56 protein-coding genes and 1 tRNA gene (1 of these 57 only partly in view) are annotated in these 56364 nt (G+C 69.6%); 28 read left to right on the top strand and 29 right to left on the bottom strand.

The window, feature by feature from the left end:
- Positions 1-261: 261 nt before the first annotated feature.
- Entirely contained in the window at positions 262-462 is a 201-nt protein-coding gene (locus CSR00_RS13570; protein ID WP_245906000.1) for a hypothetical protein, read from the top strand.
- Positions 463-484: 22 nt separating this feature from the next.
- Here the strand turns inward: CSR00_RS13570 and CSR00_RS13575 are convergent, their stop codons facing one another.
- Genes CSR00_RS13575 through CSR00_RS13585 form a run of 3 tightly spaced genes read right to left on the bottom strand, consistent with a single transcriptional unit; the run spans position 485 to position 3817 of the window.
- Entirely contained in the window at positions 485-1219 is a 735-nt protein-coding gene (locus CSR00_RS13575; protein WP_099022936.1) for an SDR family NAD(P)-dependent oxidoreductase, read from the bottom strand.
- The gene (locus tag CSR00_RS13580) at positions 1212-2153 is read right to left on the bottom strand and encodes a GlcG/HbpS family heme-binding protein (protein WP_099022937.1); all 942 of its coding nucleotides are present in this window, start codon (positions 2151-2153) and stop codon (positions 1212-1214) included. Before CSR00_RS13580 ends, CSR00_RS13575 begins: the two co-directional genes overlap by 8 nt.
- The gene (locus CSR00_RS13585; RefSeq protein ID WP_099022938.1) at positions 2150-3817 is read right to left on the bottom strand and encodes a GMC family oxidoreductase; all 1668 of its coding nucleotides are present in this window, start codon (positions 3815-3817) and stop codon (positions 2150-2152) included. The genes CSR00_RS13580 and CSR00_RS13585 overlap by 4 nt, the downstream gene beginning before the upstream one ends.
- 222 nt (positions 3818-4039) lie before the next feature.
- Between CSR00_RS13585 and CSR00_RS13590 the strand changes: the two genes are divergently transcribed.
- Positions 4040-4516 (top strand): MarR family transcriptional regulator, encoded by a 477-nt coding sequence (locus tag CSR00_RS13590; protein ID WP_176562050.1) that lies wholly within the window; start codon positions 4040-4042, stop codon positions 4514-4516.
- 23 nt (positions 4517-4539) lie between these two features.
- On the opposite strand, the gene CSR00_RS13595 is transcribed toward CSR00_RS13590, so the two are convergent.
- On the bottom strand, positions 4540-6186 hold the full coding sequence (locus CSR00_RS13595) for an FAD-dependent oxidoreductase (protein WP_176562051.1): 1647 nt from the start codon (positions 6184-6186) through the stop codon (positions 4540-4542).
- A gap of 111 nt (positions 6187-6297) precedes the next feature.
- On the opposite strand from CSR00_RS13595, the gene CSR00_RS13600 reads away from it, so the two are divergent.
- The 6 genes from CSR00_RS13600 to CSR00_RS13625 all read left to right on the top strand — a co-directional run bounded on the left by CSR00_RS13600 (position 6298) and on the right by CSR00_RS13625 (position 13410).
- Positions 6298-6987: a maleate cis-trans isomerase family protein gene (locus CSR00_RS13600; RefSeq protein WP_141564354.1), complete on the top strand. Its 690-nt coding sequence runs from the start codon at positions 6298-6300 to the stop codon at positions 6985-6987.
- 204 nt (positions 6988-7191) lie between these two features.
- Complete coding sequence (locus tag CSR00_RS13605; protein ID WP_099022942.1) at positions 7192-8121, top strand: alpha/beta hydrolase; 930 nt, start codon at positions 7192-7194, stop codon at positions 8119-8121.
- 145 nt (positions 8122-8266) lie between these two features.
- The gene (gene gabT / locus CSR00_RS13610; RefSeq protein WP_099022943.1) at positions 8267-9631 is read left to right on the top strand and encodes a 4-aminobutyrate--2-oxoglutarate transaminase; all 1365 of its coding nucleotides are present in this window, start codon (positions 8267-8269) and stop codon (positions 9629-9631) included.
- A gap of 16 nt (positions 9632-9647) precedes the next feature.
- Positions 9648-10847 carry an acyl-CoA dehydrogenase family protein gene (locus CSR00_RS13615; protein WP_099022944.1) on the top strand — a complete coding sequence of 400 codons (1200 nt, stop codon included), beginning with the start codon at positions 9648-9650 and terminating at the stop codon, positions 10845-10847.
- Positions 10844-12304 carry an aldehyde dehydrogenase family protein gene (locus tag CSR00_RS13620; protein WP_099022945.1) on the top strand — a complete coding sequence of 487 codons (1461 nt, stop codon included), beginning with the start codon at positions 10844-10846 and terminating at the stop codon, positions 12302-12304. Before CSR00_RS13615 ends, CSR00_RS13620 begins: the two co-directional genes overlap by 4 nt.
- Entirely contained in the window at positions 12301-13410 is a 1110-nt protein-coding gene (locus CSR00_RS13625; protein WP_099022946.1) for a CaiB/BaiF CoA transferase family protein, read from the top strand. Before CSR00_RS13620 ends, CSR00_RS13625 begins: the two co-directional genes overlap by 4 nt.
- Here CSR00_RS13625 and CSR00_RS13630 read toward each other — a convergent pair.
- The 9 genes from CSR00_RS13630 to CSR00_RS13670 form a co-directional block, all read right to left on the bottom strand.
- Entirely contained in the window at positions 13377-14915 is a 1539-nt protein-coding gene (locus tag CSR00_RS13630) for a PucR family transcriptional regulator (protein WP_099022947.1), read from the bottom strand. The genes CSR00_RS13625 and CSR00_RS13630 overlap by 34 nt on opposite strands.
- A 16-nt stretch (positions 14916-14931) precedes the next feature.
- Positions 14932-15741 (bottom strand): gamma-glutamyl-gamma-aminobutyrate hydrolase family protein, encoded by an 810-nt coding sequence (locus CSR00_RS13635; protein WP_099022948.1) that lies wholly within the window; start codon positions 15739-15741, stop codon positions 14932-14934.
- Entirely contained in the window at positions 15738-16451 is a 714-nt protein-coding gene (locus CSR00_RS13640; protein WP_099022949.1) for a gamma-glutamyl-gamma-aminobutyrate hydrolase family protein, read from the bottom strand. Before CSR00_RS13640 ends, CSR00_RS13635 begins: the two co-directional genes overlap by 4 nt.
- The gene (locus CSR00_RS13645; protein ID WP_099022950.1) at positions 16448-17170 is read right to left on the bottom strand and encodes a substrate-binding periplasmic protein; all 723 of its coding nucleotides are present in this window, start codon (positions 17168-17170) and stop codon (positions 16448-16450) included. The genes CSR00_RS13640 and CSR00_RS13645 overlap by 4 nt, the downstream gene beginning before the upstream one ends.
- Positions 17167-18552, bottom strand: coding sequence for a glutamine synthetase family protein (locus tag CSR00_RS13650; protein WP_099022951.1), 1386 nt, complete (start codon positions 18550-18552; stop codon positions 17167-17169). The genes CSR00_RS13645 and CSR00_RS13650 overlap by 4 nt, the downstream gene beginning before the upstream one ends.
- Positions 18549-18743 carry a ferredoxin gene (locus CSR00_RS13655; RefSeq protein WP_099022952.1) on the bottom strand — a complete coding sequence of 65 codons (195 nt, stop codon included), beginning with the start codon at positions 18741-18743 and terminating at the stop codon, positions 18549-18551. Before CSR00_RS13655 ends, CSR00_RS13650 begins: the two co-directional genes overlap by 4 nt.
- 31 nt (positions 18744-18774) lie before the next feature.
- A complete protein-coding gene (locus CSR00_RS13660; protein ID WP_099022953.1) occupies positions 18775-20001 on the bottom strand; it encodes a cytochrome P450 in 1227 nt (408 codons plus the stop codon).
- Between the two features lie 178 nt (positions 20002-20179).
- The gene (locus tag CSR00_RS13665) at positions 20180-20962 is read right to left on the bottom strand and encodes a PDC sensor domain-containing protein (protein WP_099022954.1); all 783 of its coding nucleotides are present in this window, start codon (positions 20960-20962) and stop codon (positions 20180-20182) included.
- Positions 20959-21702: a FadR/GntR family transcriptional regulator gene (locus tag CSR00_RS13670; RefSeq protein ID WP_099022955.1), complete on the bottom strand. Its 744-nt coding sequence runs from the start codon at positions 21700-21702 to the stop codon at positions 20959-20961. The genes CSR00_RS13665 and CSR00_RS13670 overlap by 4 nt, the downstream gene beginning before the upstream one ends.
- A 187-nt stretch (positions 21703-21889) precedes the next feature.
- Between CSR00_RS13670 and CSR00_RS13675 the strand changes: the two genes are divergently transcribed.
- The gene (locus CSR00_RS13675; protein WP_099022956.1) at positions 21890-23422 is read left to right on the top strand and encodes an APC family permease; all 1533 of its coding nucleotides are present in this window, start codon (positions 21890-21892) and stop codon (positions 23420-23422) included.
- Positions 23419-24777 (top strand): NAD-dependent succinate-semialdehyde dehydrogenase, encoded by a 1359-nt coding sequence (locus CSR00_RS13680; RefSeq protein ID WP_099022957.1) that lies wholly within the window; start codon positions 23419-23421, stop codon positions 24775-24777. Before CSR00_RS13675 ends, CSR00_RS13680 begins: the two co-directional genes overlap by 4 nt.
- A gap of 171 nt (positions 24778-24948) precedes the next feature.
- On the opposite strand, the gene CSR00_RS13685 is transcribed toward CSR00_RS13680, so the two are convergent.
- The 4 genes from CSR00_RS13685 to CSR00_RS13700 are packed head-to-tail and all read right to left on the bottom strand — an operon-like array spanning position 24949 to position 27242.
- Positions 24949-25977 carry a TIGR03617 family F420-dependent LLM class oxidoreductase gene (locus CSR00_RS13685; protein WP_099022958.1) on the bottom strand — a complete coding sequence of 343 codons (1029 nt, stop codon included), beginning with the start codon at positions 25975-25977 and terminating at the stop codon, positions 24949-24951.
- A gap of 39 nt (positions 25978-26016) precedes the next feature.
- On the bottom strand, positions 26017-26397 hold the full coding sequence (locus CSR00_RS13690) for a DUF4267 domain-containing protein (RefSeq protein ID WP_099022959.1): 381 nt from the start codon (positions 26395-26397) through the stop codon (positions 26017-26019).
- A 17-nt stretch (positions 26398-26414) separates the two neighbouring features.
- Positions 26415-26732: an NIPSNAP family protein gene (locus CSR00_RS13695; protein WP_099022960.1), complete on the bottom strand. Its 318-nt coding sequence runs from the start codon at positions 26730-26732 to the stop codon at positions 26415-26417.
- Positions 26733-26765: 33 nt separating this feature from the next.
- Positions 26766-27242 carry a DUF1772 domain-containing protein gene (locus CSR00_RS13700; protein ID WP_099022961.1) on the bottom strand — a complete coding sequence of 159 codons (477 nt, stop codon included), beginning with the start codon at positions 27240-27242 and terminating at the stop codon, positions 26766-26768.
- A 98-nt stretch (positions 27243-27340) separates the two neighbouring features.
- On the opposite strand from CSR00_RS13700, the gene CSR00_RS13705 reads away from it, so the two are divergent.
- A complete protein-coding gene (locus tag CSR00_RS13705; protein WP_099022962.1) occupies positions 27341-27928 on the top strand; it encodes a TetR/AcrR family transcriptional regulator in 588 nt (195 codons plus the stop codon).
- Between the two features lie 77 nt (positions 27929-28005).
- On the opposite strand, the gene CSR00_RS13710 is transcribed toward CSR00_RS13705, so the two are convergent.
- Both CSR00_RS13710 and CSR00_RS30140 read right to left on the bottom strand, forming a co-directional pair.
- On the bottom strand, positions 28006-29490 hold the full coding sequence (locus tag CSR00_RS13710; RefSeq protein ID WP_245906001.1) for a phenylacetate--CoA ligase family protein: 1485 nt from the start codon (positions 29488-29490) through the stop codon (positions 28006-28008).
- A 268-nt stretch (positions 29491-29758) separates the two neighbouring features.
- A complete protein-coding gene (locus CSR00_RS30140; RefSeq protein ID WP_141564355.1) occupies positions 29759-30298 on the bottom strand; it encodes a hypothetical protein in 540 nt (179 codons plus the stop codon).
- A gap of 491 nt (positions 30299-30789) precedes the next feature.
- Here CSR00_RS30140 and CSR00_RS30145 point away from each other — a divergent pair, with 491 nt between their 5' ends.
- From CSR00_RS30145 to CSR00_RS13720, 3 genes are all read left to right on the top strand, one after another.
- Entirely contained in the window at positions 30790-32400 is a 1611-nt protein-coding gene (locus CSR00_RS30145) for a hypothetical protein (protein ID WP_141564356.1), read from the top strand.
- Between the two features lie 68 nt (positions 32401-32468).
- The gene (locus tag CSR00_RS13715) at positions 32469-34067 is read left to right on the top strand and encodes an ATP-dependent nuclease (RefSeq protein ID WP_099022963.1); all 1599 of its coding nucleotides are present in this window, start codon (positions 32469-32471) and stop codon (positions 34065-34067) included.
- Positions 34054-35088: a UvrD-helicase domain-containing protein gene (locus CSR00_RS13720; protein ID WP_099022964.1), complete on the top strand. Its 1035-nt coding sequence runs from the start codon at positions 34054-34056 to the stop codon at positions 35086-35088. The genes CSR00_RS13715 and CSR00_RS13720 overlap by 14 nt, the downstream gene beginning before the upstream one ends.
- Here CSR00_RS13720 and CSR00_RS13725 read toward each other — a convergent pair.
- Both CSR00_RS13725 and CSR00_RS13730 read right to left on the bottom strand, forming a co-directional pair.
- Positions 35085-35297 (bottom strand): DUF8548 family protein, encoded by a 213-nt coding sequence (locus CSR00_RS13725; protein WP_141564357.1) that lies wholly within the window; start codon positions 35295-35297, stop codon positions 35085-35087. The genes CSR00_RS13720 and CSR00_RS13725 overlap by 4 nt on opposite strands.
- Before the next feature lie 348 nt (positions 35298-35645).
- Positions 35646-35719, bottom strand: a tRNA-Ile gene (locus tag CSR00_RS13730).
- Positions 35720-35886: 167 nt separating this feature from the next.
- Between CSR00_RS13730 and CSR00_RS13735 the strand changes: the two genes are divergently transcribed.
- Together CSR00_RS13735 and CSR00_RS13740 are read left to right on the top strand one after the other, a co-directional pair.
- Positions 35887-36921, top strand: coding sequence for a threonine aldolase family protein (locus tag CSR00_RS13735; protein WP_099022966.1), 1035 nt, complete (start codon positions 35887-35889; stop codon positions 36919-36921).
- Between the two features lie 102 nt (positions 36922-37023).
- The gene (locus CSR00_RS13740; protein WP_099022967.1) at positions 37024-37848 is read left to right on the top strand and encodes an LLM class flavin-dependent oxidoreductase; all 825 of its coding nucleotides are present in this window, start codon (positions 37024-37026) and stop codon (positions 37846-37848) included.
- A 78-nt stretch (positions 37849-37926) separates the two neighbouring features.
- Here the strand turns inward: CSR00_RS13740 and CSR00_RS13745 are convergent, their stop codons facing one another.
- From CSR00_RS13745 to CSR00_RS13755, 3 genes are read right to left on the bottom strand one after another with little or no spacing between them, the layout of a single operon-like run.
- On the bottom strand, positions 37927-38775 hold the full coding sequence (locus CSR00_RS13745; RefSeq protein WP_099022968.1) for an alpha/beta fold hydrolase: 849 nt from the start codon (positions 38773-38775) through the stop codon (positions 37927-37929).
- A complete protein-coding gene (locus CSR00_RS13750) occupies positions 38772-39605 on the bottom strand; it encodes an SDR family NAD(P)-dependent oxidoreductase (protein ID WP_099022969.1) in 834 nt (277 codons plus the stop codon). The genes CSR00_RS13745 and CSR00_RS13750 overlap by 4 nt, the downstream gene beginning before the upstream one ends.
- Positions 39602-40117, bottom strand: a complete 516-nt coding sequence (locus tag CSR00_RS13755; RefSeq protein ID WP_099022970.1) for an SRPBCC family protein — start codon at positions 40115-40117, stop codon at positions 39602-39604. The genes CSR00_RS13750 and CSR00_RS13755 overlap by 4 nt, the downstream gene beginning before the upstream one ends.
- A 174-nt stretch (positions 40118-40291) precedes the next feature.
- Here CSR00_RS13755 and CSR00_RS13760 point away from each other — a divergent pair, with 174 nt between their 5' ends.
- The 9 genes from CSR00_RS13760 to CSR00_RS13800 all read left to right on the top strand — a co-directional run bounded on the left by CSR00_RS13760 (position 40292) and on the right by CSR00_RS13800 (position 49185).
- A complete protein-coding gene (locus tag CSR00_RS13760; RefSeq protein WP_099022971.1) occupies positions 40292-40570 on the top strand; it encodes a hypothetical protein in 279 nt (92 codons plus the stop codon).
- Positions 40571-40650: 80 nt separating this feature from the next.
- Entirely contained in the window at positions 40651-41019 is a 369-nt protein-coding gene (locus tag CSR00_RS13765) for a heme-binding protein (protein ID WP_099022972.1), read from the top strand.
- 121 nt (positions 41020-41140) lie between these two features.
- Entirely contained in the window at positions 41141-42994 is a 1854-nt protein-coding gene (gene acsA / locus CSR00_RS13770) for an acetate--CoA ligase (RefSeq protein WP_099022990.1), read from the top strand.
- A gap of 62 nt (positions 42995-43056) precedes the next feature.
- Entirely contained in the window at positions 43057-43995 is a 939-nt protein-coding gene (gene pdhA / locus CSR00_RS13775; RefSeq protein ID WP_099022991.1) for a pyruvate dehydrogenase (acetyl-transferring) E1 component subunit alpha, read from the top strand.
- On the top strand, positions 43992-44969 hold the full coding sequence (locus CSR00_RS13780) for an alpha-ketoacid dehydrogenase subunit beta (protein ID WP_099022973.1): 978 nt from the start codon (positions 43992-43994) through the stop codon (positions 44967-44969). The genes pdhA and CSR00_RS13780 overlap by 4 nt, the downstream gene beginning before the upstream one ends.
- A complete protein-coding gene (locus CSR00_RS13785; RefSeq protein WP_099022974.1) occupies positions 44966-46273 on the top strand; it encodes a dihydrolipoamide acetyltransferase family protein in 1308 nt (435 codons plus the stop codon). The genes CSR00_RS13780 and CSR00_RS13785 overlap by 4 nt, the downstream gene beginning before the upstream one ends.
- A 7-nt stretch (positions 46274-46280) precedes the next feature.
- Positions 46281-46526: an acyl carrier protein gene (locus CSR00_RS13790; RefSeq protein WP_099022975.1), complete on the top strand. Its 246-nt coding sequence runs from the start codon at positions 46281-46283 to the stop codon at positions 46524-46526.
- A 183-nt stretch (positions 46527-46709) separates the two neighbouring features.
- Entirely contained in the window at positions 46710-48344 is a 1635-nt protein-coding gene (locus CSR00_RS13795) for a fatty acyl-AMP ligase (RefSeq protein ID WP_099022976.1), read from the top strand.
- A gap of 34 nt (positions 48345-48378) precedes the next feature.
- Positions 48379-49185 carry a GAF and ANTAR domain-containing protein gene (locus tag CSR00_RS13800; protein WP_099022977.1) on the top strand — a complete coding sequence of 269 codons (807 nt, stop codon included), beginning with the start codon at positions 48379-48381 and terminating at the stop codon, positions 49183-49185.
- A gap of 18 nt (positions 49186-49203) precedes the next feature.
- On the opposite strand, the gene CSR00_RS13805 is transcribed toward CSR00_RS13800, so the two are convergent.
- Together CSR00_RS13805 and CSR00_RS13810 are read right to left on the bottom strand one after the other, a co-directional pair.
- Entirely contained in the window at positions 49204-50070 is an 867-nt protein-coding gene (locus CSR00_RS13805; RefSeq protein WP_245906002.1) for a carboxymuconolactone decarboxylase family protein, read from the bottom strand.
- Between the two features lie 137 nt (positions 50071-50207).
- Positions 50208-50888 (bottom strand): FadR/GntR family transcriptional regulator, encoded by a 681-nt coding sequence (locus tag CSR00_RS13810; RefSeq protein WP_099022978.1) that lies wholly within the window; start codon positions 50886-50888, stop codon positions 50208-50210.
- A gap of 84 nt (positions 50889-50972) precedes the next feature.
- On the opposite strand from CSR00_RS13810, the gene CSR00_RS13815 reads away from it, so the two are divergent.
- From CSR00_RS13815 to CSR00_RS13825, 3 genes are read left to right on the top strand one after another with little or no spacing between them, the layout of a single operon-like run.
- Positions 50973-51716, top strand: a complete 744-nt coding sequence (locus tag CSR00_RS13815; protein ID WP_099022979.1) for a (Fe-S)-binding protein — start codon at positions 50973-50975, stop codon at positions 51714-51716.
- A complete protein-coding gene (locus CSR00_RS13820; RefSeq protein ID WP_099022980.1) occupies positions 51713-53200 on the top strand; it encodes a LutB/LldF family L-lactate oxidation iron-sulfur protein in 1488 nt (495 codons plus the stop codon). Before CSR00_RS13815 ends, CSR00_RS13820 begins: the two co-directional genes overlap by 4 nt.
- Positions 53197-53847: a LutC/YkgG family protein gene (locus CSR00_RS13825; protein WP_218014484.1), complete on the top strand. Its 651-nt coding sequence runs from the start codon at positions 53197-53199 to the stop codon at positions 53845-53847. The genes CSR00_RS13820 and CSR00_RS13825 overlap by 4 nt, the downstream gene beginning before the upstream one ends.
- Here CSR00_RS13825 and CSR00_RS13830 read toward each other — a convergent pair.
- The 3 genes in view from CSR00_RS13830 to CSR00_RS13840 are tightly spaced (at most 44 nt apart) and all read right to left on the bottom strand, a layout consistent with a single transcriptional unit that may run on beyond the window.
- Positions 53844-54845, bottom strand: coding sequence for a LacI family DNA-binding transcriptional regulator (locus CSR00_RS13830; RefSeq protein WP_176562052.1), 1002 nt, complete (start codon positions 54843-54845; stop codon positions 53844-53846). The genes CSR00_RS13825 and CSR00_RS13830 overlap by 4 nt on opposite strands.
- Before the next feature lie 44 nt (positions 54846-54889).
- A complete protein-coding gene (locus CSR00_RS13835; RefSeq protein WP_099022983.1) occupies positions 54890-56356 on the bottom strand; it encodes a rhamnulokinase in 1467 nt (488 codons plus the stop codon).
- Positions 56353-56364: the 3' portion of a bifunctional aldolase/short-chain dehydrogenase gene (locus tag CSR00_RS13840; protein ID WP_099022984.1), read on the bottom strand. 2046 nt of this gene lie beyond the right edge of the window; only the last 12 of its 2058 coding nucleotides appear in the window; the start codon falls outside the window, past its right edge; it ends in the stop codon at positions 56353-56355. Before CSR00_RS13840 ends, CSR00_RS13835 begins: the two co-directional genes overlap by 4 nt.

The following is a 56364-nucleotide window of genomic DNA, read 5'->3' on the forward strand; positions in this document are numbered from 1 at the left end:
CCTTCCCAACCAGCGCGCCAACGCCGGTCTTGATCAGAGAACCTTGGACTTCAGATCATCCTCGGGAAGGTGCGCCCACTTTCACGCCCCCACACCGAGGGTCATCCACAAGTTCTGATCATTGCTCGGGAGTCATCGCCGTCATGGCGTCGTTGGTAGAGCGGTGCGCCGTGAACGGCGAGCAGGTCGTGCCCCAGCCCGGCGCCTTCTCGGCGGCCGGATCGCTGGACCTTTCAAGGGTCGGCCGGGCTCGACGGGCTGGTGACCGCGCGCCCATTCCGGCGGCGCCGGACTCGTCGTGCGACCCCAAACTACGCGGGGGCCTGTGTTCCGATCGCCAGTGACGTCGACTGCGCCGGCGGCAGCGGCAACGGTCCGGCGTACGTCGCCGGCCCCGTGCAGGTGATCGGCACCGACATCTACGGCCTGGACCGCGACGGCGACGGCGTGGGCTGCCAGTAGAGCACCCCGGGACGGCGCCGGGTCAGCTGGACAGGCCGCCGTCGACGACGAGGTTCTGCCCGGTGATGTAGGAGGCTCCCGGCCCGGCCAGGAACAACGCGGCCGAGGCGATCTCCTCGGGGCGCCCCTGGCGGCCCATCGGCACGCTGGTACGCACCAGCTCGTCGAGCTGCGCCTGCCCGCCCAGCTCCCCGATCACCGGCGCGTTGAACGCGGTGTCGGTCCACCCCGGTGACAGGGCGTTGACCCGCACACCGCGCGGGGCGAACTCGTGGGCGAGGCTGCGGGTGAAGGCGATGACGCCCCCCTTCGAGGCCGAGTAGCCGGTCACGCCGGCCGTGCCGGACACACCGGCCACCGAGGCCACGTTGACGATGGCCGCACCGTCGGAGGCCTCCAGCAGCCCGATCCCGAACTTCGCCAACAGGAAGCAGGACCGGACGTTCACCGCGAGCTGACGATCCCAGTCGGCCACCGTGGCCTGCTCCACGGCCGCGGCGCGTTGGACACCGGCGACGTTGACGATCGCGTCGAGGCGCCCGTGTTCGCGGGCCACGGTGTCGAACAGTGTGGCCACCGACGACTCCTCGGAGACGTCGCAGACCTGGGAGTGCAGTTTGTGTCCCGGCTCGATCTCGGCGATGTCGACGCCGACGACGGTGGCGCCCTCCCCGACGAACGCCGTGGCACAGGCACGGCCGATCCCCGAGGCGGCGCCGGTGACGACGACGACCCGGCCCGCCAACCGGTCAGGCATCCGTGGCCCCGACGGCCTCGACCGCGGCGGTGGCCACCTGGAGATCCTGTTCGTAGTGCCCGCCGCTGACGCCGATCGCGCCGACCACCTCCCCGGAGACCACGACGGGCAGCCCGCCCGGGAACGTCACGACACGGTCCATCCCGGCCATCCCCGAGGCCATCTTCGGGTCCGCCGAGGAGTACTCGAACCACTGCGCGGGCGTGAAACCCGTTGCCACCACGGTGTAGGCCTTGTCGGCGGCAACCTGCAGGCTGCTCAGCGCGGCACCGTCCATGCAGGCCGAGGCCTTCACGTTGCCCGACTCGTCGACGACCACCACCGAGAACGCGCCGCCGACGCGCCCCGCTTCCGCGATGGCGGCGTCCACCAGGCTGCGCGCGAGAGACAGCGAGATCGTTCTCTTGGTGATGACGGTTAGGTCCGGGCTCGGCATGGACTCTCCTTCGTTGTGGTGGCGGGTTTTGGCCGGATCGGATTCGACCGTGGGCTGGTAGATCTCGCCCCGCTCGACGACGCGTTCCAGCATGTTCAGGTAGGGCAGGTCGGTGCCCACGCTGTAGGTGCGCGACTCCTGGCCCGGGTAGCCGATGAGCTCCCGGATGGCGGGGTTCAGGAAGTACGCGCCGGCGGTGAGGGTTCCGACGGCGCCGACCAGCGCGGGGTCGAGGTCCTGCAGCCGGGCGAACACCGTGGACGCCGGCGTCGAGGGTGTGACGTCGGCGCAGGCGGCCAGCACCTCCCGCAGCGGCGCCAGCAGGTCGGGCCGTGCCGCCAGCGCGGCATCGATCCACCGGGTCGGGACCTGCGCCCCCGACGCCGAGGGCCGCGTTCCGTAGTCCGGGATGAGCGCGTCGGCCACGACCGCGAACAGCTCGCGCTCGCGCGCCGAGAGCTCCGTGGCCTGGGCGGCGGTGTTGACGTCGATGCTCATGCGGGCACCGCCTGAAGCTTGCGGGAGGCGATGAGGTGCTCGACGTTGCGCAGCGCCAGCGCCGCGATGGTCGCGGTCGGATTCGACGACGACGACGTCACGAAGATGCTGCTGTCGTAGACGAACAGGTTGGCCACGTCGTGGCTGCGCCCCCAGCGGTCGACCACCGAAGAGCCCGGATCGTCGCCCATCCGCGCGGTGCCGAGGATATGCCAGCCCGCGTCACGCATGAGGATGGGCTCGGAGTGCTCCAGCGCTCCCGAGGCGACCATCGCCTCCTTGAGCCGCTCGGCGTTGAAATCCAGGTTGCGCATCGAGTTCTCGTCGAGGCGGTAGTGGATCTCCGGGGCCGGCAGACCGTCGTCGTCGAACAGCGTCGAGGACAGCTCGACGCGGTTGGACTCCATCGGCAGGTCCTCGACCTCGGCCGACCACTCCACGGTGTGCCCGAACGTGCGGTCCAGGGACCGGTGGAAGTTGTCGCCCCAGGCGGATTCCACCGTCGAGTTGGCGTAGCCGGCACGCAGTCCCAACGGTCCGCCGCTGGGCATGATCTGCCATTTCGCGCCGCGCTTGAATCCCCGGGCCGGGTCGGTCTCGAAGAACTGCATCGACACCACCGACTGTCCCGCCGGGCCCAGCCAGCTCTCCAGGGGATCCTCGTAGATCGCGGTTGCGATCACCAGCGGGTGCATCATGAGGCGCCGGCCGACCAGGCCCGAGGAGTTGGCCAGGCCGTTGCCGAAGCGCTTCGAGGTCGACATCTTGAGCAGTCGCGGGGTGCCGATGCCGTTGGCGCAGACGATCACGATGTCGGCCGAGGTCGAACGCTCGACGCCGTCACGGCCGATCCACACCGCGCCGGTGGCCAATCCACGCTCGTTGACGGTGATCTCGCGGACCCGTGCTCCGGTCACGAGTTCGGCGCCGGCCTGGATCGCGTCGGGCCAGTGGGTCAGATCGAACGAGCCCTTCGCCCCCTCGGGGCACCCGGTCAGGCACGTCCCGCGGCGTACGCAGGCGTTCTGGCGGCGCCAGGGCTTGGAGGCGATGGCGTTGGCCGCCGGCCACCAGTGCCACCCCATCCTGTCGAGGCCTTCGGCGGCTTTCATGCCGATCCGCCCGATCGGCAGCGGCGGAAGGGGATACGTGAGCGAGGAGGGGTAGGCCGGGTCTCCGTCGAGGCCGGAGACCCCGAGCTCTTCGGAGATCCGGTTGTAGAACGGAAGCAGATCCTCCCAGGCCAGCGGCCAGTCGTCGCCGACCCCGTCGAGGGTGCGGGTGCGGAAGTCCGACGGGACGAACGGTGCCCAGTGTCCGGCGTAGATGACGGTCCCGCCACCGACGCCGTTGTACATCAGCGGGTTCATGTCGGAGTCGGTCGCGTCGATCGGATAGTCACCGGCGCGCTTGCGTACGTTGGGATTCGGGTGCCAGTCCCGCTGCGCGGTCAGTTCCCATTCCGGGGTCGCGCCCTTGAACTCCGAACGCTGGGCCCAGTTGCCCTGCTCCAGACAGACGACCGAGAAGCCGGCCTCGGCGAGCTCCTTGGTCGCCACGGCACCGGATGGTCCGGCGCCGACGACCAGGGCGTCGTAGTGGGTGCGTTGCGGGGGCGCCGACCAGGGGGGACCCTGGTCGGGAAAGGGGCTGGAGTCGGGCATCGCTGATCGTCCTTCCATGGGGCTGGGTGGTGGTCGGGGGTCGGTACGACCGCCAGTGCTGTCGCCGCGACCCGCCGATGTGGTCTGTGCGATCCCATACATAAGATGTGACGTGGTGCATAATCTGTCACAGATAATACTCTTCCGTCAAGCAGAGGATCGCAGATGTCATTTTCTGGGGGTGCGGGCCGACGCCGTGCGGCAGAAACTACAGTCACCGGGGTGGACACGGAACTAGCGCAACGCATTTCGCAGGCACTGATGCCGATGTCGCGACTGATTCGCACCGCGGTACGCGCCGCGCCGCCACTGCCCCTCGTTCCCTACGCGCAGGTCGAGGTGCTGCAGGTGGTGCAGGACCGGCCCGGCATCTCGGTCGGTGGCGTCGCCGACGCACTGCAGTTGGCGCCGAACACGGTCTCGACCCTGGTGCGCGCCCTGGTGGGCGCGAACCTGATCGATCAGCAGTCGGTCGCCGGCCAGGGCCGAACGACCACGCTGACACTGACCCGCGAAGCCGAGGAGATGCTCTCGGTCTGGGATCGCCGTCGCGCCGAGATCCTCGGCGAGGTCCTCGCGTCGATGCCGCCGAAGGCGGTGCGGTCGATCACCGCAACCCTTCCGCATCTGACGGAGCTGCAGGAGGCCATCGAGCAGAAGATCGCCGAACTGCGGAGCCAGGGGGGCCAGGGGGGCTGACCCCCTGGCTCCCCGCGCCCGAGTCATGCGCCGTCCCCGCGCCCTTCGACGATGTGATCGATGGCCTGCTTGGAGAAGATGATGGACCGGGCCAGGGAGTAGCCGGCCTGGTATCCGGAGCCGTAGTCGACGAAGGCCGCGTTGTTCCCCGAGGCGTACAGACCCTCGATCGGCACGCCGCGCGACGTGAGCACCCGGGCGTGCGGATCGGTCATCAGCCCCGCCGACGACAGTCCGCTGGGCTTCAGTTCGACCCCGTAGAAGGGTCCTTCCCCGACCGGACCGAGGTTGGGATTCGAGCTGGTCAGATCGCCGGTGTAGTACTGGGCCCACGGGGCTTCACCGCGCTGGTAGTCCTCGTCGACGCCCGCCTCGGCGAACTTGTTGAGCCGCTGCACGGAGTGCACCAGGTTCTCCGCGTCGACGCCGATCTTGGCCGCGAGCTCGTCGAGCGTGTCGGCGCGCTGCACCCAGTCGGGAACGTAGCCGACCTCGAACCCGCCGAAGGAGTACTTCGCGGTGTACTGACTGTCGAACACCAGGTAGCACGGCTGATTGGTGTACCGGTGCTCCCAGACGTCGAAATCGCGCAGGGCGTCGAGGATGCTCTGGAAGTAGGACTCGTCGGCGAAGCGGTGGCCGGCGCGGTTGACCACCAGCGTGTGGGGTTTGGACAGCTCCTGGATGCCGGCGAGCCGCAGGAAGGCCCGCGGGTTCTCCTTGGTGGCCGGCATCGGAAAGCCCAGGAACAGCGCCATGTGCCGGCGGATCACGTGCACGCCGGCGCCGAGTTCGGTGGCCATCATGAGCGGGTCACCGGTCAGGGTGTCGGGGAACATGCTGACCCAGCCGGTCACATCCTCGAAGCGGTTGATCAACTCGGGGTTGGCCTCGTATCCGCCCCCAGCCAGGACCACGCCACGGCGGGCCCGGAACACCGTCGGCACTCCCCCGCGGTCCGCCTCGACTCCAACGACCCTGCCGCCCTCGCGGATCAGCCTGGTCGCCGGGGTCTCCAGCAGGATCGGGACCTGACGGTCGAGCAGCAGCTTGATGAAGTTCGCGGCCAGGCCGGCGCCGAAGCCGCGCAGGTTGGCCGCCCGGCGCTGCGCCATGGTCTCGGCGTCGTAGTTGCGGGCATTGCCGATACCGCCCCAGGCGATCGCCTCCTCGAAGGTCACCCCCATCGGCAACTCCGGCGATACGTCGACCTTGTCCTTCCAGTCGCCGAGATCGTCGGTGGAGATCAGCGCGGTCTCGACCATGCGCCCCTCCGCCCGCGACCCCGGCGCGTGTCCGTGATAGTGATCCGGAAGTCCGCGGACCAGCTGGAACGGCACACCGAGCCGGTGGAAGTACTCCAGCGCCACGGGCCCCTGCTCGATGTAGACCTGCTGCTGGGCCGGGACCTCGTAGCCGCCGCCCAGGTGGCGCATGTAGGCGATCACGTCGTCGAGGTCGTCCTCCAGCCCGGCCTCGCGCTGCAGATGGGTGCAGCCCAGCCACAGCCCGCCGTAGGAATACGTCGTGCCCCCACCGGCTTTCGCCCCCTTCTCCAGGATGACCGCGCTCAGCCCTTCGGCGTGAGCGGCCAGCGCAGCCGACGTACCGGCTATGCCGGACCCGATGATGACGACGTCGTACTCTTCGGTCTGGCTCGCTTGATCCACTGCTTCCTCCATCACTCCGACTATTATCTGTGTCAGACATTACTCCGGGGACGGCCGGAATTTCCACTGTCTTGCAGAACTACTTTCTGTCCTACGGAAGGATTGGTGATCATGAAACCGCCAGTGCCGCACCGCCCGCGGGTGGGTCTCGTTCTTCCCAGCGCCCAGGTCGTCACGGAGCCCCTGTTCAACCGCGTGATGGGACAACGGTGGGACTTCCTCGCCGCGCGGGTGCTGATCAAGGGTGCGCGCCCGGAGCATCTGCGCCGGATGGAGTGCGAGATTCCCCGTGCCGTCGAGGAACTCGCCACCGCTCGCGTCGACGCCCTGGTGAGTTGCTGCACCGCCTCCGGCGCCCTGAACGGGCTGGAGCGGGACCGGGCGCAGTGCCGGGAGATCCAGCGCAGCACCGGCGTGCCCACGACGTCGACGATGCTGTCCATCGTGGCGAACCTGCGCGCCCTCGAGGCGAGGTCGCTGGTGGTGGTGACGCCCTATGTCGCGGAATTGGCGAGCGTGGAACACCACTACCTGCAGGACAACGGGTTCTCGATCGTGTCGTCCGACGACGACGAGATCGACGACCCGTTCGCGATGTCGATGGACCCGGTGGAGCACATCGTCGGCCGGGCGCTCGACGCCTGGGACGACAGCGCCGACGCGATGCTGTTGAGCTGCATGAACTGGCCTGCCTACCAGGCGATCGGGGCGATCGAGGAGCAGATCGGGGCGCCCGTCGTGACCTCACATTCCGCCACGCTGTGGGGCCTACACGGCCTGCTGTCGGCCCCCTCCGAGTAAGTCGGGCACCCGTCATCCTTGTAATCGACGTCACTCTGAGTATTATCTGTGTCAGACAATACATACCCGGGGCCGCCAACGGCTCCGTTGTGCAGAACCTTGACTCTGCACAACGGAAGATGTCTGCGCGGGGCCGGGTGGCCCACTTGCTCCGTATCGACGGCCGGCGTTCGGGCGACAGTCGAAAGCGTTGGAAAGGCGCCGATGGTTCTCACCAATGATGTTGCAGCCCAAGTTAAGTCCGACGATCCACTCACCGCGTTCTACCGGAGCCTGGGCGCGACATACGCGGCGCGCCCGGACATCACCGTGGACGAGGAGCGCCAGCTCTTCGAGCACTGGGGCGACTGCACGACCGAGCCGGGCGACACCGACTACGTGGTGGTCTCGGCGAACGGTGTACCCGGACTGCTGTGCGCGCCCCACGGGGTCGACACCGACCGGACCCTGCTGTGCTTCCACGGCGGCGGATGGGCCTGCGGTTCGGTCTATTCCCACCGCAAGATGTACGCCCACCTGGCGAGGGCCCTGGGCTGCCGCGCGCTGCTCGCCGACTACCGCCGCGCGCCCGAGCACCGCTACCCGGCACCGATCGAGGATGCGATGACGGCCTACCGATGGCTGCTGGAAGAGGGGGTCGCGCCCGGCTCGATCATGTTCGCCGGCGATTCGGTCGGCGGCAACATCGCCGTGGCCACCGTGCTGCACCTACGCGACCGCGGCATCGACCTGCCGGCGGCGACGATCTCCATCTCACCGTCGTTCGATTTCGCGGCGACCGGCGAATCGATCGCCGGCAACGAATCCACCGACGTGTTCATCAGCGGCGAGATGGTCAGGCTGGTCGGCGAACGCTACGTCGAACCCGATCGGTTCGCCGACCCGCTCATCAACCCCATCAATGCCGATCTGGCCGGCCTGCCGCCGGCCTACCTGCTCGCCGGCGGCGACGAGGTGCTGTGCAGTGATGCGGTGAGGTTCGCCGAGGCGGGCCGCGCCGCGGGCCTGGACGTCGGACTGCTCGTCCAGACCGGGATGCAGCACGTGCCGACGATGTTGGCCGGCGCGACGCCCGGCGGAGATCACGCGGTCGCCGCGGTCGCCGACTGGGCACGCTCCCGGTTCCGGGACTGACGGGGCGCGCAACGACGCGACCGGCTCACGGCGTCGGTAGTCACCGAAGCAGTTTTGGTGCCGTTCGCCGCTGTGGACAACCGCCCGACGCAAACTGTCCGCCAAGGACATCCACGGGGCGCGGCGGCGAACCTAAGCTCGGCTCATGACGACGACGTTGCCGGCCCACGCGGTCGGCGGACCGGACCTCCCCCAGGTTCGCCGGGTATCCACCGCGGTGCCGGGCCCCCGATCGAACGCCCTGGCCCGGCGGCGCGCGGCCGCGCTGCCGGCCGGGCTGGCCAGCAGCGCCGAGGTCTACGTCGCCGCCGCCGGCGGGGGCGTCGTCGTCGACGTCGACGGCAACTCGTTCATCGACCTCGGCAGCGGCATCGCGGTCACCACCGTGGGCAACTGTGCGCCCGCGGTGGTCGCCCGAGCCACCGAACAGCTGCGGCGCTACACCCACACCTGCTTTTTGGCCACCCCCTACGAGCCCTATCTCGAGGTCGCCGAGACCCTCGACCGGCTCACCCCCGGCGCATTCGAGAAGCGCACCGCCCTGTTCAACACCGGCAGCGAGGCGGTGGAGAACGCCGTGAAATACGCCCGCGCCGCCACCGGGCGCCCCGCTGTCGTGGTGTTCGACCACGCCTTCCACGGCCGCTCCCTGCTCACCATGACGATGACGGCCAAGAACCGGCCCTACAAGCACGGTTTCGGCCCGTTCGCCCCCGAGGTGTACCGGGCGCCGATGGCCTACCCGTACCGGTGGCCCTCCGGTCCCGAGCACTGCGCCGCGGAGGCGTTCGCCCAGTTCGCCCACCTGATCGACGCCCAGATCGGCCCCGATCAGGTGGCCGCCGTGGTGGTCGAACCCATCCAGGGCGAGGGGGGCTTCATCGTGCCGGCCGCGGGATTCCTGCCCGCGGTCGCCGAGTTCTGCCGACAGCGCGGCATCCTGCTGGTCGCCGACGAGGTGCAGACCGGCATCGCGCGCACCGGCGCCTGGTTCGCCAGCGAGCACGAGGCGCTGGTCCCCGACCTCGTCGTCACCGCCAAGGGGCTGGCCGGTGGCCTGCCGCTGGCCGCGGTCACCGGCCGCGCCGAGGTCATGGACGCCGCGCACCCCGGCGGCATCGGCGGCACCTACAGCGGCAACCCGGTGGCCTGCGCCGCCGCGCTCGGGGTGTTCGACGAGATCCGCCGCCACGACCTGCTCGGCCGGGCCCACACCCTCGGCGAGCAGATGGTGACCCACCTGCGCGCCATCGCCGCCACGACCGGCGTCATCGGCGAGATCCGCGGCCGCGGCGCGATGATCGCCGCCGAACTCGTGCACCCCGGCACCACCGACCCCCACCACGACGCCGTCACCAGCGTCACACGGCACTGCCAGCGCCACGGCGTGCTGACCCTGACCGCGGGCACCCACGGCAACGTGCTGCGGTTCCTGCCGCCGCTGTCCATGCCCGACGACCTGCTCACCGAGGCCTTCACCGTGCTGGGTGAGGGCTTCGCGAGCCTGTGACCACCCTGGAGGACCGATGACCACCACCGCCGCCCGACCCGCCACGACCGGCACCTACGCACCGCTGGAGCTCTTCGACACCGCCCGGCTGCTCGAGGACGACGAACGCGAGATCGCCGCAACCGTCCGCCGATTCGTCGAGACCCGGCTCAAGCCCGACATCGGCGACTGGTTCGAGTCGGCCACCCTGCCCAGGGAGCTGGGCCGGGAGTTCGGCAACCTCGGACTCCTCGGCATGCACCTGCAGGGCTACGGCTGCGCGGGCACCAACGCCGTGAGCTACGGGCTGGCCTGCCTGGAGCTGGAGGCCGGCGACAGCGGCTTCCGCAGCTTCGTCTCGGTGCAGGGCTCGCTGTCGATGTTCTCCATCCACGCGTTCGGCTCCGACGAGCAGAAGAACCAGTGGCTGCCCCGGCTGGCCACCGGTGAGGCGATCGGCTGCTTCGGGCTCACCGAACCCGACTTCGGCTCCAACCCGGCCGGGATGCGCACCCGCGCACGCCGCGACGGCGGCGACTGGGTGCTCAACGGCACCAAGATGTGGATCACCAACGGCAACCTCGCCGACGTCGCGACCGTCTGGGCGCAGACCGACGAGGGCATTCGCGGATTCCTGGTCCCCACCGACACACCCGGGTTCACCGCCAACCCGATTCACCGCAAGCTGTCGCTGCGCGCCTCGGTGACCTCCGAGCTGGTGCTCGACAACGTGCGGCTGCCCGCCTCGGCGCAGCTGCCACACGCCCGCGGGCTCGGCGCCCCGCTGTCGTGTCTCGACGAGGCCCGGTTCGGCATCGTGTTCGGCGCCCTGGGCGCGGCCCGCGACAGCCTGGAGACCGCGATCGACTACACCCGCTCGCGCGAGGTGTTCGACCGGCCACTGTCCAGCTACCAGCTGACCCAGGAGAAACTGGCCAACATGACCCTCGAACTCGGCAAGGGCATGCTGCTGGCGGTGCACCTGGGCAGGATCAAGGACGCCGAGGGCGTACGCCCCGAACAGGTCAGCCTGGGCAAGCTCAACAACGTCCGGGAGGCGCTGGCCATCGCCCGGGAGTGCCGAACCCTGCTGGGCGGCAGCGGCATCACGCTGGAGTACTCGCCGCTTCGGCACGCCAACAACCTGGAATCGGTGCTGACCTACGAGGGCACCTCCGAGATGCACCTGCTGTCCATCGGCAAGGCGCTCACCGGCCACGGCGCGTTCCGGTCATGACCGCGCGCCTCGAGCAGCTGGTGGCCGGGCGGTGGTCCCCCGGCCGGGCTGACGCGCTGCGCAGCCTCAACCCGGCCCGTCCGGCCAGCGTGGTCGCCGAGGGCGGCGGCGCCGCACCCGCCGACGTCGACGCCGCCGTCGAGGCCGCCGCGGCCGCCGCGCGCGGCTGGGCCCGCACCCCGATGCACCAACGCGGCGCGGTGCTGCTGGCCGCCGCCGACCTGGTCGACCGCAACGCCGAGGCGTGGGGGCTGGAACTGGCCGCCGAGGAGGGCAAGACCCGGGCCGAGGGCGTCGGCGAGGTGCGCCGGGCCGCGCAGATCCTGCGCTACTACGGCAACGAGGGCGACCGGCAGGCCGGCGAGATCTTCGCCTCGCCGCGCGCCGGGGAACAGATCCTGGTGACCCGCAAGCCGATCGGGGTCATCGCGGTGATCACCCCGTTCAACTTCCCGATCGCCATCCCGGCATGGAAGATCGCGCCGGCGCTGGTCTACGGCAACACCGTGGTGTGGAAACCGGCCAGCACCGTGCCGCTGCTGGCCATGCGGCTGGCCCAGGCGCTCACCGCGGCCGGGCTGCCGCCGGGCGTGCTCAACCTGGTGATCGGCGACGCCGAGTGCGGCACCGCGATCGTCGGCCACGACGGCATCGGCGCCGTCACGTTCACCGGGTCCACCGGTGTCGGGCGGCGCATCGGCGCCGGGGCCGCCGCCCGCGGTGTTCCGGTGCAGGCCGAGATGGGCGGCAAGAACGCCGCCCTGGTGCTCGACGACGCCGACCTGGACCTGGCGCTGGAGCAGGTGATGCTCGGGGCGTTCCGCTCCACCGGACAGAAGTGCACCGCCACCTCGCGGCTCATCGTCACCGACGGTATCGCCGAGCGGTTCCTGTCCGCACTGGCCGACCGGGTGCACACCCTGGCCGTGGGCGACCCCACCGACGATGCCACCGAGATGGGTCCGGTGATCAGCGGTACGGCGCGGCAGGCGATCTCGGCGGGCATCGCCGCCGCGGTGGCCCAGGGTGCCACCGTGCTGGCCGGCGGCCGGCCCTACGCCGAGGGTCCGCTGGCCGAGGGCTACTTCGTGGCCCCGACGGTCGTCGAACTGGCGAGCACCGCGGCCGACATCTGGCGCTACGAGCTGTTCGGACCGGTGCTGGCGGTCACCCGCGCCGCCGACGCCGAGCAGGCGTTCGGGCTGGCCAACGACAGCGAGTTCGGGCTGTCCGCGGCGGTGTTCACCCAGGACCTCACCCGCGCGCTGGAGGCCGTCGAGCATCTCGACGTGGGTGTGCTGCACGTGAATTCCGAATCCGCCGGCGCCGACCCGCACGTGCCCTTCGGCGGGGCCAAGAAGAGCGGGCTGGGCCCCAAGGAGCAGGGCGCCGCGGCCCGGGAGTTCTTCACCCACACCACCACGGTGTACCTGCGCGGCGGGAGGCCGGGGGCATGACGGGTGGTTCGGCGCTCGACGGTGTGGTGGTGGTCGACTTCAGCCGGGTGCTGGCCGGCCCGTACGCCACCATGATGCTCGGCGACTTCGGCGCCGAGGTCATCAAGGTGGAACGCCCGGGCACCGGCGACGACACCCGCCACTGGGGCCCGCCCTACGACTCCGGCGGGGTGGCAACCTATTTCAACGCCGTCAACCGCAACAAACGCTCGGTGGTGCTCGACCTCACCGACCCCGCCGACCGGGCACGCGCGGTGGACCTGGTCGCCGGCGCCGACGTCGTGGTGGAGAACTTCCGGCCGGGCACCATGGAGAAGCTGGGCCTGGGCTACGCGGACCTGCGGGCGGTGCGCCCCGACGTGATCTACTGCTCGATCACCGGATTCGGCCGCGGCGCCGGCGCCGCCCTGCCGGGCTACGACCTGCTGGTGCAGGCCGTCGGCGGCCTGATGAGCGTCACCGGACCCACCCCGGGTGACCCGACCAAGGTCGGCGTCGCCGTCGTCGACGTGCTGGCCGGGCTGCACGCGCTCAGCGGCATCCTGGTCGCGCTGGCCCACCGTGACCGCACCGGGCAGGGTCAGCGGGTCGACACCGACCTGTTCTCGGTGCTGTTGTCGTCCATGGTCAATCAGGCCTCCGGCTATCTCGGCGCCGGGGTGGTGCCGCAGATCATGGGCAACCGGCACCCCAGCATCGCGCCGTATCAGACCTTCGCGACCGCGGACCGCCCGATCGCGGTGGCCGTCGGCAACGACAAACAGTTCGCGGCGTTCAGCGGCGCGATCGGCCTGGCCGAACTCGCCGCCGACCCGCGCTTCGCCACCAATCCGCAGCGGGTGGCCCACCGCGACGCGTTGTGCGCGCTGATCGAGCCCGCTCTGCGCGGCCACGGCGCCGACCACTGGTACCGCACCCTGACCGCCGCGGGGGTGCCGGCCGGGCCGATCAACGATCTGGCCGAGGCGTTCGACTTCGCCCGGCGACTCGGCATCGACGCGGAGGTGACGATCCCGGGAAGCCCGGCGCCGCAGGTCGCCAATCCCGTCACGCTGTCGGCGACCCCGGTGCGCTACCGCAGCGGGCCGCCGCGGCTGGGATCCTGACCGGCCCGCCGGTCGGCGACCACGCGGGTGGCGTTGACGGCCAGCCACAGCTGTGCCCGCGCCCCGGCGGACTCCAGGTCGTCGCCGAGTGCGTCGCGGATGCGCCGCATCCGGTTACGCATGGTGTGCCGGTGCACCCCCAGCTGCGCGGCCGCGGTCTCCAGGTGCCCGTTGCACCGCAGAAACGCCTCGAGCGTGGCAACCAGATCCGCGTCGCCCTCCAGCGGATCCAGCGGCGCGGCCAGCACCCGCAGTTCGGCCGGGCCGCGTCCGCCGAGCAACACGCCCAGGGCGCCCAGCTCGGTGAAGTCGGTGAACCGGCGGGTATCGCCGCGGGCGGCGATGCGCGCCTGTTCCAGGCCCAGGGCGACATCGCCCAGCGGCACCGGACGGCTCAGTCCCCCGCCGGGTGCGGGCACCAGCTCGGCGGCCAGCGCCGCGGCGCGGCCGCGGCCCCCGGCGGCGGGAAGCACCGCCACGATCTCGTCGCCGGTCCCCTCACCCATCACGTCGCCGCCGCGGCCGGTCACGGTCATCAGATAGGGGCCCCCGGCCGCCAGCAGCCGGCCCACGTCGTGTTCGGCGGTCAGCACCGGGCCGACCCCGCGCAGCACCAGCACCACCACCTCGGCGCCCGGATCGAAACCGAAGTACCGCAGCACCCCGGCGTCGACGACGCCGCGGCCGCACACCATCTCGGCGGTGACCGCGGTGCGCAGCCGCTGTTCGGCGTCGACGACCCGGGCGGGCTTCTCCAGGGCGATCGAGATCAGCGACACCGCGTGCGCCACCACCAGGCGATCGGCGTGCGACAGCGGGCCCGCGGTGCGCACCGCCAGCCGTCCGCGCACCGGCCGGGCGGCCCGCAGCGTCTGCACGCTCACCAGCGCCGCGCCGTCGGCCGTGACGTACCCTCCGCGCCCGGTCGCGCCGTCGGCCAGGATCCGCACCAGCCGATCGGTGTCGTCGCCGCCGGCGGCCAGCGCCCGGCCGTCGTTGTCGACGACCACCACCGCGGCGGCCAGGCAGTCGGCCAGCGCGGCCACCACCGCGGGGATGCCCCCGCGCAGCGTCGCGCGCGCCAGCACCTCCTGCCGATCGACCACGCGGTGAACGGCGTGCACCTCGTCGGCGGTGACCGCGTCGATCACCACCCGGGCGATCGCAATGAACGGTGTCGACGGGGGCACCCGCAGCACCGGCAGGCCCAGCCGGTCGCCGGCCGTGCGGACGCCGTCGGGGACCGCGGCAAAGGTGGTGCCGGTGTCCACGGCCAGGGCGGCCACCCCCGCCGCGGCCAACCGTGCCACATAGTCGAACTGGGCTGCCGTCCCGGCGCCCAGGGTGATGCCCGTCGTCATCACCAGCTCGCCGCCGGACAGGTACGGGGTGGGGTCGGCGAGCTCGATGGCGTGCGCCCAGGCGATCTCCCGGTCGGCGCCGGCGGCCCCGGCCACCAGGGACAGGCCGAGGCCCGGTGCCCGCGCCAGCCCGCGGGCCGTCATCGCCACGGCACCGACCTCACCCGCGGTACGCCGCGCCCGCGCCGCTGGCCCGGCGGACCTGTTCGGCCTCGTCGACGAACGCGCCGAACAGTGCCCGCCGGTCGGCCTCGGGCCCGTCGTCGTCCTCGGGGTGCCACTGCACCCCCAGGGAGAAGCGCGCCGGGTCCTCGATGGCCTCGACGATGCCGTCCAGGGCCCGCGCGGCGACCACCAGACCCGCACCGACGCGGTCGACGGCCTGATGGTGTCCCGAACGTCCGATGATCCGGTCGGCGCCCAGGATGCCGGCGAGCAGGGTGCCCGGGACGACATCGATGGGTTCATCGACGAATTCGGGTTCGCCGGGCGCGCCGTGGTGCAGCGCATAGTCGGCGATGTCGCCGATGATGGTGCCGCCGCGGGCGACGTTGAGCAGCTGCGATCCCCGGCAGATCCCGAACACCGGGATGCCGGCGGCCTCGGCGGCCGCGATCGCGGCGAACGCGTCGCGGTCGGCGCGGGCATCCACGCCGTAGGCGGTGGGGTTCGGCTCGGGGTTGCCGTAGCAGGATCCGTCGATGTCGCCGCCGCCGAGCAGCAGCAGCCCGTCGAAATCCGTCACCGCGGCGGGGTCCGCCAGCGGGACGGAGGTGTCCAGCAGCCGGTAGCCGGCGCCGGCGTCGAGCAGCGTGCTCAACGCCACCCGGGTGAACCGGGTGATCAGCGCGGCGTCGGCGGTACTGATGTCGGGGAAGTTCAGCGAGGCCAGGACCGCGATGGTGGCCCGCGGAGCGTCCGGCATCGGCTGCGGCGGAAGCACATTCTCGCGCAGTACCCGGGCGGTCATCGTGATTCCCTTCGTGTGCGCGAGCGGTCGACGAGGTCGGCGAACAGCGCGGCGTCGGTGATGGAGGTGGCGTAGCGGTCCTCGGGATGCCACTGGACGGCGACGATGTCGGCGCGCTCGTGTTCGACGGCCTCGATGACACCGTCGGCGGCCGTGGCGCTGACGGTCAGCCCGGGGGCCAGCCGTTCCACGGCCTGATGGTGATAGGACGACACGGTGAGGCATTCGGTGCCGACGACGGCGTGCAGCCGCGACCCGGGCCGCACGGCCACGTGGTGAACACCGTTGTGGTGGGCGGTGTCCGAGTCGGGCAGGTGCTGAACCAGGGTGCCGCCCAGGGCCGCGTTGAGCACCTGCAGGCCCCGGCAGATCGCCAGCGTGGGGATGGCGGCCTCGATCACCGCCCGGGTCACGCCGAGGTCGAACTCGTCCTGGAAGGCCACCGTGTCCTTCGTGCCGGGGTGCGGGGCGGCGCCGTAGCGGCGGGGTTCGACGTCGGCGCCGCCGGGCATGAGGACCCCGTCGAAGGCCCCCAGCCGCGCGGGCAGCTCGGCCAGCGGGTCGGCGGCGGGACCGTGCAGGACGACCGGTTCACCCCCGACCCCCCAGACCGCCTCGCACAGCGCCTCGGCGGCCAGGGTCGCCGAGAAGCGCAGGATGGGGACCTGCGCGGCCCACCGGCCGACGACGGCGACCAGCGGTCGGGTCACGCCGGCGCCTGGGCGAACGGGTAGTCCAGGGTGGGCAGCCACCGCTGCCACACCTGCCGCAGGCGCCCGGAGTCGATCAACCGGCCCAGCGCGCCGTCGATCTCGGCCAGGACCTCCGGGCGGTCCTTGGCCACCGCGATGCCCCACCGGTTGGCGGTCTGCACGGTGAAGGCCAGCTCGAAATCCGGGTGGGTGGCGCCCAGCGGGACGAACACCACGTCGTCGTCGATCACGGCGTCGACGTCCTTGCGCAGCAGGGCGGCCAGCATGTCGGCGTACACGTCCTCCGAACCGGACCCGAACGGCACCGGCACCGCGCCGGTGAAGGTCTGCGCCAGCGCCATGTTGGTGCTGTTCTCGATGGCGGCGACCCTGCTGCCGACGAGGTCCTCGGGAGCCGAGATGCCCGAGCCGCGCCGCACCAGCACACCCTCGTGGAAGATCGCGTAGGGCCGGGTGAAGTCGACCTGGGCGAGGCGCTCGGCGGTGATGCCCTGACCGCACAGCACCGCGTCGGCGTCGCCGCGCTGCACCGCGGGAATCATGTCCACCCACGGCACCCGGACCCAGTCGACCGGGCGGCCCAGCTCCTCGCCGAGGGCCTCGGCGACCCCGGGTTCGTAACCCTGCCTGCCGTGTTCGGCGCTCCACAGCGAGAACAGCGGTGGGGCCTCGGCGTCCAGGCAGGCCAGCCGAAGCGCGTTCGGGGTGTCGGTCATGGAGCGTCCTCCCAGTACATGTCGCGTTCCCAATCGGTCACATAGCCGCAGAAGCGGGCCCATTCGTCGGCGTGATAGTCCACCAGCAGCTGCGAGAGCTGCGGGCCCAGCGCGGCGGTGAGTACCTCGTCGGCGCGGAACGCCTCGATGGCCTCCCCGAGGGTCAGGGGCAGCGCGGGGAACCGGGCGTCGGTGTGCTCGTCGTAGGACGATCCGCGGGTCGGGGCGCCGGGTTCGATGGCGTTCTTCAGGCCGTCCTCGCAGGCCGCCAGGATCACCGCGTGCGACAGGTAGGGGTTCACCGCGGCGTCGGGCAGCTTGTACTCCAGGCGGCCGTTGGCCGACAGCCGCACCGTGCACGTCTTGTTGTCCAGGCCCCAGTTGATCCGTGACGGCGCGAATTGCCCGGAATCCCAGTAGCGTTTGTAGGAGTTGACCGTCGACCCGTTGATCAGCATGGCGCCGGCGGAGTGCGTGAGCAGCCCACCCAGTGCGTGCTTGCCGAGGTCGGTCAGGTGCAGTTCGGCGGTGCCGGGGTCGGCGAGCACGTTGACCCCGTCGCGCCACAGGCTGAAGTTGTGGTGGCAGCCGTTGCCCATCATCCCCGTCGCCGGCTTGGGCATGAAGCTGGCATGGATGCCCAGCTCGCGGGCGACCTGCTTGCAGATCTGCCGGTAGGTCACCAGCCGGTCGGCGGTCAGGTCGGCGTGGTCGTACATGAAGTTGAGTTCGATCTGGTACTCGTCCTCGTAGTCGCCCTCGATCATGTCCAGGCCCAGTGCCCGGGCGTATTCGACGACCTTGGTGACGATCAGCCGGTTCCGCTCCAGGTGCTCGATGTGATACGCCGGGCTGGAGCCGGGCCGGAAGCGGGCCTGCAGCCCGTCGCCCTGCCAGGTCATCTCGGGCTCGCAGCCGGTGCGCAGCTGCAGTCCGGTGCGATCGGTGAATCCGGCGTGCAGTCTGCGCAGCAGTCCGCGGCTGTCACAAGGGAATTCGGCGCCGGGCTGGTCGGCGAGGTGGTCGGGCTCGTAGAGCCGGCAGAACACCCGGGCGAAGCGGGTGTCCCACGGCAGCACCGCGAAGGTTTCCAGGTCGGGGATCGCGGTGTACTCGGGGGCGTCGACACCGCCGCCCAGCAGCACGCCCTCGCGGGTGCCCTGCAGGTTGGCCACCGCGGTGCGGTGCTGCTGGACGCCCTTGACGGCGATCCGCTCGAAGTGCGCGGCCGGCACCACCTTTCCGACCACCCGGCCGGTGATAGTCACGGCCTGGAAGTAGACCAGTTCGACACCGCGTTCGGCGATGGCCGACAGCGCGGCGGCCATCCCGGCGCCGGTGGCGTTGGCCTCGCGGTGGTTGTCCAGCGCGGTGGTGGTCATCGGGTCACCTCGAAGGTGATGGCCTGGGCCGGGCAGACGTCGGCGGCGGCCTCGACGTTCTCCAGTTCGGAGTCGTCGGGCGAGGCGTCGTACTCCAGCACACCGTCGTCGTTGAGGGTGAACACCGCCGGTGCGGCGATGCAGCACTGGCCGTGGTCCTGGCAGAGCGAGCGGTCGACTGTGACGTGCATGCGGGTTCCTTCCGTGGCGCCGCTGGCGCGGTCAGGGGGTGGGGGCGGATGCCGGGGACGGTGCCGGGGTGAATCCGATGGGCAGCCGGACCGGTCCGGTGTTGCCCGAGTCCGGCAGCCAGTGGGCGCCGGGCAGCTCGTGCGGGTCGCGCAGCCGCCGGGCCAGCAGCGGCAGTGCCTCGCTCATGTCGGAGCGGGCCACGAAGTGGCCCAGGCAGTGGTGGGCTCCCCCGCCGAAACCGAAGTGCGGCTTGCGTTCCGCGGTGATGTCGAATCCCGGTTCGAAGGCCCGGGGGTCGGTGCCGGCGGACTCGCTGTAGAGGTGCACGGTGGTGCCCGCCGTCAGCCGAAGGCCCTCGTACTCGAAGTCGTCGAGCACCTCGCGGGTGACCCAGCGCACGGTGGGGTTGACCCGCATGACCTCCTCGACGGCCTTGCCGCCGAGCTCGGGCCGCTCGGCCAGCAGTCGCCACTGGTCGGGGTGGCGCATGAAGGTCTGCATCGCCAGGCCGAGCTGGTTGCGGGTGGTGTCGAAGCCGCCGAAGACCAACAGCACCAGGCCGTCTCGCAGCTCGGTGTCGGAGAGCCGGCCATCCTCGGCGCGGGAGGCGTTGACCAGGGCGGTGACGAAGTCCTCGCGGGGGTGGGCGCGCCGGTCGGCGATCAGCGCGTCGGCGTAGGCGTAGAGCCGCTGCAGGGCGGCCTCGATCTTCGGCAGGTCCTCGCGCAGGGTGACCCCCATGGCCAACCCGATCGTGGCGGACTCGGTGGAGATCACCGGCCACTCGTCCTCGGGGATGCCGAGCATGATCGCGATGACCCGGGCCGCGTAGGGCTCGGCGAACTCGGCCACGAACTCGCAGCGGCCGGGTTCGGCGAAGCCGTCGATGAGTTCGTTGGCCAGCGCCTGGAACCGGGGCACCAGGGCGGCGATGAGTTTCGGCGAGAACGCCGGGTTCATCAGCCGGCGCAGCCGATGATGTTCGGCGCCTTCCTTGTTGAGGATCCAGCTGGCCCACCAGTCGGCGAACGGGCCCTCGGTCACCCCGTTGTGCGCCGGCCAGGCGATGCTGCCCTGGCGCAGTTTCGGCGACTTCAGCAGCTTGTTGACCTGCTCGTAGCGCAGCACCGCGATGCCGTACGGGGTGGTCGCATACCAGCTGCGTTCACGCGCGTCGTGCACCTCGTCGGAGGTGATGCGGAATCCGGGGTCGGCAACGTCGAACGCCGGGACCGGACCGAGGGTGACGGGAGACATCGGGACTACCTCCGGGGAGGGTTCGGGAGGGACTGTCCCTGAAATACTCTAAAAGTAGATGCTTATTGTCAACCGCTGGGATGTAACGAGCTCGTTTCCTGGGCTTGGGTGACGCATCGGAAGGCGGCGCCATCCCGGTGCGGGGTGGTGCGGATTCAGTTGCGGACTCGGCGCGGATTCAGCGCGGTGCGTCGTCCGGCGCGGCCAGCGCGAGGGTCCATCCGGTGCCCAGCGGGAGGTCGGCCACCGCCCGGAAGGCCTCCCCGGGCAGGGCATCTCCGGACACGGCATCCACTGCGCCGGGGTCGGCGACGGCCGGCATCGCCGCCAGCTTCGAGCCGACCAGCCACCGGGGGGTGTTCGCGGCGATGACGCGGCGTTCGGAGCTGACGATGACGGCGTCGTCGGAGGTCTGGCTCAGCACCTCCAGCAGGCCGCGCTCGACCTCGCCGACGACCAGGTCGGCGCCGGCGACCCCGAGGAACTCGCCATCGGCGACGACCGGGACGGTGGCGGTGATGGTGTACATGTCCGAGCCGCTGTAGTCGACATAGGGCCCGTAGGCCACCCGCGCCTGACCGCGCTGCGCGAGCCGGTACCAGTCCATCTGCAGGTAGTCGTAGACGTCGATGCTGGTCGGGTCGAAGTTGAGCCGCAGCCGGGCCACCCGCTCCGCGCGGCGCTGCCACCAGGCCAGATACCGCTCCTTGCCGTCGACGACGAAGGGCGCGGCCACGAAGCCGATCCCCCAGGCGGCGTCGCCGGACTGCAGCAGCTCGACCAGCAACCGGTGCAGCCCACTGAGCCGCGCCTCGGTCAGCCCGGCCCGTTGCGACCAGCTGCCCAGCACCTCGGCCGACACCTGCTCGAGCTGGCGGTAGACCGGTTCGAGGGTCCCCGAGGCCCGCTCGGCGAGGTCGCGCGCCGCGACGGCCCGGTCAGCCGGTTCGTCGCCGCTCATGAGCCCTCCTGGACGCCGGTCGTGAGCCGGAAGTTCACCGCGGTCAGGCGGGGCAACTGGCCCATCACGTGCTCCTCCGCGAGCCGGCGGGCCTCCTCGGGCCGCTCGGCGACGATGGCGGTGGCGATCGCGTGCTGCTCGCCCACGTAGTCCACGACATCGACCTGCGGTGTCTCCGGCAGCCAGATCAGACCCGACAGCTCGGCCTGCAGATTGGCCTCGCGCCTGGCCAGCCGGGCCGACTGGGAGGCCACCGCGACCTGAATGTGAAACCGGCTGTCGGCGCGGATGCGGTCACCCAGCGTCGAGGCCGAGCTGAGCTGGCTGGTGAGGGCGAACAGCCGGCGCACCGCGTAGGGGGCGGCACGCTCGGCGGCCAGCCGCGCGGCCTGCCCGGCGATCGCGGTGTGTTCGTCGAACAGATCCCGCAGGTCCGACAGGCTCATGGCGGCCAACCGCGCGGCCAGTTGCTCGACGGGCGGGTTGGCCGGGCGGCGCACGAACGACCCCCCGCTGCGGCCCCGGCGGGTCTCGACCAGGCCCTGCTCGCGCAGGGCCGCCAGGGCCTCGCGCACCGTCATCGGGGCGACGCCGAACTGGGCGGCCAGATCGACCTCGACGGGTAGTCGCTCTCCGTCGTCGAGCAGGCCGAGCTGGATCGCCTCGGTGATGCGCTGCACGATTTCGCCGACCCGGCCCAGCGGGGCGTCCGGGGTGACCAGCGGCGACAGTGACGACACCGGCTCGGCTCCCTCCTCGCCCTTACTGCTTGCCCCGCACTGCCAGCCCCGCCCGCTCACGGTGCCCGCGGGCCGGCAGTTGACGGCAATCTACCCGATCTCCTGCGAAATCAGCCGTTCCTATTGCAGGATAAACCATAGAAATGTAGTTTTTCGCGCTAACGGCAGCCCAACAATTGGAGAAAGCATGGCGTCCACCACCTCCGCCGACGACGGCTACTACACATTTCACGACCACGACGACGCGGCCCATCTGCACTCCCTGGGCTACAAGTCGGAGTTCAAGCGCGAGATGAGTCCGTGGGCGAACTTCTCGCTGGGGTTCACCTACCTGTCACCGGTCGTCGGGGTGTACACACTGTTCGCCTTCGCCCTGGCCACCGGTGGGCCGCCGATGATCTGGAGCTTCCTGATCGTCGGCCTCGGCCAGCTGCTCGTCGCGCTGGTCTTCAGCGAGATCGTCGCGCAGTTCCCCGTCGCCGGCGGCGTCTATCCGTGGGCCCGACGGCTGTGGGGCCGGCGCTATGCGTGGATGACCGGCTGGGTCTACATGGTGGCGCTGCTGGTCACCATCGCCTCGGTGGTCTACGGCGCCGGGCCCTACATCGCGGCGACCTTCGGCTTCGACGCGACGGTCAACAACACCATCGCCTTCGCCCTGGGCCTGCTGGCGCTGGCCACCGTCATCAACTTCATGGGCACCAAAGTGCTTGCCAAGGCGGCGATCATCGGCTTCACCGCGGAGATCGTCGGCGCGCTGGTGGTGGGCGTGTGGCTGCTGGTCGCGCACCGCGAACACAACCTGGGCGTCATCTTCGACAGCTTCGGCGCCGGCGGCGACGGCAACTACCTGTGGGCGTTCGCCGCCGCGGCTCTGATCGGCATCTACCAGTACTACGGTTTCGAGGCCTGCGGTGACGTCGCCGAGGAGGTGCCCGATCCGGGCCGGTTGATCCCCAAGGCGATGCGCCGGACCATCTATGTCGGCGGCGCGGCGGCCACTTTCGTCTGTCTGGCCCTGGTGCTCGCCGTCACCGACATCCCGGCCGTCATCGCCGGCGAGGACACCGATCCGGTCAGCACCGTGCTCAACCAGGCGTTCGGATCGGTGGGCGCCAAGGCGATCCTGGCCATCGTGTTGATCTCGTTCCTGTCCTGCGCGATGAGCCTGCAGGCCGCCGCGAGCCGGCTGGCCTACTCCTACGGACGCGACGAGATGATCATGGGCAGCTCGCTGCTGAAGAAGTTCTCCGCGTCGCGCCACGTGCCGCCCTATGCGCTGCTGGTGGCCGCCGCGGTACCCGCGGTGATCGTCGTCGGGTCGAAGTTCTCCACCGACGCCATCACCAAGATCATCAGCTTCGCCGCGTTCGGCATCTACCTGGGCTTCCAGATGGTGGTGCTGGCCGCCCTGCGGGCCCGGCTCAAGGGCTGGGTGCCCAGCGGCAAGTACAGCCTGGGCAAGTGGGGGCTGGCGATCAACGTCGCCGCGCTGGCCTACGGGGTGACCGCGATGGTCAACATGGCCTGGCCCCGGACGCCGGACGCACCGTGGTACGACAACTGGATCGTCGCACTCTCCGGGCTGGTCGTCGTCGGAATCGGATTGGTGTACATGACCGTTCACCCCCTGCATGATCGCAGCACCGCACCCTATGACGACGCGATCCCGCGCACCACCGCCACGTCCGGCGCCCATCCCAAGGAGGCCCGCCGATGAGCCGCCAGGCGCCCTACCGCAGCGTCGACCCCGCCACCGGCGCGGTGCTGGCCACCTTCCCGACGACCACCGACGCGCAGGTGTCCGCGGCCGTGGCCGCCGCCGAGCAGGCCTACCGGGTCTGGCGCGACGAGCCGCTGGCCGGCCGCGTCGCGGTGGTGCGCAACGTGGCGCGTCTGCTGCGCGAACGCGCCACCAAGCTCGCCGAGCTCGCGCAGCTGGAGATGGGCAAGAAGCTCGGCCAGGGCACCGGGGAGACCACGTTCTCGGCGTCGATCTTCGAGTTCTACGCCGAGGGCGCCGAGACCCTGCTGGCCGATCGGCCCATCGAGGGCTTCCGGGACGGCACCGCGGTGGTGGCGCGCCGGCCCGTCGGCCCGCTGCTGGGCGTCATGCCGTGGAACTTCCCGGTGTACCAGGTGGCGCGCTTCGCCGCCCCGAACCTGGTGCTGGGCAACACGGTGCTGCTCAAGCACGCCGAGTCGGTGCCGCAGTGCGCGCTGGCCATCGCCGAGGTGATGGCCGACGCCGGGGTACCCGACGGGGTGTACACGAACCTGTTCGCCACCTTCGAGCAGGTCGCGACCATCATCGAAGACCCACGGGTACAGGGCGTTTCGGTGACCGGTTCCGAGCGCGCCGGTGCGGCGGTCGCCGAGATCGCCGGGCGGGCGCTGAAGAAGTGCGTGCTGGAGCTCGGCGGGTCGGATCCATTCATCGTGCTCGACGGCGACCCCGCCGAACTCGCCCGCACCGCGTGGGAGTTCCGCCTGCACAACATGGGCCAGGCCTGTAACTCCAACAAGCGGATGATCGTGCTCGAGGAGCTCTACGACGACTTCGTGGCCGAACTGAGCGCGCTGGCCGCGGCGATGACCCCCGACGAGATCGCCCCGCTGTCCTCGCGGGCGGCCGCGGAGCTGCTGGCCGGGCAGGTCGACGACGCCGTCGCCCAGGGCGCGGTCCTGCACGCCGGTGGCGAGCTGGCGAAGGCCCCGGCGGCGTTCTATCGTCCCGCGGTGCTGACCGGGGTGACCCCGCGGATGCGGGCCTACACCGAGGAACTGTTCGGCCCGGTGGCGGTGGTCTACCGGGTCGGCGACGAGGACGAGGCGGTGGCGCTGGCCAACTCGTCGGCCTACGGGCTGGGCGGTTCGGTGTTCAGCACCGACACCGCGCGCGCCGAGGCGGTGGCGCGGCGCCTGGACGTCGGGATGGTCAACGTCAACACCCCGTCCGTCGACGGGGCCGACATCCCGTTCGGCGGCGTCAAACGGTCGGGTTTCGGGCGGGAGCTGGGCGCCCTGGGCATCGACGAGTTCGTCAACAAACAGGTCTACGCGGTCGCGCGCTGAGTACGCCCCGACCTGCTAGGGGGTGGTCACCGGCTGTGTCCGCATCCGCCGGCGCAGTCGGTGACCGCCGAATCCGGGCCCCTCTCCCGGCGGACCGGCAGCGCGCCCGGGAAAGTGACATCGCCGGCGATATCACTTTCCGTGGGCCGGGGCGCCGGAGATCCCGCGCTGTCAGGTGGCGCCGTCGCGGGCCGAGAGCCGTTGGGCGACCTCGCCGTAGCGCTCGAAACGTTCGGCGTCGCCCAGGGCGTTGTACAGCACGATGCGGGTGGCGATGCCCCGGTACTTGTCCGCGAGCGCGTCGGCGAGGTGCTCCCAACTGGACTCGGTGGCGAAGGTGGCGATGTGCTCGTCGGTGATCTGGGCGGCCATCCCCGCAAAATCGCCCGCCTTCTGCTTCTCCCGGATCCGCGCCGTGGTGCCCTCGAAACCGGCCTCGTCCCAGATGAACGCGTAATTGGGGGTGCTGCCGTAGAAGCTCATCGCCGCCCGGACCCGCTCACGTTCGGCGTCGCGCTCGGCGTCGGTATCGCCCACGATCGTCATCACCGGCACGATCAGCGCGACCTCGGCGGCCGACCGCCCCGACTTCGCCGCCCCCTCGGCGACTTTCGGCAGGACGTGCCGGGCGAGATAGCCGGGTTCGCCGATCGGGTGCACGTGCACGCCGTCGGCCACCTCGCCGGCCATCCGCAGCATCCAGGGATTCACCGCGGCAACGTCGACCCTGGGATCGGGGGCCTCGATGGGGCCGGCACTCCACTGCGGGCTGATGAAGTCGAGGTCGTAGAACTCGCCGTGGCGGTCGAGCGTGCCGGAGCGGAACGCGCCGAAACACGCCTTGACGGCCAGCACGTAATCGCGCATCCGCGGGCCCGGACGCTCGAAGGGCACCCCGTAACGGCGCACCACGTGGGTGCGGACCTGGGTGCCCAGGCCGAGGCGGAACCCGCCCCCGGTGGCCTCCTGCAGTTCCCACGCGGTGGCGGCGGTGACGAACGGGCTGCGGGGAAAGGCGACCGCCACGCCGGTGGAGAGCTCCAGGCCCGGTGCGGCCTGCGAGGCCACCGCGGCGTTGAGGTACGGGGTTCGGCCGGTCTCGGTGAACAGCAGACCCGAGAAGCCCGCGGCCAGCGTGCGTTGGGCCAGCCCGCCGATCCGCCCCAGCGGCACGGCGGTGGTCATCACGTCGACGTGCACCCACGGATGGTAACCACCGGAGACCCGTTCCCCGTGCCATTAGGACATCAACAGCAGCGCCGACGTGACGAGCATGACGGCGGCGGTCAGGCCGTGCACTCCCCAGGCGATGGACCTGGAACCTCCGTTGCGCACCACGATAGCCGCGTCGGCGAGCGGAATGATCGTGGCGGCCAGGATCACCCAGCCGAGCAGGTGGGTGGCACCGGCGATCATCAGGATGATGACGAACAGCCCGGAGGCGATGTCCCGCACCCCCTTAACACTCAGGTAGGCGCCGACGGACGGCTGGCCGAGGTCGGGCTGCACACCGTAACCGGCGGCCGCGACGCGTGGGGCGAGGAGGAACCGCGCGCCGATGACGATGATGCCCGCGCCGATCAGCCCGGCCAGCGTGTACGCGATGATGTTGATGGCCATGGTGGAGCACTCCTGGTTCAGCGGATCGGCGAGTAGGTGGTCGGTTCGAGTGCTGCGGTCTGAACGTCGACGATCTCGTCGGCGTCAAAGCCGGCCATGTCGGCGTCGAATTGACGGCTCGCCATCACATCGCGGGTGATCTCGTCGGGATCGGCAGCGACCGGGTAGCGGATCAGTGCGACAAGGCGGTTGGTTTCATCGCCCCTCTCGGTCCACACCCCGCAGATGGTGATCCCGAAGGTGCGAAACGTGGCCAGGTGGCGGGCCCAGTGCACCGTCGCGTAGCGCTGCAGGGCTTCCGGTGACCGCAGGGTGTAGATCCTCAGCTGCAACATCGAATGGTCTTCCCTTGTCATTGTTCTCGGCATTCAGAGGATCAGCACCAGGCACAGTGCGGCCACTGCCAGACCCTGCAGCGTGGCGCGCACGCCGATGATGCGATCCCACTGCGCTTGCAGCGCGCGTCCGGTCGGCAGTGCCCTGCCGGACAGCGCGGGGGCCGTCAGTCGCCGGTTGATCGGCGCGCTGATCCGGGTGTAGAGCACGATCCAGATCGCCACAAGAAGAACCGCGGCACCCGCGGCGAGGGCCTGTGCCCAGTGTGCGGCGACCGCGGCCAGCACCGCGCTGGCCGCGGCGGCGACCCCGCCGAGCACACCGGGTACCGGCATGCGCCGGTCGCCGTATCGATGCACGCGGCCCGTGACCGCGACCAGGGCACCGTCGTCGAGCGACGCCAACGCCGGTCGCAGCACGATCGCACAGAACACGTCAGTGCCATAGACCACCGCGGTCCCCAACACCGCAATCAGTGCGACGGCACGGGTGACGGCGTCCAGATCCACCTCGCGCTCCCCTCATCGCCAACCGCTAGCAACGCTAACCCTGATCGACTGTCGCGTCAATAGCGGCGCTAGTACCTATAGCGGTGCTAGCATGGGACATGGCCATCGAGGATCGTCGAGAGCGCGAGCGCTCTGCGCGCCGGCGGCTGATCATCACCACCGCCCGCAGGTTGGCCGAGGCCGAGGGCTGGGATGCGGTCACCACCCGGCGGCTGTCCACCGAGATCGAATACAGCCAACCGGTGCTGTACAAGCACTTCACCGGCATGGACGACATCGCCGACGCCATCGCCCTGGACGGGTTCGCCGAGCTCGCCGAGATTATTCGCGCCACCCGCTTCGAGGCCGGTACACCCAGCGAGGCGCTGACCCGGATTGCGCACGCCTATCTGAACTTCGCGCGCGACAATCCGGCGGTCTACGACGCGATGTTCACCCGCGCAACCACCTTGCGCTTCGCCGCCGACGACACACCGCCCCAGCTGATCGCCGGGTTCGCCGAGCTGCGGCAGACGGTCGATCTCGTCGCCGACGGCACGGACGCGGAGACACTCACCGAGGTACTGTGGGCCGCCCTGCACGGTCTGGTCACCCTCAGCCGTGCCGGGCGCCTGCGCCCCGGGCATGAGTCCGATCGCCTTCAGCTGCTCGTAAGACAGTTCACCGGCGGAAGAGACGAAAGCTAGCCGTAGGGTGTGCAGCGCCACGGTTCTGAGCCCTCCGAGCCCAAGCTGCCGGACGGCTCGCGTCGCGTGTCATGCGATCACCGCCTCTGCGAAGTGCCGTGTCCGTCATCATCGTCGAATTCGCCGAGCGTGTCCGCAACCGAGCCTGGCGCGTCCCCGGTTTCGGTTTCCGGCGCCGGACGCTCGCGCGACGATGGGCGCGCCGACCACACCTGGCGGAACTTGCCGGTCCTCGGGTCGGGGCCGGGCGGTTCGTCCGCGTGCTCCACCACAACGGGCGCGGCCCCCTGTGCGGCGAAGAACGCCTGCAGGCGCTCGTCGAGGGCACGCCACACCTGCTCCGGGTCGGCGTCGGATGACATCTCCAGTCGCACCCGCACGGTCCTCGGATCGGTGCGGATGGCCTGGCACCGATGCACCCCCGGGGTCTCCTCGATCACCTCCACCAGGGCCAGCGGCAACACCGTGACCGCCGACCCGTCCGCCGCGTCGAACGAGAGGAGCTCGCTGGTGCGGCCCTCCACGATGATCGCCGGCAGCCGATTCCCGCACGCGCACGGGGAGGCGGCCAGCTTCACCCGGTCGCCGAGGTCATAGCGGATCAGCGGCTGCACCCGATTGGCCAGGTCGGTGACCAAAACCGTATGAGAGACGACGCCCGGCGCGACGGGGTGGTGGTTCTCATCGACCGGCTCGATCAGATACCAGTCGCTGTTCACATGGAATGCGCCGTGCCGACATTGCGTCGACAGGCCGGGGAATTCCGCTGAACCGTAACGGTTCTCAATCGCGCAGCCGAACGTCGACTCGATGCCGGCGCGCAGCGCGGCCGTCAGCTGTTCGCCTGTGGTGATCGCCAACAGGGGCCGGATCGTCAGCCGGCCCGCTCGTTGTTCGCCGGCCAGCACCGCCAGCGCGCTAGGGTATCCCTCCAGGATCGTCGGCTGAAACGCGTTGATGTCGCCCACCAGATCCGGCAGCGGCCGCAGCACCGAGAACACGGACACGCGGTCGGCCAGGAAGGTGCTGCGGCGACGGACGAACGCCCACGCGGCGGAGACACCGACGTGCCCGCCCGTGACGAACAGGGCCGCCACCCGCAGCCCGCGCCGCAGCACCCCCCGCAGGAAGTTCCATCGAAGGATGTACTGCCATTCGCCGCGGCGGCCCACCAACAAGAACAACGCCGAGTACGCGTCGTCGTGGATCAGGATGGCCGGCTCTCCGCTGGTCCCCGACGTCGTCGCGACGAAGTAGCGGCCCAGGTAGCGGGCCCCCAACAGCGAGGGGTCGGACAGGAAGTCACGGCGCAGCGACTCGATGGTGATGTCGGGGTCGGTCACCCAGTCGTCGAAGTGTGCCATCAGCTCGGGCTTGGACGTGACGGGCAACGATTCCAGAGGAACCTGCCCGGGAGGTATGTCACGGTAGAGGTGGCGGTAGTACGGTGACGCGGTTCGCGCATGCCGCACCAGCGTCTGCAGTCGGGCCTGCTGGCGGCGGTGGATCGCGATGTGGTCACCGCGCCGGAAACGCCAGGCCTCCCAGGCGATCACCGCCACGGCAGCCGTTGCGCGAATTCTCGTTAGTGGGCGGGGGAATGTGCGTCGCATATGCGCTCCCGGTTACCTGACCGAACCTCACTGGTGCTCGTGGGCGACGTCCAGACGCAGAGACCTACGCACGCTGTCGGCACAACGGCCGCAGCAACCGCGCCGCCGACAGCGGCGCCGCCTGTGCGAACGAGACCATGTCAACGCCGCGGCATGACAGAGCCTACCTTCGCGGCGGCGCAGGGTCCGACGGATCAGTCCCCCGACCTTCGTCGGTCTATGTTCTCTGTTGTTCTCTGTTCCAGGTCGACATCCTCACCGTTTGCGGTCCATCCACCAATTGGCCGGATCGAATAGTGGTTCGAGACAGAGCCGCTGGTGTAGTAGCGATAGATGACGTCAACGGCTTCGTTCGCATCGAAGACCTCTGACTTGGCGACCATATGAACGCCATGGGGCGTTTCGATTTCGTTGTCAAGCGGCTCAGGCGTGCTAGCGGGATGACCCGCCGCCCCCCACACACCGACGCGATGCCCCATTGCTCACCACCGTGCGTGCGGATCTCAATCGTCATTGCGTCGGCGTGTCCGGCTGCTTGTAGAAACTCAGATGCGTCCTCGTCGTCGCGAAGCATTGCGCCATCGTCTTTGCCGTGGAGCGGACACAACGTCAGCGCCCACGGTCTCACGCCGTTGAAGCGCCGCAGTGTGCGCGCGAAGAACTCAGGCTGCTTGTGGTCGCCAATTTCGCTGCTCAATGTCCCGCCGTCGTACTTGACGACGAAGCCGCCGGTGGGGGTGTTCAGCCTGTCATTCATTCCGCTCTCTTCGCCTCGCACCCGTCGATGCCAATGTACTGACTGGGCACGTCGGTCTCGTGCGTTACATGTTCCAGTACAGGTGGCACGGAGTGGCGCGGCCGGGGCTCGAACCCGCCGCCAACGGACTTATGAGTGTGTCGACCAGGCCGTTCTGGGAGTCGTCTAGAGGCCAAATCAAATCGCCGTAAGATTCCTTCGAGGCTATTGAAACCCTTATGAGACAACAGGATAAAGGAGTTGTCTGACTATACGCCGCCTGCCGAATCAGCGGCGCAGGCCAAATGGCATGCGGATCCATTGCGTACGAGTTACGTAACGACCGTCGCCACAGCACGTTAGCTAGCTGGGATCCCAGATTGAAACGATTTGCTCCAATGAGCAGTGGCTGGACACGCTCCACACCTCGCCGCCTAGCTGCATTATTGATGTAAAATTGTACTCCATTTGCGAGGAGCGATGATGTTCAGCCGACCGGGGGGAGGCGCGACGTGGCGTCACTAATTGAAGACGTACGCGTTTCGCGTGCCGTCAGCGGCATTGCTACGCGATCAGAGCGTGAACCGGACGTCGAGGTACTGCAACAGACGTATGTTGAGACCGGCATTCTGCCACAGCTCGACAATCACAATAATCAAATTTTATACGGTCGGCGAGGCACCGGCAAAACGCACGTTTTGCAGATTCTCGGCCAAGAGCTTGAAACTCATACCGGCACCTACTCGATGTACGTCGACATACGTATGCTCGGGAGCTCACACCTATTTACAGATGGCTCCAGACCCATTGCGGACCGCTGTGTGGCTGTGTTCAAGGACCTGCTATCCCTGATACAAAGCCGCCTTCTCGATATTGCAACATCTCCCGGTAGTAGCGGTTCAGGACTTCAGGAGGTGAGCGACTTCGCAGACCTCATTACACAAAAGTCGGTAGACGTTACAAAGCGATCAGTAAAAGACACTAGCGCCCAGAAAGAAAAAGAGGGTTTCCAGGCCGACGTGAAAGGCTCACTGAGTGGTGGCGCATCCGCGAAGTTAAATTCTTCCGATGCTCGGGAGTGGGAGTCTGCACGCGAAATCTCATATGATGAGGCATTCCGCGAAAGCCTCGTCTTCAGCGAAGTTCATCAAAAGCTGAATGAAACGCTAGCGGCGATGCAAATTAGTCATCTCATACTCCTAATCGACGAGTGGACATCGCTACCAGTGGAGATTCAGCCTTTCATAGCTGAATTCCTTAGAAGGGCGTTCTTTACCACACATCGAGTTACCGTAAAAATAGCGTCGCTTGAGTACCGGTCGCGATTCACGATGAACGACGAGCGTGGCAACATTATCGGTTTCGAACTCGGCGCCGACATAGCAGCTAACCTTGATCTAGATGACTTCTATGTCTACGACCGAAATCCCGACAAAGTTGTCAATATTTTTCATGAACTACTGTATAAACATATCACTTCAGGGATCGATTCGGTCGTGTTAAGTGAATATAATGTAAAAGACGCGACGGGATTTCGTTCGAGACTTTTCACTGAACGTGCGACATTTGTTGAATTAGTGCGAGCTGGGGAAGGCGTCGTCCGCGATTTCCTTGGCATATTTAGCGCGGCGTTCTTCAAAGCAATAACAACTGGTCGCTCGAAGATCGACTTACATTCAGTCGAAGAGGCTGCGCGGGATTGGTACGAGACCGATAAGTCAACAGCTCTATCCGAGAAACAGCGAGAAGCGCTCCACCGCATAATTCAAGATGTAATCGGAAATCGCTCGACGAAAATGTTTATGCTTTCAAGGTCCGATGCCGACCATCCAATGATTCAATCATTATTCGACCTGCGGCTACTTCACTTAATACTCCGCGGATACAGCGACAAAGAGAATCCCGGGAAACGTTACAATATTTATGCGTTAGACTATGGTACGTATGTTGATTTGAAGCGTACGAAAGCTGAGCCGGAGGGGCTACTTGAGGCCACCGTCGACGATTCAGACACCGCGCAGCAGTCGAGGACACTTGACGAACGTCTAGTTCCATTCAAAGACAAACGCAGCATTCGTCGGGTTATCTTGCGAACTGATGTTTTTGATGACCTGATGACATAAATTTAAGAGGACCGTCGATTCAACGGCACGCCGTCCAACTAATTTATAATGATCCGAAGGGAGGACGCGTGCTTCAGAAGATTGTAATCAAAAACTTCAAATGTTACGAGACTTTCAGTCTCGACTTCAATGCTGACATCAACATCATCGTTGGTGATAACGAGGCTGGAAAGTCTACTCTGCTAGAGGCGATCAACCTTGCACTGACCGGGCGAGTCGCCGGTCGGCCAGTTCAATCAGAAATCTCGCCTCATCTTTTCAATCAGTCCAGTGCCAAAAAGTACATCGAAGAGATCAACGAGGGGGCGAATCCTCTGCAGCCAGAAATCATCATCGATGTATTCATAAAGAAGGATTCAGAAACTGCCCACCTTGCAGGTACCAACAATCTCGACAAGGTTGATACACCTGGCATCCGGCTCCGCATTGCGTACAACGATGAATACGCAGACGAGTACAACGCGTTCATCGCCACGAAGACCGCAACGACGATACCGGTTGAGTACTACAAGGTTGAGTGGCTCTCCTTCTCGGGAAATCCCATCACTCAGCGCGGCATTCCGATTGCCGCGTCGATGATCAACGCCGCCAACATTCGACTGCAGAACGGTGCCGACTACTACCTACAGAAGATCATCAAGGGCCATCTGACCGACCAACAGCGAACGGAACTCTCGCGGGCGTACCGCGACCTCAAGCAAACATTTACGTCAAACGCCTCGATTAGCGCTATCAATGACATTCTCGACAAGGCGAAGGGCGAGGTGAGCGACAAAACCTTCACACTTGGAATCGATGTGTCACAACAGTCGGGCTGGGAATCAGGGCTCGTCCCTCATCTTGACGACCTGCCGTTTACACTGATCGGCTCGGGTGAGCAGAGCACCATGAAAATCCTCCTCGCGATCAACCGACGCATCGAGGAATCCCATGCCATTTTGATTGAGGAACCAGAGAATCATCTGTCATTTGCCACCCTCAACAAACTGATCAGCAAGATCGAAGATAAATGCAGAGAACGCCAAGTCATCATTACGACCCACAACTCGTACGTCATTAACAAGCTTGGCATCGGCAAGCTCATCCTCCTGCACGAGCAACAAGCCGCCAAGATGACCGACCTCCCCGACACCACCCAGGACTACTTCATGAAGCTGTCCGGCTACGACACGCTTCGATTGGTCCTCGCCCGAGAGACGATCATCGTCGAAGGGCCGTCCGACGAACTGGTGGTGCAACGCGCATACATGGACACCCACGATGGCCGGCTGCCGATCCACGACGGCATCGACGTGCTCAATGCCCGCGGGTTGTCGTCAAAGCGGTTCCTCGAAATCGCCGCTCAGCTCGGTAAACCCGTCCACGTTGTCACTGACAACGACGGAAAGCCTGACGCTGTCGATAAGAAGTTCGAAGACTTCACGACCTACGACAACATCTCCATCCACCGCAGCGACGACGCCGCTCTACCGAGTCTTGAAGACCACATCTTTGCCCTCAACGGCCGCGAAAAGATGAATCGGATCCTCGGCAAGAGCTTCTCAGACGACGCCAGCGCGCTCGCCCACATGAAGAAGGACGGCAACAAGACAACAGGTGCCGTGGCCATCTTTGGCGCAACTGAAGTCGTAACGATGCCTGAGTACATCCTCGATGCCATCAAGTAATCGTGCGATACTTGCTGCCGCAGGTTCACGTAAAACCGAGTCGATTATCCAAGCTATTGCCGATGCAGACCCATCTACACGTCTCCTCGTCACGACCTATACGATCGAAAATTCGACGCAGATCGTGGAACGAATTACGAGTAAACTCGGAAGCATTCCGAAGAATGTCACGGTAAAAACGTGGTTCACCTTCCTGCTAAGTGACTGCATCAGGCCATATCAAAATTTCCTGACTGACACCAATCGAGTCCGTTCCCTCAACTTTGCCACCAAGCCAGGGCAATACGCGCGCAAGATCGATATCGATGGCTACTACATCGATGATCAATCGAACGTCTACAGCGACAATGCGGCCGATTTCGCGGTGAGTCTGGACGAGAAATCAGATGGAAAAGTAATCAGCCGCCTCGAGAGCATCTACGACGAAATCTACGTTGACGAGGCCCAAGACCTGGTCGGATACGACCTTGACTTGCTTGACCTGCTCCTTGGCTCCGGCATCTCGCTCACCATTGTCGGCGACCCACGCCAAAGCACCTACACGACGAGCAACACCCGCAAACACAGCGGCTATCAGCGGCTGAAACTCTACGACTGGTTCAAGGAGCGAGAAGCGAACGGACAACTGGTCATTGAGTGGCGAAACGAAAGCTACCGCTGTAACCAGGCAATCTGCGACTTCGCCGACGCCCTCTACCCCGAGCTACCGCAGACGACCTCGCGCAACACCGAACAAACCCCACATGACGGCATCTTCCAGATCGGTAAGGCGGATGTTGACGACTACGTATCCACCTACCAGCCAACGGTCCTGAGATACAGGGTCAATACCAACACCATGGGCCACAAGGCCATCAACTTCGGTCTCTCGAAGGGCCGCACCTACGACCGGGTTCTGATCTTCCCAACGAACCCCATGAAAAAGTATCTGACGACACAGAACATCGAGGACGCTGGCGATATCGCAAAGTTCTATGTCGCAGTGACCCGCGCCAAGTACAGCGTCACTTTCGTCGTCTAGTCCTGGCGCCCCCTCCCCCGGTGTGTCGACGTCCGATTGCCGTTGCCGATCCGTTCGGCCCATGCTTCATGACCGCCGAGCTGATCGAACGTTGCCGCAAGATCGGCGGTGCTGTCAGCATTCGGGTCGCGACCTTGCTCACGCCGGTAGTCGCGGTAATTGTTGACGACCTTCTCGACGGTCGGATAGCGGACCATCGTCGATTGCACCGAATCCACGATGCAGAGCGCCAGGGATGGCCGTCCGGGGCCTTCGAGCCACGGAACTGTTCGTACCGTTCCGTCACGACCAGGACCTGTTCAGGCGAGAGACTCACGTCGGCACCGTGCCACATCGGTCCGACAGAGCGGTACTGATTGCGAGTTCGGAAGCTCGCTCAGATCCCGCGGCCACGAGCGATGAAGACGCCCTGCACGCCGCATCGGGGGCAGGGGTAGTCGTCGATGTCCAGCAAGCAGGGGGCGACGGTCCACAAGATCTCGTCCCAGAGAAGCAGCGTGCATCCGCAAGTCAGGACGCAACGCCACTGAACCGCCGACGTCATACAGGGACTCTTGTGGGGCGGGCGGGGCTCGAACCCGCGACCAACGGATTATGAGTCCGCGGCTCTAACCAACTGAGCTACCGCCCCCAGGGCCGCCCGGCAGGCGAGTAACCCCCACGGTCAGCCCGCACACACACAATAGCGACATCGTGGCGGCCGCCGTACCGCGGCCGAGCCTGACTCGCCTGCGGCGCACCGCCTCGGCCGGGGCCCGCTCACCGTCGCCGTGACCCGGTGCCGGCCCACCTGGGATCATGGCCGTCGTGCCCGTCTCCACCGCGTTCGCCTCCGACAACGCCGCCCCGGCCCACCCGGCGGCCCTCGACGCCCTGGTCGCCGCCAACGCCGGCCACGTGATGTCCTACGGCGACGACGCCGCCACGGCCCGTGCCGCCGAAACGATCAAAGCGGCCTTCGACTCCCCCGACGCCGCCGTGCTGTTCGCGTTCACCGGCACCGGGGCCAACGTCATCGCGCTGACCGCCGGGGTGCGGCCGTGGCAGGAGATCCTGTGCAGCGACGTCTCCCACGCCCTGGTCGACGAGGCGGGCGGGCCGGTGCGCCTGTCCGGGGCGCAGTTGACCCGCCTGCCCAGCGACGACGGCCTGATGGACCCCGCCGAGCTGGACCGCCGGATCGTGCGGCGCGGCGACGTGCACCACTCCCAGCCGCACCTGGTCACGCTGACCCAGTCCACCGAGAACGGCCGGGTCTGGCCGGCCGCGGCCATCGGCGAGTTCGTCGACCACGCCCACAGCCTGGACCTGGTGGTGCACGTCGACGGCTCGCGCATCGGCAACGCCGTCGCCGCGCTGGGTGTCTCACCGCTGCAGGCCACCGGCGACGCCGACATCATCACCGTCGGCGGCACCAAGAACGGCATGCTGTTCGGCGACGCGATCCTCATCCGCCGCCCCGAGCTTTTTCCCGGCGTCGAGTTCGTGCAGAAACAAATCGGCCACCTGGCCAGCAAGCACCGCTACCTCGGCGCCCAGTTCGAGGCCATGCTGGCCGACGACCTGTGGTTGCGCACCGCCGCGCACGCCAACGCGATGGCCGCCCGCCTGGCCGCGGGCTTCACCGCCCTGGGCCTGCCGCTGGCCTGCCCCACCGAGGCCAACGAGGTGTTCGTCGACCTCGACCCCGGGCTCTACGGGCGGCTCTGCGAAACCTACGCCGTGCACCGACCCGACCCGCTGGCCCCCACCGTGCGGTTCGTCTGCTCCTGGGCCACCACCGACGCCGACGTCGAGGGCGCGCTGGGCACCGTCACGGACCTCCTCGGCTAGCTCTCCGGAGCGTCACCGTGGCGCCGAAAGCGACCACACGGCCCGCACCTCCCTGGGTACCGTGGCCGCGGGCGTGAACGGGCGAACAGGAGCGGACCTCTCGTGAAAACGGGCGTGCATCTACCGAACTTCGGCTACTGCGGCGACGTGCGGGTGCTGGCCGACCTGGCGGCCGAAGCCGAGAGGGCCGGCTGGGACGGCGTCTTCGTCTGGGACCACCTGCAGGTCACCGAGCCGACCGTCGACCCGTGGATCGCGCTGGCGGCCATGGCGCTGAACACCGGGCGCATCCGGCTCGGCACGCTGGTGACACCGGTTCCGCGGCGACACATCGTGAAGCTGGCGCGCGAGGTGGCCACCCTCGATCACCTCTCCGGGGGCCGCGCTGTGCTCGGCGCGGGGGCCGGATACGCCGCGCTGCCCGACTATTCGGCCTTCGGCGATTCCACCGACACCGCGCTGCGCGCCGCCCGGCTCGACGAGGGGCTCGAGGTGCTCTCGGCGCTGTGGAGCGGGGACGCGGTGGAACACCACGGCACGCATTTCGACATCACCACAACGGGATTCGCACCGACGATGCAGCGGCCACGGCCCCCGATCTGGACCGCGGCCACCACGGGTTCGGCCAAGCCGCTGGCCCGGGCCGCGCGGTGGGACGGCCTGGTGTGCGCCGGCCGCTACAGCCTGGAGGTCGACCCCGAGGAGGTGCGCGCCATGGTCGGCGCCGTCACCCCGCGACGCCCGGCAAACACCCCGTTCGACGTCGTGCGCTTCGGCCACACCGAGGACCCCGACGACACCGCCACCGTCGCGGCCTGCGCCGAGGCCGGCGCCACCTGGTGGATGGAGTGCAGCTTCCCGGCGTTGACGACGCTCGAGGCGGTCTACGACCGTGTCCGGGCCGGCCCGCCCGTGCGGCCGGTGTGACCCCCGCGCACCCCGCTGCGCGGTGCTCGGGCCGCGGACCTGAAGCGCCCCAACGCATCACGGAGACGCGGGCGGGCGCTACGGCGCCAGATCCTGCAGCACCGCGTCGGCGATCACCGCCGGCAGGTAGTGCCCGCACCCCGGCACCACCCGCAGGTCGGCGCCCGGCAGGGCCCCGGCCAGCCGCACGGCGTGCTCCATGGGCACCAGCGTGTCCTGCTCGCCCTGCCACACGGTGACGGGTCCGCGCACCGCACCCGGGTCGAACCCCCACGGGCCACCGAAGCGCCGATAGTCCTCGGCGGTGCCGCGCACACCACCCGCGGTGGCCCCGCGCAGTGCGGCCAGCAGCTGCGACAGCGCCCGATCGTCGAGCGCGGCGCGGTCCCGCTCGCCCGCCGAACGCCGGATCTCCCACGCCAGGTATCGCTCGGGTGTCCACCGGCTCAGCCACAGCGGGGGCCGCGCCAGGCGCGCCGACACCCGGGCCGCGGGAATCAGCAGCCGGTCGGCCCACAACCCGAGCTCGAAGGCCTCCCGGACGCCGCGCAGCGGCGCCATCCCGGCCAGCGTGGCCGCCGCGCGCACCCGCAGCGGCCTCGCGGCCGCGCAGGCCAGCGCATACGGTCCGCCGGCCGACCAGCCCGCCACGGCGTACCCGCCGACGCCGAGCCCGTCGAGAACCCGTTCGACGGCGTCCGGCCAGCCGGCCACCGAGGACAGCGGCCACGGCTCGCTGTCGGCGATCCCGGGCCGGTCGACGGCGATGACATCGGCGCCGTGGCGCCGTGCGGCGGCATCCAGCAGCGCACCGTCGCGCCCGCTGCTGAGCCCCCCGTGACACCAGAGCAGCGGCCAGCCGCCGGCCGCGCCGAAGCGCCACACTCCCACCCGGCGTCCCCGCACCAGTGTTGGGCCCGAGGTCATCTCCCGCCCGTGAGGCCCGCGCCGCCCAGCCGGGCGGCCCGCGCCAGCAACCCGATGTAGCCGGCGCCCAGCAGCCGCGGCATCGCCGCCATCGCGCGCCCGTCGGGGCCGATCAGGATGCGCGCACGGTTGCGGTCCACCCCGCGCAGGATGACACCGGCGGCCCGGTCCGGGGAGGTCATCGCCGCCCGCTCGAACAGCCGGGCCGTCTGGTCGCGGTCGGCCGACGGGTCGATGCGCATGTTGGCCGCGAAGTTGGTCCGGATCACCCCCGGGTGCACACAGTGCACGGTGACGGGGTGCCGGTCGACGATGATCTCCTGCCGCAGCGCCTCGGTGAACCCCCGCACCGCGAATTTCGATGTGCTGTAGGCACTCTGGTAGGGCACCGAGATCAGCCCGAACGCGCTGGAGAGGTTGACCAGCCGCGCCGGGGCCGCGGCGGTGCCGGATTCGATCAGCTGCGGGAGGAACGCCTTGGTGCCGTTGACGACACCGCCGATGTTGATGCCGACGAGCCAGTCGTAGTCCTCCCAGGTCATGTCGGCCACGCTGGACACCAGGTCCACCCCGGCGTTGTTGAACAGCCACGACGCCGGCCCGAGCTCGTCGCGGACCCGCGCGGCGTAGTCGAGCATCGCCGCGCGGTCGGCGACGTCGACGCGGTAGGTGGTCACCCCGCCGCCGCACACCGCCGCCGTCTCGGCCAGCCCGCGCGGGTCGACATCGCTGGCGGCCACCCGGATCCCGCGTCGGGTCAGCGCCAGGGTCAACGCCCGCCCGACCCCCGAGCCGGCGCCGGTGACCACCGCGACGCGCGGCGCCGTCATTCGTCGCGCCCCGTCCGCTGCGCATCCCGGGCGGCGCCCGTCGGTTCCTGCGCCTCGGCCAGCGCCGCAATGCGCTCGAGCGAGGCCTCGATGTTGGCGCGCAGGTCGGGCCGGCGGTCACGCACGAACAGGAACAGATGCTCGAAGATCCGCACCGGCAGCGGCAGCGCCACGCACATCCGGCACTGTTCGGTCAGCCGCACCGTGCCCGGCTCCGGTCCCGGTTCGATCAGGAAACTCCACTGCGTCCAGTCACCACCCATCGCCTCGACCACGAACGAGAACAGCCGGCCGGGCTCCTGCTCGACCACCCGGGCCTCGGTGCGCCACCGCCCGAGCCGGCGCCGGTTCCACGCCTGGAAGCGTTCGGCGGAGATCCGCTCGGTGCGCACCGTTTCCGGACTCCACTGCGGAATCCGCGCCACATCGGAGACCAGTGCGTACACCGTCTCCGGGGATGCGCGCACCAGCGCGGAGGCCGCGATCGTCTCGTCCTTCTGCAGCACCGCCACACCCGGCCCCTGTCGTCACCGGTCACCTGTCGCCGTCGACCCTATATGGAGACGCCAACAGTATGGGTCGTTGTATGGGCAGTTGCCCGGACACCGGTTCCCGGAGATGACCTTGGTCTCTATCGCCGCCCCCGGGCGGGGACAACCATGGGACGGGTTCCGAGGAGGTCAGCCATGCGATCGAAGCGGCGCTACCTGATGTGGGGGCTCGCGACCGCGGCCCTGCCCGCCGTCACCGTGCTGGCCGCGCCGCAGGCCGCGGGGTCGTCGGACTGCAACACCTCCGCCGAGACCACCGTGTGCGCGCAGGGTGAGGTCCGCGGCAGCGACGGCGTGCCCCGGGCCGCGAGCCCGGCCGTGCCCTACCCGTGCGAGTACGACTGGTACTGCGACACCGGCTGGGACCTCAACGTCGGATGGAACCCGCCCTGGCCCGGCGTCGGACCGCGCTGAGCACCCCGACCATGACCGGTCCACCCCTCGACCAAGGAGCCACCATGTCGCCCCCAGTACGTATGTCGCCCCCAGTACGTATGTCGCCCCCCGCACGCCGCCCGCGCCGCACGGTGCTGGCATTGGTCGGCGGCACCGCCGTGGCCGGTGCGACGCTGTTGGGCGCCGCTCCCCTGGCGGCCGCCGAGCCGCCGGTCCCGCCGCCGTGCTCGGCCGCCGAGCTGGCCCGCGTGATGTCCGGCGTCACCTTCGAGACGTCGAACTACCTGACCACCCACCCGGCGGTCAACGACTTCTTCACCGGCCTCAAGGGCCAGCCCAAGGACCAGATCGGGCCACAGGTCCGCATCTACCTCGACGCCAACCCCACGGTCAAAGCCGACCTGCAGCGCATCCGGCAGCCCGCCGCCGACTTCCACCAGCGCTGCGGGGTCCCGCCGGTGCCCTGACCGCACCGGCGGGTGACCGACACCCCTGGCCCCCGTCGATGGTGACCTTCGTCACTACCGGTGTGGACGGCGCCGGCGAACCATGAACAGGGTCCACGACCGAGGGGGCATCGATCCGAACATGGCCGTCACAGCCCAGACCAGCCAGAAAACCAGCGCGAAAACCACCCCAAAAAGCGACATCATCCACAAGACCCAGACCGACTGGGCCGTCCCGCCCAACCTGGCCGACTACGACCGCGCCCGCGCCGACTTCTCCTGGTCGGCGGTCCCCGACCTGTGGGAGGGCATGGGTCCCGGCCTGTGCAACATGGGCTACGCCGCCGTCGACCGGCACGCGCAGGGCCCCGACGCCGGGCGCGTCGCGCTGCGGTTCGTCGACGAACACGACCCCGCCGCCGGGCACGACCTGACCTACGCCGAACTCGCCCGGCAGGCGCGAAAGTTCACCAACGTGCTGCGTGGGCTGGACATCGGGCGCGGCGACAAGGTGTTCACCGTGCTGGGCCGCGTCCCCGAGCTCTACATCGCGATGCTCGGCGCGCTGCGCAACGGCAGCGTGGTCTCCCCGATGTTCTCCGCGTTCGGGCCCGAGCCCCTGGCCACCCGCATCGAGATCGGCCAGGCCGACGTGCTGGTCACCACCGTGGCGCTCTACAAGCGCAAGATCGCCAAGATCCGCGACCAGCTGACCTCGGTGCGCTGCATCCTGGTCGTCGGCGAACCCGGCCAGATCCCGGAGGGCACCCTGGATCTGCGGGCGCTGCTCGACGCCGCCGGCGATGACGCCCCGGTCGAACCCACCACCGCCGAGGATCCCGCGCTGCTGCACTTCACCAGCGGCACCACCGGCACCCCCAAGGGCGCCCAGCACGTGCACGGCGCCGCGGTCATGCACTACATGACCGGCCTGTACGCGCTGGACCTGCACCCCGACGACATCTTCTGGTGCACCGCCGACCCGGGCTGGGTCACCGGCACGTCCTACGGCGTGCTGACGCCGCTGCTGCACGGCGTCACCTCGATCATCGACCCCGCCGACTTCGACGCCGAACGCTGGTACCAGATCCTCGCCGACCAGGGCGTCACCGTCTGGTACACCGCGCCGACGGCCATCCGGATGCTGATCAAGGCCGGCGCGGAGATCGCCGAGAACTACCACTTCCCCCGGCTGCGCTTCATCGCCAGCGTCGGTGAACCGCTCAACGCCGACGCCGTCTGGTGGGGCAAACGGGTGCTGGGCCTGCCGATCCACGACAACTGGTGGCAGACCGAGACCGGCGGCATCATGATCGCCAACACCCCGGCCTTCGACATCAAACCCGGGTCGATGGGCCGCCCGCTGCCCGGCGTCGAAGCGCTCATCGTGCACCGCGACGACGGCGACGACGCCGGCGAGGGCGGTGAGCCCGCGATCACCGTCGTCGACACCCCCGACACCGAGGGCGAACTGGCGCTGCGGCGCGGCTGGCCGTCGATGTTCCGCGGCTACCTCAACAACGAGGCCCGCTACCGCAAGGCGTTCGCCGGCGACCTGTACCTGTCCGGCGACCTGGCCAAACGCGACGCCGACGGCTACTTCTGGTTCGTCGGACGCGCCGACGACGTGATCAAGTCCGCCGGGCACCTGATCGGGCCGTTCGAGGTGGAGAACGCGCTCACCGAACACGAGGCCGTCGCCGAGGCCGGGGTGATCGGCAAGCCCGACCCCACCGTCGGCGAGATCGTCAAGGCGTTCGTCACGCTCAAGGACGGCTACGAGCCCAGCGAGGAGCTGCGCCTGTCGCTGCTCGGGCACGCCCGCAAGCACCTGGGGGCCGCGGTGGCCCCCAAGGAGATCGAGTTCGCCGAGGCGCTGCCACACACCCGCAGCGGCAAGATCATGCGGCGCCTGCTCAAGGCCCGCGAGCTGGGTCTGCCCGAGGGTGACACCTCCACCATGGAGAACCCCCAGCCCGAGGCGGTGCGCAAGTGACCGACACCAGAACCGATTCGACGCCCGACACCACCGAGCTGCGCCGCGGCCTGCTGGCCGACATGATCCGGGTCCGGCGCATGGAGGAGAAGTGCGCAGAGCTCTACAGCGCGGCCAAGATTCGCGGTTTCCTGCACCTCTACGTCGGTGAGGAGGCGGTGGCCGCCGGGTCGCTGCGCGCGCTGGGACCCGAGGACGCCGTGGTGGCCACCTACCGCGAGCACGCACACGCCCTGCTGCGCGGCATCCCGATGACCTCGATCATGGCCGAGATGTTCGGCAAGCAGGAGGGCTGCTCGCGCGGGCGGGGCGGTTCGATGCACCTGTTCGACGAGCGCACCCGCTTCTACGGCGGCAACGCCATCGTCGCCGGCGGGCTGCCGCTGGCCGTCGGGCTGGGCCTGGCCGAAGCGCAGCAGAACCGAAACCGGGTCACCGCCTGCTACTTCGGCGACGGCGCGGTGGCCGAGGGCGCCTTCCACGAATCGCTGAACATGGCCGCGCTGTGGCAGCTGCCGGTGCTGTTCTGCTGCGAGAACAACCTCTACGCCATGGGCACCGCGCTCGAGCGCGCCCAGTCCCAGACCGACCTGAGCGCCAAGGCCGCCGCCTACCGGGTGCCCACCCAGGTCGTCGACGGCATGGACGTCGAGGCCTGTCACCGCGCCGCCGGCGAGGCCGCCGAACACATCCGCGACCACGGCGGCCCGTTCTTCCTGGAGTTCCGCACCTACCGGTTCCGCGCGCACTCGATGTTCGACCCCGAGCTCTACCGGGACAAATCCGAAGTGGCGCAATGGAAAGAGCGTGACCCGATCACCACGTTCACCGAGACGTGCCTGCGCGAGGGCACCCTGAACGCCGACGACGTCGCCGCCCTGGAGGCCGCCGCCGACACCGAGATCGACGACGCGGTGGCCTACGCCGAGGCCGGGACCTGGGAGGCCGTCGAGGATCTGCACCGCGACGTCATGACACCCCAACCGGAGCACGCATCGTGAAAACCACCTACCGCACCGCCGTCCACGACGCCATGCGCGACGCCCTGCGCGACGACCCCCGCGTGGTGCTGATGGGCGAGGACGTCGGCCGCTACGGCGGCACCTACGCCGCCTCCAAGGGCCTGCTGGAGGAGTTCGGCCCCGACCGCATCCGCGACACCCCGCTCTCGGAGCTGGGCTTCGTCGGCGTCGGCATCGGTGCCGCGCTCGGCGGGCTGCGCCCCATCGTCGAGGTGATGACCGTCAACTTCAGCCTGCTGGCGCTGGACCAGATCGTCAACACCGCGGCCGCCCTGCGCCACATGTCCGGCGGGCAGTTCTCGGTGCCGCTGGTGGTGCGGATGGCCACCGGCGCCGGACGGCAGCTGGCCGCCCAGCACTCGCACAGCCTGGAGGGCTGGTACGCCCACATCCCGGGGATCACCGTGCTGGCCCCGGCCACCGTCGCCGACGCCTACGGCATGCTGGGGCCCGCGCTGGCCGACCCCGACCCGGTGGTCATCTTCGAGCACGTCACGCTGTACAACACCGCGGTGGACACCGACACGCTGGTGCCCACCGACATCAGCCGCGCGGCGATCCGCCGGCCCGGGACCGACGCCACGCTGATCACCTACGGGGGCAGCCTGCCCAAGGTGCTCGATGCCGCCGACCAGCTCGCCGTCGACGGAATCGACTGCGAGGTGCTCGATCTGCGGGTGCTGCGCCCGCTCGACGATGCCACCATCCTGGAGTCGGTGGCCCGCACCCACCGCGCGGTGATCGTCGACGAGGCCTGGCGCACCGGCAGTCTGGCCGGCGAGATCAGCGCCCGCATCGCCGAGCGGGCGTTCTACGACCTCGACGCCCCGGTGGCCCGGGTGTGCACCGAGGAGGTCCCGATCCCCTACGCCAAACACCTCGAGACCGCCGCCCTGCCACAGACCCCGGCGATCGTCGACGCGGTGCGCGCACTGTTCGGGGACGGCTCATGATCGAGTTCACGATGCCCTCGCTGGGCTCCGATATGGACGAGGGGTGCCTGGACGAGTGGCTCGTCAAACCCGGTGACACCGTGGAGCGCGGCCAGGTCGTGGCGGTGGTGGAAACCACCAAGGCGGCCGTGGAGGTCGAATGCTGGCACGCGGGCATCGTCGACGAGCTGCTCGTCCAGGTGGGCCAAACCGTGTCCGTCGGGGCGCCGATGGCGCGGCTGCGCGAGACCGGGGACGGCGAACCGGCTTCGGTCCCGGCCGCATCGGCGGCTTCTGCGGCGTCTGGGGCCACTGGGTCCACCGGGGCCTCCGGGCCGGCCGCCGCCCGCGCGCCGCGTCAACCCCGCCCCGCCCCCATGACCGCGCCGCCGGGCCGGCGACGCGAGACCACGCCAACACACCGTCGCTGGATCTCCCCGGCGGCCCGGCGCGCCGCGGCCACCCTCGGCGTCGACGTCGAAGCGCTGACCGGCACCGGCCCGCAGGGCTCCATCGTCATCGCCGACGTGGAACGCGCGGCGACGGCGGCCCCGGCCGCGCCGGCCGCCGCACCCTCGGCCCCGTCCAGCACGGCGGCCAGCACGGCGGACGGCAGGGCGGCCACCAAGTCGGCCGCCGCCCGCGCCGCCGAGCGGGGCGCAGCCATGCGCAAGTCCATCGCGGCGGCCATGGCCCGCTCCAAACGCGAGATCCCGCACTACTACCTGTCCAAGGAGATCAAGCTCGACACCGCGCTGGGCTGGCTGGCCGAGCGCAACGCCGGGCGGCCGATCACCGAGCTGGTGCTGCCGGCGGCGCTGCAGCTCAAGGCCGTCGCGGTGGCCGCCCAGCGGTTCGGCGAGTTCAACGGGTTCTGGCGCGACGACCAGTTCGTCCCGGCCTCGGGAGTCCATGTGGGAGTGGCGATCTCGCTGCGCGGCGGCGGTCTGGTGGCCCCCGCCCTGCACGACGTCGCCGAGAAGCCGCTGGAGCTGGTGATGGCCGACCTGACCGACCTGGTGGCCCGCGCCCGCGCCGGATCGCTGCGCAGCTCGGAGTTCTCCGACCCCACCATCACCGTCACCAACCTCGGCGACAACGGCGTGGACACCGTCTTCGGGGTCATCTACCCGCCGCAGGTCGCGCTCGTGGGCATGGGCACCCCCGCCCCTCGGGTGTGTGCGGTCGACGGGGGCATCCGCATCGCCACCACCATGCAGCTGACCCTGGCCGCCGACCACCGCGCCTCCGACGGCCACCGCGGCGCCCAGTTCCTCACCGCCATCGACCAATTGCTGGCCCAACCCGACGTTCTGGAGAAGTGAGCGACGCATGACGACCTCGACATCCACCCGCGACGCCGTGCTGTCGGTGCTGACCACCATCGCCCCGGAGGTGGAGCCCGACGAGATCGACGACGACGCGCCGCTGCGCGACCAGGTCGACCTCGACTCGATGGACTGGCTGAACTTCTTCCTCGGCGTGCATCGGCGCCTCAACGTGGAGATCCCCGAGTCGGCCTACGCCAACCTGCACACCCTGGCCGACGTCGTGGCCTACGTCGACGGCCACTCCTGAGGCGACAAGCGGCCGATATCCGCGGAAACCACCGCACCGGCGGGTAGCCTTACCCGCGGTTGACCCCACAGCCATCCGGCCACGTACGGCGGCGTCGCACTCGCCCCGCCGCAGGAGTTGTGAACTCCCCGCGTGGGCCGTCCTGTTCAGTTGTGCTCCGGCAGACGCCAGAGGGGTCCGTTCTTGAGTCGCTTCACCGACACCATGTTCGCCAACGCGCACACCACCAGCAAGGGGCTGGTCACCGGGGAGCCGGGCACCCCGGTGCGGCACACCTGGCTTCAGGTCCACGAACGTGCCCGCCGCATCGCGGGCGGTCTGGCCGACGCGGGCGTCGGCCACGGCGACGCCGTGGCCGTACTGGCCGGCGCCCCGGTCGAGATCGCCCCGGCCGCCCAGGGCATCTGGATGCGCGGGGCCAGCCTGACCATGCTGCACCAGCCCACTCCGCGAACCGATCTGCAGCGCTGGGCCGAGGAGACCACCGCGGTGGTGCGGATGATCGACTCCAAGACCGTGGTCATCTCCGAGCCGTTCCTGGCCGCCGCGCCGGTCCTGGAGGGGCTGGGCCTGCAGGTGTCGGTGATCGCCGACCTGCTCGGGAACGCACCCGCCGATCCGCTGGACACCGCCGACGACGACCTGGCGTTGCTGCAGTTGACCTCGGGCTCAACGGGTTCACCCAAGGCGGTACGGATCAGCCACGCCAACGTGGTGGCCAACGCCGAGGCGATGACGATCGGCTGCGATTTCGACATCGACACCGATGTCATCGTCAGCTGGCTGCCGTGCTTCCACGACATGGGGATGACGGGATACCTGACGGTGCCGATGTACTTCGGGGCCGAGCTGGTCAAGGTCACGCCGATGGACTTCCTGCACGATACGTTGTTGTGGGCCAGGCTCATCGACAAGTACAAGGGCACCATGACGGCGGCCCCGAACTTCGCCTACAACCTGTTCGCCAAGCGGTTGCGCCGACAGGCCGTGCCGGGCGAGTTCGACCTGTCCTCGTTGCGCTGGGCGCTGTCGGGCTCCGAGCAGGTCGACCCCGACGACGTCGAGGATCTCTGCGAGGCCGGCGCACCCTTCGGGCTGCGGCGCGAGGCGGTCATCCCCGCCTACGGCATGGCCGAGACCACGGTGGCCGTATCGTTCTCCGCGTGCGGGGCCGGGATGACCGTCGACACGGTGGACGCGGACCTGCTCTCGGCGCTGCACCGCGCAGTGCCCGCCACCCGCGGACGGACCCGCCGCCTGGTGTCCCTGGGCAAGCCGCTGAACGGGTTGCAGCTGCGCATCGTCGACGAGGACGGCGCCCAGGTGCCCACGCGCGCCGTCGGTGTCATCGAGGTGCGGGGCGCCTCCGTGACCACCGGCTACACCACCGAAGCCGGGTTCGTCGGCGCGCAGAACGAGTGCGGCTGGTATGACACCGGCGACCTCGGCTACCTCACCGAGGACGGCGACGTGGTGGTCTGCGGACGGCTCAAGGACGTCATCATCATGGGTGGGCGCAACATCTACCCGACCGACATCGAACGCGCCGCCGCGCGGGTCGACGGAGTCCGGCCCGGTTGCGCCGTCGCGGTACGCCTCGACGCGGGGCTGACGCGCGAATCGTTCGCGGTCACGGTCGAATCCAGGGCGTGGCCAGACGGCGGGGAAATGCGCCGCATCGAACGCCAGGTGGCCCACGAGGTGGTCGCCGAGGTCGGCGTCCGGCCGCGCAACGTGGTGGTGCTGCAGGTGGGCATGATCCCGAAGACACCGTCGGGGAAGCTCCGCCGCGCGCACGCCCTGGCGCTGTTCGGCTGAGTCATCGCCGCCCGAGAGTACATTTGGGCCCACGATGACCGAGTACGACGCCCAGCCGGGCCGGACGCCTCCGGCACCGCAGCTGACGGCCGGGCAGCTCCACGCTGACGACCTCGACCTCACCGCGGGGCTGGCGGGGGTGGCGGGTATCGTCGCCGGCGCCCGCGGCCTGTCGGAGATGCTCTGCGAGATAGCCGAATTCGCGGTCCGCGCGATTCCCGGGGCCGACGGCGCCGGGGTCACCGTGGTCCGGCCCGACCAGGACGCTCCGCACGCGGAAACCTGGTCGGCCACCGTCGACTTCGTCCGGGAGATCGACGCCCTGCAGTTCGGGGCCCTCGGCGAGGGACCGTGTCTGACCTGTATGCGATCGGGGCGGCCGACGGTCAGCGGCTCGCTCGGCGCCGACACGCGGTGGCCGCGGTTCGGCGGCCGGGTGGCACGCATGGACGTGCATTCGGTGCTGGCACTGCCGCTGACGGTGGACGAGCGGATGACCGGAGCGCTCACCGCCTACGCCCGCACCCGCGACGCATTCGCCGAGCATGCGGTGCAGCTGGGTACCCAGTTCGCCGGGCCGGCCGCCGTCGCCGTCTACAACGCGCGGCTGCTGGACCGGGCCCGGGAGCGCACGGAGCAGCTGCGCCGGGCGCTGGACAGCCGTGCGGTCATCGACCAGGCGATCGGCATCATCCGCGGCCGCAGCGGCGAGGACGCCGAGCAGGCGTTCGACCGGCTGACCCGGATCAGTCAGGCCGAGAACACCAAACTCAGCGTGGTGGCCGAGCGTCTGGTACAGGAGGCGGTGCGGCGCGCCCGCGCCGGCCGTTCCGCCGGCTGAGCCGCCTGCGGCCGGGTCTCACCCGTAGATCGGCTGGCCGTCGTCGCCGATCTCGTAGCGCTCGACCCCGGACTGCACCCGCGGCGCGTCGGCACCCAGGGCCACCGCGATCTTGTTGCTCGCGTTGCGCATCACATCCAGCGTCAGCTCCACCGCCTCGGCGTCGCTGAAGTGCTCACGGACGTCGTCGGCGGGTTGGCCCACGGCGAACGGCGCCCAGATCAGCGCGTCGGCGTAGCGCAGCGCGGCCTTGTGCCGCTCGCTCAGCTGCGCCGAGGACTCGTAGTCGGCGATCTCGCCGTAGAGCATCTCCGAGCCGCCGGCGTCCAGCGCGCTGCCGTCGCGCAGCGACCGGCACAGCCGGCAGTTGTGTGCCGCCGCACCGCGCAGGCGCACCATTTCGCTGGTGACCGGGTCCAGTGCGTGCATCCGGGCGACGGTCGGCGCGAACCCGTTGAGCAGCAGATCGGCCGGGTCGCTGTCGTGATCCCAGCCTGCGCCCCCGCGCGGGGCGGCGATGCCGAGGGCGTCGAGCCCGGCGTAGGCGCGCGGGGCGAAGTCCGCGATGAACACCAGCGCGGCCGCCGCGAACGCCCGGTCCCCCAGGGCGCCGACGAACGCCTCCCGCAGCTGCGGGGTCAGGGCCGAGACGTCGGCGGCGAACTGCTCGGCGAACTCGGTGACCGCCGGCCCGGCGCCACCGGTGCCCGCCTCGTCCTCGACGGGCAGCGGCGGCAGGCCGACGGTGGCCGCGCACACCCGCCGCACGGTCGCGTTGACCTCGGCCAGCCCCGCCGGAGACAGCGCCACCAGCGACGACAGCTGCTCGACGGCCTCCCCGTCGGTCTCCGCACCGGACCCCGCGCCGGCCCCACCCTGGCTCACGGCGCGAGTGTATTGCCCCCACGGCACCGCGTACCTGGAAAAAGCCACGAAAAAGCCGCGAATAGCCCCCGAAAACCCCAGAAAAACCCTGAGAACCGGACGAGACCGGACCGGTGGCCGGGCCGCCCCGGCCCGGTTCAGCGCCGGATCGCCGCGTAGTAGCCCTCGATGTGCGCACGCACCAGCTCCGCCGCCTTGGCTCCGTGGCCCCGGGCGACGGCCTCCACGATGTCGCGGTGTTCGCAGCGCAGGGTGGCCGCCGCCGCGGACCAGTCGCCCAGCTGTGGCACCCCCGCCATCACGTAGTCGTGGATGGAATCGCGCAGCGAGGCCATCATCGCCTCGACGACCACGTTGCCCGCCAGGCCCGCCAGCGCCACGTGGAAGGCCGCGTCGCGGCGCAGGAACTCCTCGGGGCTGAGCCCCTCGTCGTCCATCTCGGCCAGCATGGCGCGCACCTCGGCGAGATCGGCTCTGCGCGCCGCGGCCTCGCGCAACGCCCAGGACTCGAGCAGGACCCGGGTGCTGACCAGGTCGGCGATCGGCAGGAACCGGGTGGCGATGTGCAGCCGCAGCGCCGCGCCGATCGAGGTCGCCGGGTCCGCGACGACGATGGCACCCGCCTCGGGGCCCGAGCCCACCGCGGTGCGCACCACCCCCATCGCCTCGAGGACGCGCAGAGCCTCGCGCACCGAGGAGCGGCTCACCGACAGGTCCTCGGCCAGGGCGCGCTCCCCCGGCAGCCGGTCGCCCACCGTCAGCGCGCCCGCGCTCAGGTCGTGTTCGATGCGTTGCAGGACGAGCTCGTGGGCGCGCATCCGGTCAGAATACCCGCACGGGCGGCTGTGGTCCGACCACAGTGTTATTGTGGTCGGACCACAGCCCGGACCCGTGGAGAAATCATGCGAATCGCCCTGTTCGCCACCTGTCTGGCCGACGCGATGTTCCCGCAGGCGGCGATCGCGACGGTCACCCTGCTCGAGCGCCTCGGCCACGAGGTGGTGTTCCCCGCCCGCCAGACCTGCTGCGGCCAGATGCACGTCAACACCGGCTATCTCGACGAGGCGACCACCCTGGTGCGCCACCACGTCGAGGCCTTCGAGGGCGCCGAGGCGGTGGTCGCACCCTCGGGATCCTGCGTCGGGTCGGTGCGCCACCAGCACGCCATGGTGGCCCGCCGCGCCGGCGACACCGGACTGGCCGCCCGCGCCGAGGCGGTGGCCGCGCGCACCTACGAACTGTCCGAACTGCTCGTCGACGTGCTCGGTGTCACCGACGTCGGCGCCTACTACCCGCACCGGGTGACCTACCACCCCACCTGCCATTCCCTGCGGATGCTGCGGGTCGGCGACAAACCCCTGCGACTGCTGCGGGCGGTGCGTGGGCTGACTCTGGAGGAACTGCCCGCCGCGGACTCCTGCTGCGGGTTCGGCGGCACGTTCGCCATCAAGAACGCCGACACCTCCACCGCGATGCTCGCCGACAAGATGGCCCACGTGATCGACACCGGCGCCGAGGTCTGCACCGCGGGCGACTCCTCGTGCCTGATGCACATCGGCGGCGGGCTCAGCCGCATCCGCTCCGGCGTGCGCACCGTGCACCTCGCCGAGATTCTGGCCGCCACCGAGCCGGCGGTCGCACGGTGACCGCCTTCCTGGGCACCCCGGGCGTCGGGAACCTGCGCGGCGACGTGCCGTTCCCCGCGGCCGCCCGGGACGCCCTGCGGGACACCCAGATGCGGCGCAACGTCGGGCACGCCACGGCCACCATCCGCGCCAAACGCCTGGCGGCGGTGGCCGAGTGCGACGACTGGGAACAGCTGCGCGCCGCGGGCAGCGCCCTCAAACAGGACGTACTGGCTCGGCTGCCCGAGCTGCTGGAGGAACTGGAGCGCAACGTCACCGCGCGCGGTGGGGTGGTGCACTGGGCGCGCGACGCCACCGAGGCCAACGAGATCATCGCCGGCCTGATCCGGCGCCGTCCCGGCGGCGAGGCCGTCGACAGCACGGTCGATGAGGTCGTCAAGGTCAAGTCGATGGCCACCCAGGAGATCGGCCTCAACGAGTACCTCGAGGAACGCGGGATCGCCGCGATCGAAACCGATCTGGCCGAGCTCATCGTCCAGCTCGGCCACGACAAGCCCAGCCACATCCTGGTACCCGCCATTCACCGCAACCGCAGCGAGATCCGCGAGATCTTCCTGCGCGAGATGCCCGGCGCCGGCGCGCTGACCGACGAGCCGCGGGTGCTGGCGATGGCCGCCCGCGAGCATCTGCGACGCAAGTTCCTCTCGGCGAAGGTCGCGATCAGCGGCGCCAACTTCGGGGTGGCCGAGACGGGCACCCTGGCGGTCGTCGAGTCCGAGGGCAACGGCCGCATGTGCCTGACCCTGCCGAGGACGCTGATCACCGTGATGGGCATCGAGAAGGTCGTACCCAGCTTCGCCGACCTCGAGGTGTTCATGCAGCTGCTGCCGCGCTCCTCGACGGCCGAGCGGATGAACCCGTACACCTCGATGTGGACGGGCGTCCATCCCGGGGACGGGCCCGAGGAGTTCCATCTGGTGCTGCTGGACAACGGCCGTACCCGGGTGCTCGCCGACACCGTGGGCCGGGAGGCGCTCAAGTGCATCCGCTGCAGCGCCTGCCTCAACGTCTGCCCGGTCTACGAGCGCACCGGCGGGCACGCCTACGGTTCGGTGTACCCCGGGCCGATCGGGGCGATCCTGAGCCCGCAGCTGACCGGCACCGACGGCCACCACGACCCGAACGCGTCGCTGCCGTTCGCCTCGACCCTGTGCGGCGCCTGTTTCGACGCCTGCCCGGTGCGCATCGACATCCCGAGCATCCTGGTGCACCTGCGGGCCGCCGCGGTCGACGCCGAGCGCCCCGGGCTGCCCGGCGGTCAGGACGTGGCGATGAAGACCGCGGCCTGGGCCATGGGGGGCCCGCGGCGTTTCGCGCTCGCCGAGAAGGCGCTGTCGGCCGGGCGGGCCCTGGCCGGCTCCGACCACCGGATCACCGCGCTGCCCTGGCCGGGCTCACGGTGGACGTCCAGCCGTGACATCCCCGAACCGCCCGCCGAGACCTTCCGGCAATGGTGGGCCCGCACCCACGGAGACCGACGATGAGCACCGAGTCCAGAGCCGACTCCGGGGCCGACCCCAGAACCCTTGTGCTGCAGCGGGTGCGCGCCGCGCTGGCGGCCTCCCCCGCCGAACCGGTCACCGTGCCGCGCGACTACGACCGCCACCCGTTGACCGGCTCCGGCGACGTCGACCGGTTCGTCGAGACCGTCGACGAGTACCGCGCCCGGGTCCACCGCGTCGACGCGGCGGCGATCGCGCCGACGGTCGCCTCGCTGCTGCCGGCCGGGGCGCGGGTGGTGATCCCCGCCGACCTGCCGCGGCGCTGGGCCGAGGGCCTCGACGTGCTCGTCGATGAGCCCGGCGATCCCCTGCCGGTCGCCGTTCTCGACGGGGCGGACGCCGTGCTGACCGGTGCCGCGCTCGGCATCGCCGCGACCGGCACCATCGTGCTCGACGCCGGTACCGCCCAGGGCCGGCGGGCGCTGACGCTGGTGCCCGACCACCACCTCTGCGTGGTGTTCACCGATCAGATCGTCGACACGGTGCCGCAGGCGTTCGCCGCGGTGGACGCGCGGCGTCCGCTGACCTTCATCTCCGGACCCAGCGCCACCAGCGACATCGAGCTCGACCGGGTGGAGGGGGTACACGGGCCGCGCACCCTGGACGTGCTGGTGATCGACCGCGATTAGCCGCCACCGACCGTGGACGCGCGGATCACCAGCTCCGGCTCGAACACCACGTGTTCGGCGGTGTGGCCCTCCGGGTTCTCCGCGGCGTCGAGCAGCAGGTCGACGGCCGTCGAACCGATCGCTCCCGTCGGCTGCCGCACCGAGGTCAGCGGCACCACCGCCGAGCGGGCGAAGTCGATGTCGTCATAGCCCACCAGCGCCACGTCCTCGGGCACCCGGCATTCGCCGAGCAGCGTCAGCGCCTGCAGCACCCCGATCGCCAGCAGGTCGTTGGCGCAGAACACCGCGTCGGGGCGGCTGCCGGCGGGGCGGTCGCGCAGCTGCTCGCCCACCGCGCGCCCCTCCAGCACGGTCAGCGCGGGGGTGTCGATCACCTCCAGCCGCGCCCCGGGGGTCTCGTCGATGGCCAGGCCGGCGCCGCGGCGGCGGTCGCGCACCTGGCGCAACTCCGACGGGCCACCGACGAAGGCGATGCGCCGCCGCCCCAGCGCGCACAGGTGCGACACCGCCAGCCGCGCACCGTTGACGTCGTCGACGGCCACCGAGTCGAACGGGGTTCCGCTGCCGTCGCGGTCCACGAGCACCACGGGGGTGCCGCGGCGGTGCAGGGAGGTCAGCCGGCTCAGGTCGTCGCCGACCGGCGAGACCAGCAGCCCGAACACCCGCTGCTCGTCGAAGGCGTCGATGTAGGCGCGTTCCCGGCCGGGGTCGTCGTCGGAGGTGCCCAGCAGCACCGTCAGGTTGTGCTCACCGGCGCGGCGCTCGGCGGCGCGGGCCACGTCGGTGAAGAACGGGTTTCCGACGTCGAGCACCACCAGGCCGACGCTGCGGGAGCGGCCGGCGCGCAGCTGGCGGGCGGCGTCGTTGCGCACGAAGCCGAGCCGGTCGATGGCGGCCTGCACCCGCGCCACCGTCGCCGGGGCCACCTTGTCCGGCGCGTTCAGCACGTTGGAGACCGTGCCGATCGACACCGAGGCGGCCGCGGCCACCTCCCGCATACTCACCACGCCACCATCACACCAGATGTGCGGCGCGGTCCGCGTCAACCGACCTCGACCGGCTGGGCGCGCCGGGCCCGGCTGTCCCGCGGCACGTAGCGGCGCACCGGGAAATGCCGGACCACCAGCGCCCGCAGCGCCTCCAGGTCCCCGCGCACCAGCCCGCGGGCCCGCGCCGTGAGCAGGACATTGCCCAGCGCGGTGGCCTCCACTGGTCCGGCCAGCAGCGGCAGGCCGAGCCGGTCGGCGGTCAGCTGGCACAGCAGCCGGTTCTGCGAACCGCCGCCGACGATGTGCACCATGCTCACCCGGGTCCCGGACAGCTCGGCGGCCGCACGCACCGTGCCCGCGAACGCCGCCGCGAGGCTCTCCACGATCGCGCGCACCATCTGCGCGGGCCCGGCCGGGGCGAGCAGTCCGCGATCGACGTACCAGTCCCCGATGCGCCCCGGCATGTCGCCCGGCGGCAGGAAGCGGGGATCGTCGGTGTCGAACACCGCCACCGGGGCCGGCGCGGCGGCCGCCTCGGCCAGCAGCGTGGACAGGTCGGCGGGCCGGCCCTCGCGCTCGTACTGGCGCACCGTCTCCGACAGCAGCCACATCCCCATCACGTTGTGCAGGAACCGGACCCGGCCGTCGGCACCGACCTCGTTGGTGAAGTTGGCCGCGCGGGCCTCGGCGGTGGCCACCGCCTCCGGCAGCTCCACCCCGACCAGACCCCAGGTGCCGCAGGAGATGTAGGCGGCGTCCTCGGAGCGCATCGGTGTCGCGGCCACCGCCGAGGCGGTGTCGTGCGACGCCGCCGAGACCACCTCGGTGCCCGCCGCGATCCCGAGCGCCGAGGCGATGTCGGCCAGCAACGGCCCCCGCACCGAGCCGGGTTCGACGAGATCGCCGAACAGGTGGTCGCCAATCCCGAGCCGCGCCATCAGGTCGCGGTCCCAGCCGCCGTCCAGTCCGAGCAGGCCGGTGGTGGAGGCGTTGGTGCGTTCGGCGGCCGGCTGCCCGGTCAGCCAGTAGTTGATCAGGTCGGGGATCAGCAGCACGGTGTCGGCCAGATCCAGCACACCCTCGGCCCGCTCGACGGCCAGTTGATAGACGGTGTTGAACGGCAGGAACTGTAACCCGTTGCGCTGGTAGAGCTCCGCGGGCGAGATCCGGTCGTGCACCAGTTCGACCCCGCGTTCGGTGCGCGCGTCGCGGTAGTGGTGTGGGGTCGACAGCAGCCGGCCGTCGCGCAGCAGCCCGTAGTCCACGGCCCAGGAGTCCACGCCCACACCGCACAGGTCGTCGGCGGTGCGTCCGGCCGCGGCCAGGCCCTTGCAGATGTGGCCGAACAGTCCGGCGATGTCCCAGTGCAACGCCGAGCGCCGGCCGTTCCACAGCCGCACCGGCTCGTTGGGGAACCGGGCCACCGGGCGCATGGCCAGCCGGTCGCGCCCGACATCGGCCAGCATCACCCGTCCGCTGGTGGCGCCGACGTCGACGGCGGCCACCTGGCCGCCCGTCATCGCAGGAA

Origin of the sequence: Mycolicibacterium palauense (assembly GCF_002592005.1) — a bacterium.
Classification (GTDB): Bacteria; Actinomycetota; Actinomycetes; order Mycobacteriales; family Mycobacteriaceae; genus Mycobacterium; species Mycobacterium palauense.

Excerpts from the sequence above, each read along its gene's own strand:
- CSR00_RS13575 (WP_099022936.1), bottom strand. The coding sequence starts at position 1,219 with ATGCCTGACCGGTTGGCGGGCCGGGTCGTCGTCGTCACCGGCGCCGCC.
- CSR00_RS13580 (WP_099022937.1), bottom strand. The coding sequence starts at position 2,153 with ATGAGCATCGACGTCAACACCGCCGCCCAGGCCACGGAGCTCTCGGCG.
- CSR00_RS13585 (WP_099022938.1), bottom strand. The coding sequence starts at position 3,817 with ATGCCCGACTCCAGCCCCTTTCCCGACCAGGGTCCCCCCTGGTCGGCG.
- CSR00_RS13600 (WP_141564354.1), top strand. The coding sequence starts at position 6,298 with ATGAAACCGCCAGTGCCGCACCGCCCGCGGGTGGGTCTCGTTCTTCCC.
- CSR00_RS13605 (WP_099022942.1), top strand. The coding sequence starts at position 7,192 with ATGGTTCTCACCAATGATGTTGCAGCCCAAGTTAAGTCCGACGATCCA.
- gabT (WP_099022943.1), top strand. The coding sequence starts at position 8,267 with ATGACGACGACGTTGCCGGCCCACGCGGTCGGCGGACCGGACCTCCCC.
- CSR00_RS13615 (WP_099022944.1), top strand. The coding sequence starts at position 9,648 with ATGACCACCACCGCCGCCCGACCCGCCACGACCGGCACCTACGCACCG.
- CSR00_RS13620 (WP_099022945.1), top strand. The coding sequence starts at position 10,844 with ATGACCGCGCGCCTCGAGCAGCTGGTGGCCGGGCGGTGGTCCCCCGGC.
- CSR00_RS13625 (WP_099022946.1), top strand. The coding sequence starts at position 12,301 with ATGACGGGTGGTTCGGCGCTCGACGGTGTGGTGGTGGTCGACTTCAGC.
- CSR00_RS13630 (WP_099022947.1), bottom strand. The coding sequence starts at position 14,915 with ATGACGGCCCGCGGGCTGGCGCGGGCACCGGGCCTCGGCCTGTCCCTG.
- CSR00_RS13635 (WP_099022948.1), bottom strand. The coding sequence starts at position 15,741 with ATGACCGCCCGGGTACTGCGCGAGAATGTGCTTCCGCCGCAGCCGATG.
- CSR00_RS13645 (WP_099022950.1), bottom strand. The coding sequence starts at position 17,170 with ATGACCGACACCCCGAACGCGCTTCGGCTGGCCTGCCTGGACGCCGAG.
- CSR00_RS13650 (WP_099022951.1), bottom strand. The coding sequence starts at position 18,552 with ATGACCACCACCGCGCTGGACAACCACCGCGAGGCCAACGCCACCGGC.
- CSR00_RS13655 (WP_099022952.1), bottom strand. The coding sequence starts at position 18,743 with ATGCACGTCACAGTCGACCGCTCGCTCTGCCAGGACCACGGCCAGTGC.
- CSR00_RS13660 (WP_099022953.1), bottom strand. The coding sequence starts at position 20,001 with ATGTCTCCCGTCACCCTCGGTCCGGTCCCGGCGTTCGACGTTGCCGAC.
- CSR00_RS13665 (WP_099022954.1), bottom strand. The coding sequence starts at position 20,962 with ATGAGCGGCGACGAACCGGCTGACCGGGCCGTCGCGGCGCGCGACCTC.
- CSR00_RS13675 (WP_099022956.1), top strand. The coding sequence starts at position 21,890 with ATGGCGTCCACCACCTCCGCCGACGACGGCTACTACACATTTCACGAC.
- CSR00_RS13680 (WP_099022957.1), top strand. The coding sequence starts at position 23,419 with ATGAGCCGCCAGGCGCCCTACCGCAGCGTCGACCCCGCCACCGGCGCG.
- CSR00_RS13690 (WP_099022959.1), bottom strand. The coding sequence starts at position 26,397 with ATGGCCATCAACATCATCGCGTACACGCTGGCCGGGCTGATCGGCGCG.
- CSR00_RS13695 (WP_099022960.1), bottom strand. The coding sequence starts at position 26,732 with ATGTTGCAGCTGAGGATCTACACCCTGCGGTCACCGGAAGCCCTGCAG.
- CSR00_RS13705 (WP_099022962.1), top strand. The coding sequence starts at position 27,341 with ATGGCCATCGAGGATCGTCGAGAGCGCGAGCGCTCTGCGCGCCGGCGG.
- CSR00_RS30140 (WP_141564355.1), bottom strand. The coding sequence starts at position 30,298 with ATGAATGACAGGCTGAACACCCCCACCGGCGGCTTCGTCGTCAAGTAC.
- CSR00_RS13720 (WP_099022964.1), top strand. The coding sequence starts at position 34,054 with ATGCCATCAAGTAATCGTGCGATACTTGCTGCCGCAGGTTCACGTAAA.
- CSR00_RS13735 (WP_099022966.1), top strand. The coding sequence starts at position 35,887 with ATGGCCGTCGTGCCCGTCTCCACCGCGTTCGCCTCCGACAACGCCGCC.
- CSR00_RS13745 (WP_099022968.1), bottom strand. The coding sequence starts at position 38,775 with ATGACCTCGGGCCCAACACTGGTGCGGGGACGCCGGGTGGGAGTGTGG.
- CSR00_RS13750 (WP_099022969.1), bottom strand. The coding sequence starts at position 39,605 with ATGACGGCGCCGCGCGTCGCGGTGGTCACCGGCGCCGGCTCGGGGGTC.
- CSR00_RS13760 (WP_099022971.1), top strand. The coding sequence starts at position 40,292 with ATGCGATCGAAGCGGCGCTACCTGATGTGGGGGCTCGCGACCGCGGCC.
- CSR00_RS13765 (WP_099022972.1), top strand. The coding sequence starts at position 40,651 with ATGTCGCCCCCCGCACGCCGCCCGCGCCGCACGGTGCTGGCATTGGTC.
- acsA (WP_099022990.1), top strand. The coding sequence starts at position 41,141 with ATGGCCGTCACAGCCCAGACCAGCCAGAAAACCAGCGCGAAAACCACC.
- pdhA (WP_099022991.1), top strand. The coding sequence starts at position 43,057 with ATGATCCGGGTCCGGCGCATGGAGGAGAAGTGCGCAGAGCTCTACAGC.
- CSR00_RS13785 (WP_099022974.1), top strand. The coding sequence starts at position 44,966 with ATGATCGAGTTCACGATGCCCTCGCTGGGCTCCGATATGGACGAGGGG.
- CSR00_RS13790 (WP_099022975.1), top strand. The coding sequence starts at position 46,281 with ATGACGACCTCGACATCCACCCGCGACGCCGTGCTGTCGGTGCTGACC.
- CSR00_RS13800 (WP_099022977.1), top strand. The coding sequence starts at position 48,379 with ATGACCGAGTACGACGCCCAGCCGGGCCGGACGCCTCCGGCACCGCAG.
- CSR00_RS13810 (WP_099022978.1), bottom strand. The coding sequence starts at position 50,888 with ATGCGCGCCCACGAGCTCGTCCTGCAACGCATCGAACACGACCTGAGC.
- CSR00_RS13815 (WP_099022979.1), top strand. The coding sequence starts at position 50,973 with ATGCGAATCGCCCTGTTCGCCACCTGTCTGGCCGACGCGATGTTCCCG.
- CSR00_RS13825 (WP_218014484.1), top strand. The coding sequence starts at position 53,197 with ATGAGCACCGAGTCCAGAGCCGACTCCGGGGCCGACCCCAGAACCCTT.
- CSR00_RS13830 (WP_176562052.1), bottom strand. The coding sequence starts at position 54,845 with ATGCGGGAGGTGGCCGCGGCCGCCTCGGTGTCGATCGGCACGGTCTCC.
- CSR00_RS13835 (WP_099022983.1), bottom strand. The coding sequence starts at position 56,356 with ATGACGGGCGGCCAGGTGGCCGCCGTCGACGTCGGCGCCACCAGCGGA.